We start from the raw sequence: 57,671 nt of genomic DNA, 5'->3' as shown, positions 1-57,671 counted from the left end.
ACAGCTTCGGAGAAAAAAGAGATCGGTCGGTTAGCCGACGCATTAAGAGTTGCTTCGGGACAACCGAAACAAAATGATTAAATACAAAAGCCCACTAACCTTCATTGAAAGTTGGTGGGCTTTTCCTTAAAAGGTTCTTTTCTAAAGTAATTAAATTCATAAAATAGGACTTTTGTAACAATTAATTACTTCCAATATTCTACAATTTCTTATAAAATAAAAACAGACAAAAGGGCGGATACCTTTTATGTCTGTTGATAAGAAAAAAGTGCTTGGGACATTTCATCTTTTGTATATGTCTTAATTTTATTATAAAGACATACGGTGAAGTTGGTTTTTGTCAACGGTCATATATTGGTGCCCCTTACATACATATATGAGAGGGGATTACTTTGTTTACTGAGAGAGTGTTAAAAAATATTCAGATTAGAGAATTAAAATTATTCTTATCTGAAAATGATGTCAAAGGTAGAACAACTAGGATAAACGCTTCTAGCACAGAATTGAAATATACGGAATACTTAAAACTCTTAGAAGAAGAAATTCTGTCTGAAGAGGAAGGAACTTTAACACCCGAAATCGTTGACCAATTTGTATTTGAACATTTGTTTTATGCGAATAACAATATACATTATATATACAGATTTAATAGCTATTTTCATGAGAATCCAAAAAGTATTGATGATTTAGTACCATTATTTACTAGAATTCCGCAATTGAATTATAATCAAAGTTTAGTTGATTGGGATGATAATACTGATCGGATCAACCTTTGTACAACGAGAGCCGACTTTTTCGAAAATAGACAGTTGAAATCCTTACATTTTTTATTTAGAATTGCAGTTCTTTCGTTAGAGTATGGTAGAACAAGTGTTTTTTGTGGGGTTACTTTAGACTTTGAACACGATTTTCTTATTATGAAATTTAACCAGAATCAATTTTCAAGAATGGAAGGAGAACCGCTTTCCATAATCAATTCAATAAAAACTGTGCTTTCGGGAGGAGGAACCTTTGATGGTACATTTTCTTGGATGGATATAAGTTTAAAGCAGCTTAACGAAGACAGTGTGAACTCAACAATATACAAATTATTTGCAGATTTGAGCTTAGAAGCAGAAGCGATTCTGGATTCTAAAATGACGGAAGAAACTATTCATCATATTGAAAGTTTCATGAAGAATGTCGGCTTAAATGAACTTGATTCAAAGATTAAAGAAGAGTATGTTAAACAAATAAAAGCCGTTATCTACCAGGATATTAGTAGAACAATGGAAGAAAAAAGGTTTCAAAAAGGGTGGGTATTTAAACTTGGATTTCGCGAGGGGGATTATAGTAGAGCATCGCAAAATGCAGAGAAAAGGTCTCCCGTGTATAGCCAACAAGTTTTTTGGCAGCTTAAAGAAATTATACACAGAACTGGAAAAATGCAAGAAGGAGGCTTTCACTGGAAATTCCCAGGTTCTTATGTTGACGTTAGGATAGAGTCTAAGAACGGCGCACTATTAGTTTATTACTATTCACGTTTGAGAGTAGGTAGAAGGGAGAAGGAAGAATATGTATTACGAAAGGTTGCTGAAAATTTTTAATAATAATAAGCTGATTTCGGCTGAGTTCCCTGTCTCCTTAGTAGCCCAACTCGAGAATTTTATTAATTCAAGCTACTCACATCATAGGAAAATCCTAAGCCCATTTCAATTTGCTAATTTTGCAAAAATCAAGTCGGATATAGCTCTGAAGTTCTTCATGTTATTCGCAAAAGATGATGGTATTTTTGAAATGATCTACTATATTGATTGTTCATCTTCTCAATGTACGAGTCGTATATACTTAACACATGAGGATCTAGATGATTTAGATAATATAGTATACTGTGACGAATGCGATAGATCTTACAAAGTATCGGATATCGCTAGGTACGTAAAGATAAACTTTCAACTCAAAGAAACCAAAGAAAATACACGAAGTTCGTCATTTGACGAGAACAGTGCGTATGATGTTCTAAAAGGATGCAATCCAAGTTTAAAAGTTCAGTCCCCTTCGTCTTTAGATAGTCAAATCTGGAATGATGAAGGGGACAACTCACAAGAATTTAGCGATGAGGTAACCTTAGAGGACGTTGTGGCTAATAACGAAATACAAAATGAACCAATTTTCGAGTATCTGAGGTCGATAACTGCATCTATTCATGGATAAGGGTGTATCATGGACAATTTAGATTCTAAGGCGGTTTTGTCTAAATTACAAATATTACTTAAATTTGTTGAAATGGATATGACTGCTTGCCAAACCACGGGAAATCTTCTTAAGAAGAAGACATGGAGGTTTAAACTTGCGTCAATATTCATTTCATTTCTCATTACAATAACATTAGGGCTCACTTTGAATACCGAGGAAACAATAATTGGGATTAATGTAGGTTTATTGGTTAAAAATTTGGCGGTTATTTTAAGTGCCCTGTTAACTGCTGTGAATACATGGGAGGCTTTCGGAAACTATCAAACACGTTCCGGTCAAGAAGCTGCTATGCTCAATAAGCTGAACATGTTGTATAAAGATATTCTGTTATATACCGATAGAAACGAAACCTGCTCATACGATACGTATGTTGATTTTAAGGGGAGGTACGATGCTATTCAGGAAGAATATATCCAAGATCGAGCATCTTCGGAAAAGGAAAAGTCTGATTCAGAGACAAAAGACGAAAATTGAATATCCCCGCCCCTCTCTAAACTTTTTCGCAGGTCTAAGTACAGAGTGTGGAAGTCTTTCGAGAGCATATCAAAAGCCCACTGTCCCTAAATGGTCGGTGGGCTTTTTTTGTTCCATAAAAAAGAAAATTGCAAAATATTTAGATATTTTTTATAGATCAGCAAGTAATTGTTTAGACAATTATTTTTTTATGACTAGAATAAAGATTGTTTAATTATGATTTAGGAGGACTATTTGTGAAGAAAAAAAATTTAAAGAAAACCAGTTTTATTTTTGCACTTTTCTTAGCTGTATTCTTAGTTTTCACAGGTACAAATACATACGCTGCAACAGTTGGTGAACAACTAACTGCTCCTGAAGAGGGCTGGCAAAGAATTGATGACATTGAACTTGATAAATATGCAAAATATACTGGAGACTGGATCAATCACATAGGGGATAACACTTCGGGTTACTATAAAAATAGAATCAAGGCTACTAAACAAATCGGAGCTTCTGTAGAGTTCAAATTCTCAGGTACTAAATTAAGACTAATTGATGTTATGGTGGATGCGCGTTCAAATGATTCTCGTATAGTTATTGACGGGGTAGAAGAATCATTCAGCACCTACTAAGATAGCTCGGTTGCCGGATGGTTGTTCTGGTGTAGTCGGTTCCTCTGGTTCTGGCTCTGGATTTGAAGGTTCGTCAGGTTCTGTTGGATCAATAGGTGGAATTGGTGTATCGATATCTACCAAAGTTCCGTCCGCATCAATATCAATTGCATCTATCGCAACCAAATGTTTATTTAGAGAAGGAATTCGATCTGAGTATGAAAGAAGTCAATGACTTTATCGACTGGTACGAAGCTAAACAGTCGGGAACAGGAACAGCTTCATATGCCATTAATAAGCATGATAACAATAAAGGACCGTTCACAAGCCGTAAGGACTACATTCTGTTTGACCGCGTGCTGACGTTTGAAGTGAGTGAATATAATCAATAACTATTGATCTAATCGAAAAGAGTATCGAGGACCACAGAGGCATAAGCCAAAGTGGTCTTTTTTTGCCACACGAATAATCTCGTCGGATGCCCATGATGCTGGAATTATTGCAAAAAACTTGTGGAACCGGTACAACCAGTACGTAAAAAACGTGATAAAGAGTGGTAACATGAAATATTGAAAAAAGACCACCTCGAATTAATTAGGGATGGTCTTTTGATACCTGTATTATTCACAAGCTACTCCATCTTTATCTCTGTCTAACTTGGCACGATAACCTGGATCACCTTCATAAAGTGGGGCGGCTCCGGCTTCTCTGGCTGCGGTACAATTTTTATAATACACAGTTGAAGATTGCTCTGATTCTGTCGAGGGTGATTCGGTCTTTGCACTTGATGTTGATTGGTTAGAAGATGATTTTTTTGAATTTGAAGATTTATTTGTACTTGAAGATTTGTCTTTACTTGAAGACTTACTACTACTCCCTGTACTACTCTTGACTTTAGTTGCTGTATCGTTGCTCTCTTTAGCGACTGCTGTCTCTGCGAAAGTAAACAACACTCTCGTTCCGTCAGGATAATCTTCCAACGCGTTCCCCACCCAGCTCCCTGCGCCGCGATTGTCTGCGGGGGTTATGTATTCGATGTCGGCTCCGCTACCACCCTCGGCACACATCGCCATCGGCCATTCGTCGCGGTCATATCCGTCCTTAGTTTCGACGCCATCCAGCGATTCTTTGCGGTTTTCGTCCGCGCCCTTTCTGTCGATAGTGCATACAGCCGATTCGCCTGCTTTAATCGCTTCTTTGATGTGTTCGGCCGTTTCTGGGTATTTGCTTACAGGAAATGAAATCTTGATATCGTAGCTGGATGCATCAGAATTTGATGAGGTTGAGGAATCGGTCGCTTTAAGCTTATTCTGTGGTGTGTTTGGAGTTTGAATACTCCCAGTCGTTAATTTCTGGGCTGTTTCATTACTTGATTTTTTAGTTGCTTTGGTTTCATCTTCTTTTTTGGCGACATCATTAGAAACAATGTTATTAGAGTTTGTGTTGGCGGATTTAATTGTTTCCTGGGATGTTGGTATAACAAAGAAACTGACAATAACTAAGCAAAAACAAACGGCGGCTAAAAGAAAATACTTTTTGACTCCTTGTTTTTTCAGGATTGCAAATATAGTACCAATGATAACTAAGACTATAGCACCGAGGGATCCGAATAAAAATAGTAGAATAGCCAAGGTTTCCAAAAATTAACTCTTCCTTTCAGGCTTATATACTATTATTTTAGCAGGAATTTTTATTGCTTGAATACAGAACGCATATTCGCATATAATACAAACGTACGTTCTTATCCAAGGGAGTGTGAATTTCAATGAAGCAAGACGGGGGTTATACACCGGCAATTTGTGATAAGCTACCGGTTCGAACGTTGTTAGAGGTGTTCACCTTAATTTACAAAGCACATGCTATGCCAGAGACACAACTAAATTATATTGATCCTTTAGATAACGTCAGCTACTGCGCATCCTTTCGAAATCAAACCTTAGCTGTGTCTGTTGTTGATTATGGCCCGCTGCCGAATGCAAGTCTGCTTCCCATTCTTTCGGATAGATTTGGCGAACCGGATCGTATGCTTTCAAAGCCTTGGTATCGAGATGAAGAATGTACCTTTTTCGTTATGTACTGGGATGGCTTCGATATTGAATCAATTATAAATTCCTTTTCAACAGCACCTGGTTATTGGAATGATCGGAACACAAAGGATGTATTAAACTAATCAAGTATCGATGAAGGTGATCTGGAATGTTATCTGATTTTGAACGTAAACTCTTGAGAATCTTGTACAACTTTGGCCTAAAGTACAAACGTAACCCCACCAAGCCCGAGTTGGAACGCCTAACTTATCATGAATACGCAGACATTGAGAAGACGTTAGACAGCCTTGTACAAAAAGAATATATCTTCTGGCCGGATCGTCCGGCGCTGGATACGATAACTATCCTGGAGGCATGGGAACGGGAGCAACAGACGTCAAGGGCCAAGTTTTCCCCGTCAACAACAAACTCCAATATTGATTACTGGACTAAATATTGACAAAATAGACCGCAGAGGCATATGCCAAAGCGGTCTATTGTTTTGCATCGGAAGGTAAATCGTATTCATGATGATCAACAGGCGTGTAGTGGTTAATATCAAGCGGCATATCAGAACTAGGAAAATATCTCTATAGAAAGCCCGTAGTGATAAATGTTACTTTAATCATATATGGCATCAAACATCGGGGTGAACAACATGAAGATCATAGCCATACATAGCATTAACGGCACTGCACACGAACTGCCAATCACAGACATCCTTTATTTCTCCTCCGAAGGTGATAGAGTCATCATACACACGGCTGACGCCTCGTATTATCCGCCCCGAACTTTGAAGGACTTTGCTCTATTGTTATCCCCACATGGATTTACCTCACTCGAAAAATCTAATCTTGCGAACATGAAGATGATACGAAAGTATGACAAAATCTCGAAGGCGGCGTTTTTCGACAAAAAATGCGAGGGCAAGCATGTGACAGTATCACGCAGGAATATAAAGAAAATGAGCGATTTTCTATGAAATGAGAACCGTTCGCACCGGGTGAACGGTCGATTTTTTACGACTGCCTTCGACAAACAATTTAGTTCTTCAGTAGTATGCTTGATGTAAGCCTGATCAGGAATTCAAGTCTACTATGTGCAGGAGGAAAAAAGATGAAATATTTAGATTGACTATTTGGTAATGAAGTTACCATATCGGCAATTTTTATATTGAATAGGAACTAGTGTTCTTGTATAATTGGGAATAACAAACCTAATGAGGGGGGAGTTTGGAATGAGAGGGGTATATAGGATCAATTCTGATGAGAGCCGTAATAGTACTAAAGTACTTGAAGCAACGCTTACATACTTGGATCGCTAGAGTGGCTTCATCGTCGCAAACTGGGATGAGGAAAGTAAAGTTGGCTTAGTTTGTAGTTGGATAAGTTGTATCGCTGTAATTTTAATATTTCATCAATCGGCAGTAAACAAAAATAAGCATATGCAGGAGATGGAGTTATGACAAACGAATCTGATGTGAAAAACGCCAGAAGACAAAAAAGCATCAGAGAAGCTCGCATTAACAAAAGAATATCATTACGAAAAGCGGCTTTTAAATTAGGCATCAGTCCTAATAGGTTAGAATATTTTGAAAACGACCCTCGTAAAATTCCGTTTCAAATGGCTCGATCTTTAACGCAGTTATACGGAATTTCGATTGATGATATTACTTTTCTAAGGACATAATCATTAAAAAAAGACCACCTAAAAGTCAAGGTGGTCTTTTTACTTTGGTTCCGTTACCCGCGCTTTACCCGCAATCGGGTTTGTAAATTGATGTTTTTTTAAGTAGACAGAACTAGCAAACAAATCGGACAATCCCTTATCCTTTGTGGGTGTAACTCGTTTCTTATTGTTCCCTGTAGATGTGTTAAAATATATGTTCTATATTTAAGATTTTGTCTGCAGTCAGCTGTTGACGGCTCATGCGAAGTCAGCTCATATTTGCTGATGGCGGCTTTGAGTGGCCTTAGATAAAGTAAGCAATTACAAAAGTCAGCCCAAAAAAGAGCCTGCGGATTTGCATTGCAGGCTCTTTTTTGGGCTTATCCTAGAAATCCGGGGCTTGACCGCCGGCCACTGGAACAGCGAACCGCCGGCTTTCATACAATAGCAGCACTTTATGCTCTTATCCCCCGAAGCCGAGCAGGTTCATCCCGATTAGCGGCCTTTTTTGTCCTTATTTTCCCGTGAATGGCCCCCAATGGGGGTGTTTCCTTACGACATTTTGTTCCCGGAAAAAATAAACGGCAAGTACGTGCTGCTGCGGCGTCCGGAAGAATACGTTGGCGAAGCCTGCGGCACGGAAAAAGCGGCGATGTGGATCACCTATTCGGACGATCTGATTCATTGCTCTACATCTATTACGGGGTGACCGACACGGCGATCGCGCTGGCCACGGTACCGGTGGAAGAGCTCGTCGATTAATTCTGGAGCAAGCCGAATAAGCCGATGGATAAAGAAGCGTCCCGGGCCGGTGTATCATACCGTCCCGGGGCGCTTCTTCATATTTTGGGCAGGCAGCGCGCGGCGAGATGCCTGCCGTGTTTTAACTTTGCGGACTTTGCGGCTGGCCGAAGCGGACTTGTACGACAGCGCACGGTAATTCACGGGAAGGATATTCAGATGTCTCAAAACTTCCGGAATCGCCGGATCGGTAAATACGGAGAGCTCCCGTTCGCGAATGTCCGTCCAATCCGAAATCCGGCGCAAAGTTTCATCCACGTGCCAGGGGTGGCAGGCGATTTCCGTAAACCCGGGGCGAAGCGAGCAGAGATGCTTGATCAAGCGGAGCTTCCCTTCATGTTCTCCATACGAATCCAGCAGGATCGCATCGGTCATGCGCGGGGAAGGCAAACCCCGCAATCGATGATCGATTTGCGACCTCCGCAGGGGAACGTTTTCCCGGCAAGCTTTTTCCGCCATTACCTTGTATATCGCCGGATCGGTTTGGTGCAGCAGGTGATGCGAATCCAAGTGCGTCGGCCGGAGACCGGCCTCCATAAATCGCTTCCACTGCGCGGCAAGCTCCGTTCTCACATCACGCGGGTCCCTGCCGCCGGGGTAATCTACGCCATGAAAAACGCCGTCCTCCCCCACCAGCGAAGGAACTTTCCTGGGACTAGAAACCGGGCGGCCGTACGTCAAGTTAAAATGCAGGCCGATGCCGAGTCCGGGAGCCGTTTCGGCCCGGCTCACCGCATCGCCGAATCCGGGCATATTGACCATCAAGGAGGTGCTCGTAACGCCTCCGGCTTGATAAGCTTCGATAATGCCGCAGTTCACGGCCGGCGAAAGGCCAAAATCGTCAGCATTGATGATCACGCTTCTCAGCATAGGACAACCCCTCTTTTGAAACGATTCGTCAGGTTATTAGATGTTGCGGCTCCCCTGTTCGACAGGGCAGGGGCGGAAAGGAACAGGGGGCTGCTTTCTGCTTTCCCCAACGGGCCTTTCGCGCCCGTTACGGACCCTCGAACGCTTCGGGGGCGGACGGTTCGGGAACGGGCGGCTTGACGGCTTCCAGTATAACAGCCTGCGGTTTGGCTGCGTACAGTTTGCGGTATTGGACCGGGGGATAAAGGAAGAAAAGATAGAAAATTGTCGCATTTCAGGCATGAGTAGTTTTTTTTCGGAAAATCATATAGAATAAGACTGCTTAAAGTGTGTGTTCAAAAAGGCCGGTTTTCAGCACCGAGAAGGTTGGATGAAGCTAGGGACTGAGTAGCGGAGCGTACGTTTTGGGTACGTGAGCAACGGAAGGCCCGGCTGAATTCAAGATTCGATGTCGAGTTTGCTTCTTGATTCACTTCGTGATCAAAAGCGGACTTTTTGAACTACCTCTTAAAAAAGTCGGGAACATGACCCGGCATCCCTTCGTTTAAGGTGGCTAAGGAAAATGACTCACATATATCTCGACCATGCCGCATCCACCCCGGTCCATCCGCTGGTTGCGGAAACGATGCTGAACGTGATGCGGGAGCAGTTCGGCAACGCCTCAAGCGTGCATTTTTACGGCCGCGCCGCCAAACGGCTTGTGAACGGGGCGCGGGACGCGATCTCATCGCGCATCGGCTGCCGTCCGGACGAGCTGGTGTTTACGAGCGGCGGCACGGAAAGCGACAACCTGGCGCTGTTCGGTGCGGCCGCTGCCCGTAAAGACAAGGGGCGCCACATCATTACGACGTCCATCGAGCATCACGCCGTTCTGCATGCCTGCGAGCGTTTGGAAAAAGACGGCTTCGAGGTGACGTATCTCCCGGTCGACCGGTACGGCCAGGCGCATCCGGACCAGGTGCGGGAGGCGATTCGCCCGGATACGATCCTGATCAGCGTGATGTACGGCAATAACGAGGTCGGTACGATTCAGCCGGTCGCGGAGATCGGACAAATCGCCAGAGAGCGGGATATCCTGTTTCACGTCGACGCCGTGCAAGCGCTCGGTTCGCTGCCGATTGCCTGCAGCGGGCTGCCGGTCGATCTGATGAGCTTCTCCTCGCATAAAATCAATGGTCCGCAAGGAGTCGGGGCATTGTACGTTCGGAAGGACTTGGCGATCGAGCCGATTCTGCACGGCGGCCTCCAGGAAAGAAAACGCCGCGCCGGAACCGAAAACATGGCGGGGATCGCCGGCTTCGCCAAGGCGGTGGAACTGGTTGTGTCTGAGCGGGAGGAGCGGGCCGCCCACGAGGCGGAGCTGCGCCGGGGATTGCTGAACGCGCTGGAGGCGCGCATTACGCGCGAACGCTTCCACGTCAACGGCCACCCTGCGGAGCACTTGCCGCATATCGTCAACATCAGTTTTCCCGAGTGCGACTCGGAGACGATGCTGATGAACCTGGATATGGAAGGCGTTGCCGCTTCAAGCGGATCGGCCTGTACCTCGGGGTCGCTGGAACCGTCGCATGTGCTTGAGGCGATGCACGTATCTGAGGCGTTTTTGCGTTCGGCGATTCGTTTTAGCTTCGGATGGGGTAATACTAAAGAAGAAATTGCGCAAACCGCAGAAAAAATTGCAACCATTTTGGAACGTCTCCGTAAAAGAAGTTATGGGCACTCGTAACGGGGGGCCTCTAGCTTTTGCGGAGGGAGGCAGAAATTAAGCTAAGCAACCAAGGGAAATGCCAGCAGGGAGTGTCGGCGGTTCATGAGAATGCAGGAAATGATCGGCCTGGCTGTCTTTGACGTGGAACAAGGCAAGCGGGTCGGGAAAGTTCTTGATGTCTTGCTGGGGAGCGATTGGTCGATCACGGGCATTCAGCTGGAGAACAGATCTCTTTTTCATTCCAGCATCAAGGCGGTGCTCTGGGACGATATCGTCGCTTACGGCGAGGATGCTGTGATGATACGCAATCAACAGGCTGTCTGCAAATGGGAAGCCGAGCATATACAAAATACGTTTTTGTCCGGACCCGGCAAATTGAAGGATCTGTCCGTACTTACGGAGGACGGGATTCGGATCGGATACGTCACGGATGTTTATTTTGAACACGAATTGGGAAACACAATTACTGGAATTGAAATAAGCGACGGGTTTTTCACCGATTTGATGGAAGGGCGGAAAGTGCTCCCCTTTGTCCCGGAAATGACCCGAGGGGAAAATGCGATCATGGTGCCCCGCAGCAGCGAGCAGCTGCTTGAAAAACCATGAATTTTTACGAACGGTAGGTGGTCGGTCAATGATGAAATGTCCAAATTGCAATTCCAAGGATATCGGCAAAATCGGTTCCCATCAGTTTTACTGCTGGGGATGCTTTATCGAACTGACGGTGAACGGCGACAAAATGTCGGTTTATCAAGTGGAGGAAGACGGGACGCTAAGCTCCCTGGACGACTTGTTTTTCGGCGAGGAGATCGTGCAGGAATTCCCGCAGATCCAAGCTTCTTCTTAAAAAATATATATTTGCTTCCGCCTGCGGAAATGCTAAGAGCTGTCCATCTATTTATCGTAAATAGAGCGGGCGGCTTTTTTTCTGCTCTTAAAAAATTGTCAACAACGATCATGACGAAACCGCATTTTGATTTGATTGAGAAAGAAAGCGCTTTGAATTAGGATGAGATTAGGAACACGGTAAATCCTAAAGTTTGTGGTGGTCCGCACAATTTTTGAAGGAGGTTTCTCTTTATGGCTATAGCACAAACCAAAGCACAACCAGAGGGAAGCGGCGGAATCCGGGTGCAGGTGCAGCGGTTCGGACGTGCGCTTAGCGGCATGGTCATGCCGAACATCGGCGCTTTTATCGCCTGGGGCTTGATTACCGCCTTGTTTATTCCGACCGGTTGGTTTCCAAACGAATATTTGGCCAAACTGGTCGACCCGATGATCAAATATTTGCTGCCGCTGCTGATCGGCTACACCGGCGGGCAAATGATTCACGGCAAACGCGGGGCCGTCACCGGCGCAATCGTGACCATGGGGGTTATCGTCGGCAGCGATATCCCGATGTTCCTCGGCGCCATGATCGTGGCTCCGCTGTCGGCCTGGCTGATCAAGCAATTCGATAAAGCGATCGAAGGCAAAATCCGTTCCGGCTTCGAAATGCTGGTCAACAACTTCTCGATCGGCATTTTTGGCGGTCTGATGGCGCTTGGCGCGTACACCGGCGTAGGTCCGCTTGTAACGGCGCTCAGCAAGGCGTTGTCTTCCGGCGTTGACTTCCTGGTGAATGCCAAACTGCTGCCGCTGGTCAACATTATCATTGAGCCGGGTAAAGTGCTGTTCCTGAACAATGCGATCAACCACGGAATCATAACACCGATCGCTTCCGAGGAAGCATTGCGGATCGGCAAATCGATGTTGTACATGCTCGAATCCAACCCGGGACCGGGTCTTGGCATTCTGCTTGCTTACTGGCTCGTCGGACGCGGTTCGGCGAAGCAATCCGCTCCGGGTGCGGTCATTATCCACTTCTTCGGCGGGATTCATGAGATTTACTTCCCGTACATTTTGATGAAGCCGGTGCTCATCCTGGCGGCTATCGCCGGCGGCGTGGTAGGTACGTTTACGTTCCAATTGACGGGTGCGGGACTTTCCGGCGCTCCTTCTCCGGGCAGTATTTTAACCTATATCGCCATGACGCCTAGAGGCGGCTATCTGCCGATGTTCAGCGGTGTCATCGCAGCGGCGGTTGTTTCCTTCCTGGTTGCGGCTTTGCTGCTAAAAACGGGTAAACAAACCGATGAAGAACTGGATTTGGAAGAAGCGTCGGCAAAAATGAAAGAGATGAAATCCGCCGGCATGAATACGCAAGCAGCGGCTGAAGCGGTGACGAGCGTTCGCAAGGATACGGTCGACAAAATCGTGTTCGCCTGCGACGCCGGCATGGGCTCGAGCGCCATGGGCGCCTCGGTGCTGCGCAAAAAAATGCAGGATGCCGGCGTAAAGGTGACGGTCGTCAATTCGGCAGTCAGCGAAATTCCGGAAGACGCGGATATCGTTATTACGCAAAAAACGCTCACGGAGCGCGCCAAGGCGAACCGGCCGAACGCGGAGCATATCTCCATCGACAATTTCCTGAAGAGTCCGAAATACGACGAGCTGGTTGAACGGCTGAAAGACTAAGCTCGCGGGGACGATACTAGGGCAAAACACTGGCGGTTTGATCCGCCGGTGTTTTGCGTCTGTTTTTCTGAGGGGGGGAGTTCTAGTGAGGAAAATGACCGCCCGGCAAAAGCAGATCTTTCTGCTCCTGCTCGGGCGGAAAACGGGTATGACCGCCGCCGAGATCGCCGCCGATATCGGGGTCAGCGTCAGGACGGTACACCGGGAATTGGACGAAATCGAGAAAAGCCTCGCCTATTTCGGCCTCATGCTGTACCGTAAATCCGGCACGGGCATTTCCGTTTGGAGCGATGCCCCGGGAAATGACGAACAGGAGCGCCTGGAGGAAGCGCGCCGGCTGCTGCTCGAGGGCAGCCCCGGCGATTATTCCGGCGAAGAGCGGAAAATTATGCTGATCTGCCGTCTGCTGGATGAACTTGAGCCATGCAAGCTGTTTACGCTGGCTCACGATCTGAAAGTTACGGCGGCTACCGTAAGCAGCGACCTTGATGAGGTCGGTCCGTGGATTCGCCGGTTTGGACTTGAGCTGGTTCGCCGGAGAGGATACGGCGTGGAAATCGTCGGGGAGGAGATCGGCAAAAGGGCCGCCATTTGCCAACTGGCCTCCGATCATTTGGACTACTCCGATCTGATCGGCGGTTCAACCGAACGCCGCTGGTCGGCGGCCATCGACCATTTGCTGGAAGCGGCGGGCTCGCAGCACTTGATGACGGTGGAAAATACGCTGTGGCAAATGAACTGGGATTGGACCGAGCATTTATCCGAAAAAGCCTATACTCAGCTGCTGATCAACCTGTCCGTAACCGTTAACCGCAGCAGGGCGGGACGCCGCGTTTCCGGCACCGCTTCGGCCGCGTCATCTCCGGGAGGCAGCGATGACCGGCCCGGAGAAGGCGAAACGGAACGTTTTGCCAAACTTTTGGGCGAAAAGCTGGATTTGCGGTTTCCGCCGGATGAGGTTCAATATATGGGGCGCCTGTTCCATCAGGCCAGGGATGCTTCGCCGGAGCTGGTGCAGGCGGACATGGAGCTGGTGGACATCGTGTCCCGGCTGACGGACAACGTCGTGAAGCGGACCGGCATCCCGTTTCAGGAGGACCGGCTGCTCGGCAGCGGCCTGCTTGAGCATGTGGGTCCGGCGTTCAAACGGATCCGCGAAGGGGCGAGAATCCGCAACCCGCTGCTGGGCGCGATCCGCAAGGACTACGAGGATCTGTTCTACATCGTCCGGGAAGCGATGAACGAAAGCGGCGTGAACCTGGAGGTTCCCGACGAGGAAATCGGCTTCCTGGTCATGCACTTCGGCGCGTCGATAGAGCGGTTGAATCAGCTGGGCCGGAATGTGCGGGCCATTCTTGTCTGCTCCAGCGGACTCAGCTCCTCGAAGCTGCTGGCTACGCGGCTGGCCAAGGAAATGCCGCAGATCGAAGTGATGGGGAACGTGTCCTGGTACGAAGCGAAACGCTTGCCGGAGGAAGATTACGATTTGATCATCTCCACGATCGATCTGCCGCTTCCGTCCGATCGGTACGTTAGGCTAAGTCCTTTGCTGACGGACGAGGACAGCGACCGGCTGCTCCACTATTTGCAAAATACGACGCTCAAAGCGAGGAAAAACGCTCCGCACAAAGATTCGGCCAAAACGAGGGCGTACGACCGGCTGCGGACCTTAAGCTCCATGATGGATGAAATCGTCCTTCTGCTGGACCAGTTCGTGGTGGGAGCGCTGGATAACGCGGGTCGCTCCCTGCGCGAGACGGTTTTGGCGGCGCTCAAAGAGATAAACGCTGCTTTTCCGGAGAGCGCCGCCGTCTCTCCCGGAACCGGAGGGTACCGGGAGACGCGCGAAAGCGTCAGCGCAATGTCCGATATTGAGGCCGTCGCCGACCGCTTGCTGGAACGCGAAAAAATGGCCAGCCAAGTCATTCCCGGCACTTCGCTTGCGCTATTCCATACTCGCACCCGGTTTGTGAACTATCGTTCGCTGGCTTTGTTCCGGATGGCGGAGCCCGTGGTGCTGGACGGGGATACGCGGATAAGCGCCATCCTGTTTATGCTGGCCCCGCGGGAGCTGCCGAAGGAAACCCTGGAGGTGCTTAGCGAAATCAGCGCCCTGCTGCTCAAGCCGGAGCTGATCGAACTGCTCGAAACCGGGGAGCAGGAGGATATCCGCGACTTTTTGGCGGCGGAATTGCTGCAGTATGTTGAGAACTATTGATGGAAATTGGTAGGATATTAGTGGAAAAGGAGAGAAAATAAATGAAAATGCTGTCTAAAGAAAAAATTATCCTGAACGGAAAAGCCAAAGACAAATACGAAGCCATCCGCATGGCCGGCAAACTGTTGGTCGACGCCGGCCATGTCGCGCCGGAGTATGTCGACAAAATGCTGGAGCGCGAAGAGATCGTTTCTACGTACATGGGCGGCGGCCTGGCTATCCCGCACGGGACCAAGGAAGCGAAAAATCTGATCTTCTCCACGGGGCTGTCGGTCGTGCGTTTTCCGGAAGGCGTCGATTTCGGCGGCGATGAGCCGGCGTTTATCGTGATCGGTATCGCGGCGGCCGGCGGCGACCATATGGAGGTGCTGACCAACGTGGCCATGATCTTCACCGAGGAATCGAACTTGGAACGCATCATGAACGCCGCGACCGAAGAAGAAATTGCCGATATCCTCGAAGGGGGGGTGTAATGATGAAGGCGGTCCATTTTGGCGCGGGCAACATCGGGAGAGGATTCATCGGGCTGCTGCTGTCCCGTTCGGGGTACGAGGTTTGCTTCATTGACGTAAACGACCGCGTCGTTTCCGAATTGAGACGGCGCGGGGAGTATCCCGTCATCCTTGCCAGCGAACAACGCGAAACGCTGACGGTTACGGGCGTCACCGCGCTGAACAGCGTAAGCGAACCGGAGGAAGCCGCGCGGGCGGTTGCGGAAGCGGATCTGGTGACGACGGCGGTCGGCGTATCGATACTGAAGCATATTGCCGGAACGATTGCGGCGGGCCTTAAGCTGCGCAAGCAGGGCAACGCGGAGGCGAAGCTGCACGTCATCGCCTGCGAAAACGCCATCGGCGGCAGTTCCCAGTTGAAGGCGCACGTCTATGCGCAGCTCGATGAGGACACGCGCCGCTGGGCGGATCAAACGGTCGCCTTCCCGGACGCGGCGGTGGACCGGATCGTTCCGCTGCAGCAGCACGAAGACCCGCTTCAAGTTGTTGTCGAGCCTTTTTACGAATGGGCGGTGGATCAATCGCAAATGTTCGCCGGCTTCCATAAGGTCGCGGGCGTACATTACGTGGACCGGTTGGAGCCGTACATCGAACGCAAGCTGTTTACCGTAAACACGGGGCACTGCTCGGCGGCCTACATCGGCCAATTGCAAGGTTACGCAACCATTCAGGAAGCGATGAAGGATGAAAAGGTAGCCGGGCATGTCCGTTCGGTGCTTGCCGAGTCGGGAGCGTTGCTTATAGCCAAGCACGGGTTTGCGGAGGCGGAGCACCAGGCCTACATCGACACGACGCTGCAGCGCTTCGCCAATCCGGCGCTGACGGATGAAGTGTCGCGCGTCGGCCGCTCGCCGATCCGCAAGCTGTCCCCCGGCGACAGGCTCGTCTCCCCGGCGGCGCAAGCTTATGAGCGCGGGCTCGGGTACGATTACCTGGCGCGGACGATGGCGGCGGCGCTGTTCTTCACCGCGCCGGACGACGCGGAAGTAGAGGAGCTTCAGGCTTATCTGCGGGGGGCCGGGCCGGAGAGCACCCTTGCGAAGTACACGGGGCTTGGGGTGGACCACCCGATTGTTCAAGCCGCGCTGCGCCATTACGAGGAGTTGAACAAGGACCGCTAACTAAGCTAGGCCCGTTAATGGCCCATTGATGGCCCATTAATGGCCCGTTAATTGATAGGCTGCTGCATGTATCGGTAATTGGCCATAAGTTCTTCTAGGCCGGGTAGGGGAGTTCCCTATCCGGCCTAGAAGAATTGGCGTCTTACTGGATCAAATGCAAAAATGCATTTCAACTCACTATAAACTTCCACTTTTGAGCAAATGAAATGCAAAATTACATCTGATTTAGGACTTTTCGATAAAAAATACGCTTTCAACCGGGAATGAACTGCATTTTTGCCTTTGGTGAGCCATATTCGGAGCATTTGGGTGAGAATGAACTGCACTTTTGCATTTCGCTGAATTTGGAATGGTTGGCATAGCGGGCATTGTTGGCATAGCGGGCATTGTTGGCATAGCGGGCACTGTTGGCATAGATGGTATAGTTGGATAGATGGAAGTTGGATAGATGGAAGATGGAAGATGGATAGATGGAAGATGGATAGATGGAAGATGTATAGGTGTATAGATGTATAGATGTAGGTGTATAGATGTAATAGCCTTGGATTAGCCATGGCCCAAAACGCTTGCGATTATTTTTCCCTCCTCCGGCAAATAATGAACTATAGCCAATCCATTGCCAAAGGAGGAATCGCGCATGGAACCGATCTTCAAAAGCAAGGCATTCCGCTATGGGGTTTGGCTGCTGCTCGGGCTGTTGATTTTGTACTTCATTTGGCTGCTTCGCCCGATGTTTGCGCTGGTTTACGGCTTTCTCAAAGCGGTGCTCGCCCCGTTCGTGATCGCCATCATCATCTCCTACGTCCTGAATCCGGTCGTCCGCATGCTCGGCGGGCGCAAAGTGCCGCGAACGATCGCGGTGCTGCTCATTTATGCGGTGTTTCTGACCGCGCTTGCGGTTATTTTGATGAACGTTATCCCGATGTTCGTGGAGCAGTTGGAAGAGCTGGGAGAGCATTTGCCGGAGTTGACCATCCATACGCAGCAGATGATGAACCGCTGGGATAACGGCCTGTTGCCGGGCAGCGTCCGCATGGGGATGAACAACTGGTTTTTTCAGTTCGAGAACCGGCTGGCGAGCGCGATTTCGCGTTTTTTGGACAATATCGGGGCAACGATCGGAGTCGTCTTTAACGCGTTTATCATTCCTTTTCTCATTTTCTACATGCTGAAGGACATCGAGTTGATTGAACGGCTTGTGCTTCGATATCTTCCGCGCTCCGGCCGCAAATCGATCATCACGCTGCTGAGGGAAATCGACCAGGCGCTCGGCAACTACATTCGGGGGCAGCTGCTTGTCTGCGTTATTATCGGCGTACTGGCTTATATCGGGTACATGATGATCGGGATGCCGTTCGCCCTGCTGCTCGCCGGAGTTGTGGCGGTCTGCAACATCATTCCTTATCTGGGGCCTTTTCTCGGCGCCGCCCCGGCGCTTGTCATGGCTACCACGATATCCTGGAAAATGGTGCTGTTCGTGCTGCTCGTCAACATGCTTTGCCAGACGATCGAAAGCAACGTCATCTCGCCGCAGGTGGTCGGCCGCAGCCTGCACTTGCATCCGATGCTGATCATTTTCGCCCTGCTGGTCGGCGGGGAGGTCGCCGGGGTTCCGGGGTTGATTTTGGCCGTACCGCTGTTCGCCGTAATGAAGGTGATCATTCAGCATTTTTTCACTTATTACGTGCGGCGCAAGGCCATGTGAAGGGGCTGCTGCGGCGGCCCGGGAGTTGACCGGATTCCGCTAAGTGCCGTTAAATGCTGCTAAATGCCGCTAAATGCTGCTAAATGCACTAGCGTTGCATTAACTTTTGCTAAAGATTTCCCAAAAAAGCTACCCGGAAATTTAACGGTTGCAGCAGCGGCTATTTGCCGAAAAAAGCCCTTTTCTAAATTCTAACGGTTGTAAGCGTCGTTATTTGCCTGGATCTAAGCCAAAATAGCCGGATTTCAGTGAAATAAGCGCTATGGCAACCGTTACAATTTGAAATCAACGTTTTTGGAACAAATAACGCTTGTGGCAACCGTTAGAATATTGGTGAGGCTAGAAAATGTATCTTGTCAGATTTAATGCAACGCTAGTACTCTAAATGCTGCTAAGTGCTGCTAAGCGCTGCTAAGTGCCGCTAAATGCCGCTAAGTACCGCTAAGTACCGCTAAGTACCGCTAAGTGCTGCTAAACGCCGCTAAACGTCGCTAAGTGCGCCCGGTTTAGGCGTATCGTTGCCATCCAGTGTAAAGGTGCATTGACAGCGCGTTTTTCGCCTTATATACTAAAAATATTATTTTCAAAGTAGTTAAATCGTTGATGAAATGGAGTACGTTCGAATCGCGGATTTATCAGAGAAGGGTTCCTTCGCTTTAGGCCGGGCGCAAAGCCCTCCTTGAAATGCGTTGGCTGAGAGAACCCGAAATCTCGCGCGGGCGGAAAGCTGATTTCGGAGTGTGAGTCCAAATTCACCGGCGAGGTCCCCGTTACCGGACCAATGAGGCGATCGCTATACGGTGTCGTGCCGGTCTTCGGAATCGGACGGCGGCGGAGGCGATAACCAGGGTGGTACCGCGATGCAATCGTCCCTGTATTTCAGGGGCGTTTTTTTGTTGTTCCGCGAGGCCTTTTACAAGGCTCAGCTAAATAGCGAAAAAAAGGGGTCATATTTTCGCGGATTCCCCCGGTCAAGCCGTAAATAGAGGACTTTTTTGGCGCTATTTTCGAGCGGGAGCAGCAAATGGGCACGTTTCCTTAAGGTGCTGACGGAATAACGCCTAGAATTACCGCTATCTTCCGAGGAACTGGCCGAGTCCCCGGAATAACGCCCAAAAACGCCGCTATTTTTGCCGGTGCATCCGGAATAGGGTGCCGAATTTTATTTGTATATGAACTCTAGGAGGTTAAAAACTATGAAAGCAAGTGAAATCCGTTCCAAGTGGCTGGAGTTTTTCGCCGGCAAAGGCCACAAAATCGAACCGAGCGCTTCGCTCGTTCCGCATAACGATCCGTCGCTGCTATGGATCAACGCCGGGATGGCCCCGCTCAAGCCATATTTTGACGGCCGGGTGAAGCCGGAAAATCCGCGCCTGGCCAATTCGCAAAAGTGCATCCGCACGAACGATATCGAAAATGTCGGCAAAACGCGGCGGCACCATACGTTTTTTGAGATGCTGGGCAATTTCTCCATCGGCGACTATTTCAAGGAAGAGGCGATCACCTGGGCCTGGGAATTCCTGACCGGTCCCCAGTGGATCGGGTTCGATCCGGAGCGTCTGTCGGTAACCGTCTACCCCGAGGATGAAGAAGCGTACAAGCTGTGGAACGAAAAGATCGGCATTCCGGCGGAGCGGATCGTGAAGCTGGAGGACAACTTCTGGGATATCGGCGAAGGCCCTTGCGGACCGTGTACCGAAATTTTCTACGACCGCGGGGACGCCTACGGCGATCTGTCCGATCCGGAAATGTATCCGGGCGGCGAGAACGAACGTTTCCTTGAAGTGTGGAACCTCGTATTCTCGCAATTCAACCATAACAAAGACGGCAGCTACACGCCGCTGCCCAACAAAAACATCGATACCGGAGCCGGTCTGGAGCGCTTTGCATCGATCCTCCAAAATGTGGACTCCAACTTCGACACGGATCTATTCCAGCCGATTATCGCCAAGACGGCGGCAATGGCCGGGATAGAGTACAAGGCTGCCGAAGACAGCGACGTCGCGATGAAAGTGATCGCCGATCACATCCGGACGGTTGCCTTCGCCGTGGCCGACGGCGTGCTGCCGTCCAACGAAGGGCGCGGTTACGTCATCCGCCGCTTGCTGCGCCGGGCCGTGCGCTACGGCAAGCTGATCGGACTGGACAAACCGTTTATGTTCGGCCTGGTGGAAACCGTAGGGGAAATTATGGGCAGCTACTACCCGGACGTCGTGACCAAACGGGAGTTTATTGAGAAAGTTATCCATAACGAAGAGGAGCGCTTCCACGAAACGCTCAGCGACGGCCTGGCGATTTTGGCCGAGATCAGTGGCGAAGCGAAAGCGGCCGGCCGCACGCTCATCAGCGGGACGGATGCGTTTAAGCTGTACGATACCTATGGCTTCCCGCTCGACCTGACTGAAGATTTCGCGGCCGAACAAGGCCTTAGCGTCGATCGCGAAGGCTTTGAAGCCGCGATGGAGGAGCAGCGCGAGCGGGCCCGGAAGGCCCGCCACGAGAGCGGCAGCATGAAAGTGCAGGGCGGCGTGTTGGCGGATTTTACGACTAAAACGGAGTTCGTTGGATATAATGAGCTTGAAGTAAACACCACTATCGTGGCTATTATCGCGGACGAAACGTTCGTCGACACGCTCGCCTCCGGCAAGACGGGGCAGATCATTTTGGAAGTCACGCCTTTTTATGCCGAAAGCGGCGGTCAGGTGAGCGACCAGGGGATCATCCGCGGCGAGTCGGGCAGCGCCAAAGTGGAGGGCTTGTTCAAAGCGCCGCACGGCCAGCATGTGCATCAGGTGACGGTGGAATCCGGGGAGCTGCGCGTCGGCATGAGCGTAACCGCAGCGGTCGACAAGGAGCAGCGGGCCCAAACGGTCAAAAACCATACGGCCACCCACCTGCTGCACAAAGCTTTGAAGGAAACGCTGGGCGAGCATGTCAATCAAGCCGGCTCGCTGGTTGAGCCGCAGCGCCTGCGCTTCGACTTCTCGCATCTTGGCAGCATTTCGCCGGAGGAGCTTGCTGAAATTGAACGGCGCGTCAACGAGCAGATCTGGAAGGCGCTGCCGGTCAGCACGCTGCTCAAACCGATCGATGAAGCGAAAGCGATGGGCGCCATGGCGCTGTTCGGCGAGAAATACGGCGATATCGTCCGCGTTGTGAAGGTCGGCGATTACAGCCTGGAGCTGTGCGGCGGCTGCCACGTGAACAACTCGGCCGAAATCGGCCTGTTCAAGATCGTCAGCGAAAGCGGCATCGGTTCCGGCGTACGCCGGATCGAGGCGGTGACCGGACGCGGCGCTTACTTGTTCCTGGACGGGCAGCTGGACCTGCTGAACCAGGCGGCCGGCCTGCTTAAAGCAAACGTAAGCGATGTGCCGAAACGGATCGAAGGGCTGTATCAGCAACTGAAGGAATTGAGCCGGGAGAACGAATCGCTGCAGAGCAAACTCAGCGCGATCGAAGCCGGCGAGTTGACTAGCAAGGTCGTCAGCATAGGCGAAACCCGCCTGCTCGCCGCCAAGGTGCAAGCCGGCAGCATGGAGGCGCTGCGCGGTCTGGCCGACGAACTGAAGGCCAAGCTTCCCGACGCTGTTCTCGTGCTGGGAGCGCCGATGGATGACAAGGTGAATTTTGTCGTGGCCGTGCCAAAGGTAGCGGTGGGACGCGGACTTCACGCCGGCAAGCTCGTCAAGGAAATCGCCGCGGTTTGCGGCGGCGGGGGAGGCGGCCGGCCGGATATGGCCCAAGCCGGCGGCAAGGATGCCGGCAAGCTGGACGAAGCCTTGAAGCTAGCGGAACAACTGATCGCTTCACAAGGCTGAATCCGCCGATAAAAATTTGACGGGGGCTGCCGAAAATTTCCTTATGGAACCCATGATATGGTATAGTATGATTAGGCTAAGTAGAAGCCGGCTGCGATCATATAGGGATGTCTGAAGAAGCGAGGTGTCATCATGGACTCCATGGATAAAACCGTCAAGTTTAACGTCAAGGGCGATGAGCAAGAGGCGTCGGCACAGGAAATACTTTTAACGGTATACGAAGCCCTGCAGGAGAAAGAATACAACCCGGTCAACCAGATCGTCGGTTACTTGCTGTCGGGGGACCCTGCGTATATACCGCGGCATAACAATGCGCGAAGCTTGGTGCGCAAGAAAGAGCGCGATGAATTGATTGAAGAGTTGGTCCGGTACTACATGGCCGGCCACCGTTAAAGAGGCAAAATGCCGACTTTTGATCACGAAGCAGGACAAGAAGCGGATTCGGCGTCGAATTTTGAATTCAGCCGGGTGGGGGCATGTGCTTTCCGAAGTATGTTTCCTGCGGAAACATTTCAGTTGCTCACGCAGGTTCACAAGCTTATGCTTCCGCAGCCGTTTTCTCCGAAAACGTTCAGCTCCGCTCCTTCGTCCCTAGCTTCATCCGACCTAAAGCGTTTTTAAAAAACGCCTATCGGAAGCATAAGCTTCGGTGCTGAAAAGTCGGCTTTTTTGAACTCGCACTTAAAGGAGCAACGCATGAGAATTATGGGTCTGGATTACGGGGACCGCCGGATCGGGGTGGCCGTCAGCGATGCTTTCGGCTGGACCGCCCAAGGCGTGGAAGTGATCGAACGCCGCAAAGAAGGCGGAGAATTCGACCGGATCGCGGAGCTGGTGAAGCAGCATGAAGTGGAAGAGATCGTAGTTGGGCTTCCCAAGAACATGAACGGCTCGATCGGTCCCCGCGGAGAAATATGCAAGGCTTTTGCCGACGACCTGCAAAGCAGGCTGAATCTGCCCGTTCATCTTTGGGATGAGCGGCTAACGACCGTCTCGGCGCAGCGGACGCTGCTCGAGGCGGACGTCAGCAGAAAGAAGCGCAAAGGGGTCGTGGACAAAATGGCCGCCAGCTTGATTTTACAAAATTATTTGGACTCTAAGAGTAAAATGTGAGGAGGACCCGCTCATGTCTAAAGATCGTATCGGCAATGAAGAAGAACCGGAGATTATTTATATTCCCGATGAAGAGGGGAATGAAGAAGAATTCGAAGTGATTATGAAATTCGAAGTTGACGGTTCCGACAATAAGTATATGATGGTCGTTCCTCTGGATTCCGATCAGAACGAGGATGAAGAGAGCGAAGAGGTATACGCATTCCGTTACGAGGAAGACGGCGATGATCTGAAGCTGTTCACGATTGAAAGCGATGAAGAATGGGAAATCGTGGAGGAGACGTTCAACACGCTGATCGACGAGTTCGACGGAGAAGATGATCATGACTGAGTTCACGGCGGATCAAGTCGTTTGGTCTTCGCGCGTGCGCGACGCCTATGGCCCGGTTGTGGAGCTGGAGGATGAATCCGGCAAAGCGTCCTACTACAAGGTCGAACGGGAGTTTGACGTAGCGGGGGCGTCCTACGCCGTTCTGCTGCCGGAAAATGCCGGCCGGGACGATGAACCGGAGATTTTTAAAATCGCGGAAGCGGCGGACGGATCTTTGGAGCTCATTACCATCGACGACGACGATGAGTGGGAGAACGTATCCGAGCTTTATGACGAATTGACGTTCCCGGAATAAACGTATTACCAGGTTCTAAGCACGAAGCGGATAAGAACGGTCTGGGAAGGGCGGGGTAACAACCGCTCTTTTTGGCTGTAAAGGGGTTGAGCGATTGAAAAAGGCGCTAAAATGGCTGAGCATATTGATCGTGCTCGTGATGGCCGCGGCAGGTGCTGCGGGCGCTTATGTATATACGGGCATGCAGCCTGTCAAGGCGTCGGAACAGGCCGTTAAAATAACGATCGAGCCCGGAACGGGCACCGGTGAAATTGCGGATTTGCTGGAGAAACAGGGACTTATTAAAAATTCATTATTATTCCGGTCTTACTTGAAATGGAAGTCCGAAGGCAGCCGTTTTCAAGCCGGCGTTTATGAATTCAAGCCGGGAGCGACGTATGACGAAATCATCGCCAGGCTGAACAGCGGCGATATCGTCAAAGCGGAGATGGTCCGGTTTACGATCCCCGAAGGGTTTACGGTTAAGCAGATGGCCGATAAGCTGAGCGAGGAGGGCGTCCTCTACAAGGGCGCGTTCTTAAAGCTGGCCGGAGACGCTTCCGGGCTGGACAGCGAGCTGCTGAAGGAAATTCCGCAAAACGACAAATTAACCTATCGGCTGGAGGGGTATCTGTTCCCGGAAACCTATGAGCTCAAAAAAGGCAGCACCGAGCGGGATATCGCCTTGCGTATGCTCCAGGAGACGGAGAAAAGGCTGGACGGCATCCCGGATTTCCGGCAAAAACTGAAGGAACGGGGCCTTACCCTGAACGAACTGATGACGGTGGCCTCGCTGGTGGAGCGGGAAGTCGTGGTTGACAAGGAGCGAAGTATGGTGGCCGGCGTCATCTATAACCGGCTGGCCAAGCACATGAAGCTGGAGATCGACGCGACGGTGCAGTACGTGCTGGACAAGCCGAAGGAGCGGCTGCTGAATTCCGATTTGCGAAGCGTGGACAGCCCTTATAATACTTATCTTTACGAAGGTCTGCCGCCCGGCCCGATCGCGGCCCCGAGCCTTAAATCAATCGAGGCGGCGCTGGCGCCGACGGCTTCGGAATATCTTTTTTATGTGACGAAAAAAGACGGAAGCGGCGAGCATCTGTTTGCCAAAACGTACGCGGAGCATTTGAAAAACATCGAGACTAGCAAGGCTATGGCCGAGAAATAAGGTGGTAAACTGTATGACGAAAAAACCGGAATTGCTCGTTCCCGCGGGATCGCTGAAGGAACTGGAGCGGTATTTGGCGGCCGGGGCGGATGCGGCTCTCATTGGCGAAGCCAAATACGGGATGCGGCTTCCCGGCGATTTCTCGCCGGACGAAATTGCCGCGGCCGTTCGCCTTGGACATGAGCGGGGAGCCAAAATCTACGTAAGCGTGAATAACCTGATGTCGAACGAACTGCTGGAGGATTTGCCCGATTATGTGAAGCGCCTTGCCGATTGCGGCGTCGACGCGGTGGAATTCGGCGATCCGGCGGTGCTGCAAACCGTGCGCGAAGTTGCGCCGGAGCTGGGGCTCCATTGGAACGCGGAAATGACTTCCACGAATTACGCGACCGCCAATTATTGGGGGTCCAAAGGCGCATCCCGCGTCGTTTTGGCGCGCGAGCTGAATATGGACGAGATTACGGGCATGTCCCCTTCGCTGCAGATTGAAGCGGAGGTGCAGGTGCACGGGATGACAAACATATACCATTCCAAACGCCGGCTGGTGCAGAGCTACATGAATCATCAGGGGCGCCCGGTGGAACCCGGCGGCGACCTGGGCCTGCGGCGCGGGTTGTTCCTGATCGAAGCCGAACGGCCGGAAGAGAAGTTCCCGATCTATGAAGACCGGAACGGTACGCATATCATGAGTTCGGACGATATTTGCATTCTGGAGGACCTGCATGTGCTGATGGCGGCGGGCATCGCCAGCTTTAAGATCGAAACGCTGCTGAAGCCGGCGGCCTATAACGAGACGGTCATCTCCGCGTACCGTCTGGCGATCGAGGCTTATTTCCGCGATCCGGACGGCTATGAGTTTGACGAATCCTGGATCGAGGCGATCCGCCGCGTACAGGACCCCGAGCGCGAGCTGTCCTTCGGCTTTTTCTATAAAGAGCAAGTGTATTGAATAAAACGAAGAGGTGAACGAAGATGCGGACAGCGGAGAAACACATCCCGAAATATGCGGGAAATCGTTACCGGCTGGCGAAACCCGAGCTACTCGCTCCGGCGGGCAATCTCGAAAAGTTGAAATTCGCCGTTCATTACGGAGCGGATGCCGTGTATATCGGTGGACAAAAATACGGCCTTCGTTCCAATGCGGATAATTTCAGTTTTGAAGAAATGCGCGAGGGTGTGGAGTTCGCGCGGAAATACGGGGCCAAAGTGTTCGTGGCCACCAATATTTATGCCCATAACGAGGATCTGGAGGGCATTGAAGAATATTTGCGGAATTTGTACGAGGTCGGCATCGCCGCCATCATCGTGGCCGATCCGGTCATTATCGAAACGGCGCGGCGGGTCGTTCCCGGCCTCGAGGTGCACCTCAGCACCCAGCAATCGACGGTTAACTGGCAGGCGGTCAAGTTCTGGAAGGAGCAAGGCCTGCCGCGGGTCGTGCTTGGCCGAGAGACGAGTTTGCACGAAATCGAGGAAATCAAGAAGCATGTCGACATCGAGCTGGAGGCTTTTATTCACGGGGCGATGTGTTCCTCTTACTCGGGCCGCTGCGTGCTGTCAAACCATTTTACCGACCGCGACTCCAACCGCGGGGGCTGCTGCCAGTCGTGCCGCTGGAAATACGATTTGTTTGAGGACGGCCGTGAGGAGGCCGCTTGGGTCTCCGAGGAAGAAGCCCGGGAGAGCCAAGTGTTGCAGCAGTTCCGTCTGGGCGTGACCCAATTGCCTTTGTTCGAGGAAAATGACAACGCGTTTACAATGGGATCGAAAGACCTGTGCATGATCGAGCATATTCCGGATTTGATCGATGCCGGGGTGGACAGCTTTAAAATCGAAGGACGGATGAAATCGATCCATTATGTGGCCACGGTCGTGAACGTTTACCGCCAGGCGATCGATGCCTATATGGCCGATCCGGACAACTATGAGCTGAAGCCGGAGTGGGTGGAGGAAATCAACAAGGCGGCGAACCGCCCGCTGAATACGGGGTTCTTCTACGACACGCCGGACCATGAAGATCATATTTACGAGCCGGAGGAAAAGGCTGCGCCTTACGACTTTGCCGGATTGGTGATGGAATACGACGAAAATACCGGCATGGCGGTCATTCAGCAGCGCAACCATTTTAAACCGGGGCAGGAAGTCGAATTTTTCGGGCCGGGCGGGACGTTTTTCAAACAGACGGTCGGGGCGATTTATGACGAGGACGGCAATGAATTGGATGCGGCAAGACATCCGCTGCAGCGGATCAAAATGAAAGTGGAGCACCCGGTATCCTATTTCGACATGATGCGGAAAAAGAAATAATTGAAAAATGCAATATGCTTTGAGGCCTGTTCTTGTCTAGGACAAAAGGCCTCTTTTTTGCGTTTTGGGACTTTTTTGTTAAGAAAATTTAAAATCCAGTCCATTTCCAGCCGATATTAAAGAGGAGAACGTCAGTTATTGTCGAACTATTTACTGACGGAAGTCATACATACCAGTAGTATTAAGGCATGACCTCAAGCCTATTTGGCAGAGGGTGCAACTATTATGAGTGGTGGGTGATCAACATGAGTCTGGTTCCAAAGAACGAGGACCAACAGGCGGACAGCAAGAAAAAGGCGAAAAGCAAGAAAGGGGAGCGGACGGAATCCAAAAAAGGAAACACCGGCAAACCGGGTTTTGACTGGAAAGCGGCGGCGGTTTCGTTGAAGGACAAGCTGCCCAAACAGATTAATCCATCCAAATCGGTTGGCATACGTTTGTTTTTGATTTTCTTCGTGGCGATTATGGTGTTTGTACTAACGATCGGCATTTTGTCTTCCCAGATGGCGAAGGCGACGATCCAGGACAACGCCGAACAAGCGAATTTGCAGACGATTGTGCAGACCTCCCAAAAGCTCGATATCGTTTTGCAAAAATACGAAGAGAATCTGCAGCAAATGTTCCTGGACGACGAAATGCAGAGTGCGATTATGGACGCGTCCTTGTCGGAGGTTTCCGAATATGACCGGTTCACGGCAACGAATAAAATGAGAACTCGTTTGAATACGCTGACATTTTCCACTACGGGCGTTGCCGCCGTTTATATGCTCTCCCCGGACAAGGTCATTGACGATGTCACTTCCGGAAGCGCCGATACGGCTTTCCTGGGAACGGTGCGGGAGCAGCCGTGGTTTGAGGACGTGACCAAATCGTCCAAAACGATGTGGATCAACGTGCCGGAACAAAAAGCGGGCTCCTCCGTGTTCCGTCTCGTAAGATCCGTACAAAGCGTTAACAGCATGAAGCGGTTCATTCTGATCGCGGACATCAATCTGGAAGTGCTGAACGGTTACCTGCAGGAAGTAAATTTGGGCAAAAACTCCAAGCTGCAAATGGTGAACGACCAAAATATCGTCGTCGGTTCATCGGCGGCCGGGGATGAAGGCAAAGAATCGGAATTTAAGCTTGGCGAGGCCGCCGCAAACGAGCCTTACGGCAGCTTCCGGACGGCCGATGCGAACGGAAACGCCGTTTTGGCCGTGTTCAATACCCAGCAGTCTTCCGGCTGGAAATTGCTTGGCACCGTTGACGCGGGAGAATTGACCCAGAGCGCCAACGCCATTTTGCTGGTTACGATTTTCTCGCTGCTTGGCGTCGCCATTATCGCGATTTTGATCGGCATCTGGATGGTGCGGATGATCGCGCATCCGCTGGGCAAATTGAAAAACCTGATGGAGGAAGGTTCCAAAGGGAATTTGAACGTCCGGTTGGAGCTTAAGGTTAAAGATGAAATCGGGCAATTGGCCGACAGCTTTAACGTGATGATGGAAAATATCACCTCGCTGGTGAAGCAAACGAACAGTTCGGCGCAGGAGGTTCTCGATACCGCTACCGAACTGACGCACGCCTCCAACAAAACGGCGCTTTCCGCCAAGGAGATCGCCATCGCGACGGAGGAGATCGCCAACGGGGCAACCAGCCTGGCGAACGAAGCCGAGCGCGGCAACGAACTGACGGAGAACATTTCCCGGCAAATGGAACGCGTGATTCAAACCAACAAAGAGATGGAAGCATCGGCGCGGCAAGTCGAGAAGTCCAGTCAATTGGGTACCGAATATTTGAACGGCCTTCTGGAAAAAACGAATATCACGGGAGAAATGGTCAATGCCTTGACGGACAAAGTCAATTCTTTGAAAGCAAGCACCAATTCCGTCATGAAAGTGCTTGACGTGATGCAAAACATTACGCAGCAAACGAATATTTTGTCCCTGAATGCGACAATTGAAGCGGCCCGGGCAGGCGCGGCAGGCAAAGGGTTCATGGTTGTCGCCGACGAAATCCGCCAACTGGCCGAGCAATCGCGCCAATCGATTACGATGGTCGGGGAAATTACCGATACGATTCAAAAGGAAATGAACGAAACGGTCAAAGCGCTCTCGGAAGCGAGCCCCTTGTTCCAGGAGCAAGCCAACTCCGTACAGGAAACCAGCCAGATTTTCGTTTCCGTTCAAGAGCAAATGGAAGGCTTCGTGCGGCATCTCGATTCGGTAACGGCTTCGATCGACGAGTTGAACGAAGCGCAGACGGTGCTGTCGGAAGCGATGAGCAATGTCAGCGCCGTCGCGCAGCAGTCGTCGGCCACCTCCGAAGAAGTGGCTTCGCTCAGCAGCGAACAGCAAACGGTTGGCGATCAATTGGTGCAGTTGTCGAACAAGCTCGAAAACGTATCGGTCGGCCTGAAAGAATCGCTGTCCAAATTTACGGTTTAGGCATATTGCACCTAAGCAAATACACAGCCCTGCAAATCAGCAGTTGATTTGCGGGGCTGTTTGTTTTTTAAGACGGGTGTCTGCGCTCGATAGCTGTAAAAGATACAGTTATGGATCGGGAAATGGAGCGGGGCGCTTGTTTAGATGTAATTTGCGCAATTAAATCTGCACGATTCGAAGGTATGGCGCAAGTGATGGGGTGTAGTTGCAGGAAAGGCAATTAAAACGGATGAACCCGTTGCTTCGTTGAGATCTAGTTGTACGTTTTGCAACTATTCCTACGGGCCGCCAGGCTGTTGCTGGCATTGTCTGCTGTAGCTGGCAGGACGAACTTTTCTATTTCAAGCAGCCGCCCCTGGTGTGAACCCGCTTTTCCCAGGAAATAATAAGGGACAAGGGGGGCGAATCATGTCATTATTGCGCAAAAAACGCATTTTTTATATTTTGCTGTTGTTTACGGTCGTGCTTGGCGTGTTTGCCTTGCGGATGGCCTGGATCCAAGCGGCTTCCGCTTTCCGGGCGGCCACCGTCGGCGGCAAAACGATCAACGAACTGGCCGTGCGGCAGCGGGAAGAAAGCATCGAATTGGACCCGGGAAGAGGCAACTTCCTCGATCGGAACGGCCTTCCATTAACCGGCCGGGTAGCCTGGTCGCCGATTCTTTTTCCCGTAAAAGACGTCCCGGACGGAGAAGCGCTGCGTAAACTGGCGGCCTTGCTTGAGGTGACTCCTGCGGAGCTTCGGTCAATATGGGCCGAATTGCGGAAACCTTATGTTTGGCTTCGGGAAGGGGAGAAACCGCTACAACTGACCGAAGCACAGGCAAGCCGGCTGCCCCGGCTTGAAGGGCTGGAAGTGTTGCCTTATGTAACGCGTTATGATTCGGGAATGCGCGGAAATCAGTGGCTGGGTTATGTCGCTCAGCGCCCGGATGTCATCCGGCGGCTGCGCCGGGATCAGCCGCGCACCCCTTTGCCGATGGCCCTTCAAGTCGGAGCGGCCGGGCTGGAAAAGACATTTGACCGCTATTTGCGGGGGATCGGCGGTGTGCGAGCCGCTTTTACGGTAGATGGGCAGAAACGGCCGCTGGATGGTTTAGGCACGCGGATCAATGCGAATGGCAGCCGTTATTATCCTTTGCAAATTAAAACGACGGTGGACGAGGGAGTGCAAAGGGGGATCGAACGGCTTGCCGCCGAGATGAACGTCAAGGAAGGAGCCGTCGTCGTTCTCGATGCGGACAATGGGGACATTGTGTCGATGGTTTCTTTGCCGTTTTACGATCCGCGGCATGTGGATCCGAAGCGGCCGGACTGGGCCAACAAAGCGGTAAAAGCGGCGGTTCCGGGGTCGATCTTCAAAACGGTTGTCGCGGCAGCGGCGCTTGAGGAGCATGTTTCCTCCCCGCATGAAACCTTCCATTGCAGCGGACACTACGGAAAATACGGATTGTCCTGCTGGAAGGAAGGCGGTCACGGTACGATTACGCTGGAGGAGGGATATTCCCGTTCCTGCAACATCGTATTTGCAGCGCTGGGGGAAAGGCTGGGACCGGCAAGGATCGCAAAAGCGGCGTCCAAGCTTGGGCTTGCCCGCCAGGTAGGCTGGCAGGCCGAACGCTTTCTGGACGGGGACGATCTCAGACAGCTGGATCAGGAGGAAGCGGGAGCCGTTTTTAACGATAGGTCTAAAGTGGACGGAGGCGCGCTTGCCCAGACGGCCATCGGCCAGCGCGATGTGCTTGTCTCTCCGCTCCAGGCGGCCAACCTGGTCGTTACGCTGCTGCACCGCGGCCAGGTGACGGCGCCGCGGCTGGTCAGCGAAATCCGGTTTAAGGACGGTTCGCTGCTGGCCGGTTTCCCGGTACAAGCCGCGCCGTCTCCCGCCGGGCAAATTTCGCCCCGTACGGCGGACACGCTGCTGTCCTGGATGAGGCTGGTGGTAACCGAGGGCACGGGACGCTCGCTAAACCGGGCCAAATGGCCCTTGGCCGGAAAATCCGGGACGGCCCAGGTGCCAAAAGGCGGCGTAAACAAAAACCATCAGTGGTTTATCGGATACGGGCCTGCCGATCAGCCCAAATATGCCGTCGCGGTACTGGTCCAAAACCGCCCGGCAGGCTCGGCGCATCAAGCGGCCGAGCTGTTCCGCAGGACGATGGATTTGCTGGCGTCGCGCGGTTCGTAAGGCATGTCCGGTGCTGAAAACCTGACTTTTAGTACTCGTACTTTAAGCCAATGGCGCAAAAACTTCCCTGAGCTTTCCCCAAAAAAGTACGCCTAAACCGGCGGGGGATATGATAAAATAATGTAGATGCTATGCTAAAAAGCATGCCAAAGTCATTGATCATTGAAAAGTGGGGAAAGCATATGGAGACTTTGCTGCTATGGTTGTTTTATATTTCAACGCTGTACGCTTTTATACCCGGATTAATTACCCGGATTTTCGGGTTTCGCGTATTCAAGCATGGGAGCAATGAGAAGCAATTCGCGCTGACTTTCGATGACGGCCCTGATCCGAGATATACGCCGCAGTTGCTTGACTTGTTGAAGCGTTTCGGAGCCAAGGCCACTTTTTTCGTCGTCGGTACGAACGCGGAGAAGTATCCCGAATTACTGAAACGGATGCATGAAGAGGGCCATTTGATCGGGACCCATAATTACGTCCATAAAACCAATTGGCTGATGGGGCCCGCCGCCGTAAAAAAACAAATCCAAAAAACGAACAAAATCATTTACGATGCCACCGGAGTCCGGTCTCATTATTACCGCCCGCCATGGGGGATCGTGAATTTGTTCGATTTCGCGGGCCGGGGCGATACGCAAATCGTGTTGTGGTCGGCGATGTTTAGCGATTGGCGCGTCAAAGTCGGCGCGAATCGGTTAACGGAGCGAATGATGAGGAAGCTTCGCGGCGGAGAAATATTTCTGCTTCACGATTGCGGCGCTACGTTGGGAGCAAACAGCGATGCGCCGCGGGAAATGTTGGTCGCTCTGGAACGGGTGCTGCAGGAAGCCCAGCGGCGGGGACTGCAAAGCATCCGGATCGATGAAATGATCCAAGAGACGGAGGCTGCACGCCAGATGAAAAGAAAAGCGAAGCCAGTGACGAAGGAGACGGAACCCGGGCGGAAGAAGCCGGCATCCATATCCGGATTCAAAAGATGCATCGTTGCCCTGTGGCTTTTGTGGGAGAAATTGTTCCATTTCGTTTTTCAGCTTAAGGTCGTCGACGAGCACAATCCGATTCTGCATTTTCGGGAAGCGACCTATCATGGCAAACCGGTGGCTATGACCGGAGGAACGTCTTTGGAGCAGGGAGACCGGATATTGGAACTTCATCTCGATAACAAGACCTTGTTTCAGTACAGCACACGCGCCAGATCTTCGGTCCAGCTTGCGATCCAAATGATCCGCGCCATGGAGAAATCGTTGCCCCGGTTAGCGGAATACGTAACCGCTCATCCGGAACTGAACGACGTTAAGGCCTTGTACGGCGTAACTATGATCAACCGGGGACCGGAGCAGTTTGGTTTTACCGTCACGGACTTGCCCAAAGGCTGGTTTGCCCGTTCCTCCCATTTTTATTTGAAATTATTGATGAGTGTTGTTCATCCGGAGGGGAGTTCGAGGTTAAAGCAGCATACGGAAGAGATGGTTCCAAAGCTGATCGTGATGCCGATTGACTATTTGATCAGTGAATTTATGGATTCCGGGCACCGCCGCCACCGTTTGGCCAAAGAGCAGCACGCCGCGGCGGAGGAAGATGAGATGGCATTGCGTACAACGCTGCCTTGCAATTAAAACCAAGCGTTACGTTATAACTCAAGAAGCCGTCCCGAGCAGGCTTGAAGCTGCTTTTGGGGACGGCTTCTTGATTAGATAGACAACGATGTATACCTTTATTTTGTTTGCCGGAACAAGCATTGGCCCGGTTCTCGCTCTGCAATTTATAAGAGCCGGCAGTTTTGCGGTGTCGTTCGCACTCTTTGCATGGGTGCTGGGGATCGGGCTAATCGCCGCGCTCCTGCTTGACCGCGAAACCGATGAAAGCCCGCTGTCCGCAAACAAATGATCCCGCTGATCAAAAAATAAAAAAACCGCCGGAGCGGGTGCTCCGGCGGTTTTTGCGATGCGGATAAAACAAAAATTAAGTCAATTAGATCTTCATGACGCCGCCGGAGCTCGCGTTGGTGACGAGCTTGGAATAACGGGCCAGATAGCCGGTTTTCACCTTAGGCTCAAAGCCTTTCCAGTTCGCTTTGCGGCGGGCCATTTCTTCTTCGCTGACATGAAGCTCGATTTTGCGGTTATTCAGATCGAGCTCGATGATATCGCCGTCTTCCACGAAAGCGATCGGACCGCCTTCAGCGGCTTCCGGCGAAATGTGGCCGATGCTGATGCCGCGGGAGGCCCCGGAGAAGCGGCCGTCGGTGATCAGGCCGACTTTGGCGCCCAGGCCCATCCCGACGATTTGCGATGTCGGAGCGAGCATTTCCGGCATCCCCGGACCGCCTTTCGGCCCTTCGTAGCGGATGACGACGACGCAGCCTTCCTTGACTTTGCCGTTGGCGATGCCTTCCAAAGCTTCCTCTTGGGAATCAAAGCAGACCGCGGGTCCTTTATGATAACCGCCGACGGATGGATCCACGGCGCCGACTTTAATGACCGAGCCTTCCGGAGCCAGGTTGCCGTACAGGATCGCCAGACCGCCTTTTTCCGAATAAGGTTTGTCGATCGGATGGATGACGCTGTGGTCGAGGATCTCGCATCCTTCAACGTTTTCCGCGATCGTTTTCCCGGTGACGGTGATTCGATCGCCGAAGATCGCTCCCGGTTTCTTGAGCAGCTCGTGGATTACGGCGCTCACGCCGCCGGCGCGGTGCACGTCTTCGATAAAAATATCGGATGCCGGGGCCAGCTTGGCGATATGCGGCACGCGGTTGGCCACTTCATTGATGCGCTCCAGCGGGTAATCGACTCCGGCTTCCTGGGCCAAAGCGAGCGTATGCAGGACGGTGTTCGTGGAGCCGCCCATCGCCATATCCAGGGCGAACGCGTTGTCGATCGATTCCCTGGTGACGATATCGCGCGGTTTAAGGTCCAGCTTGATCAGTTCCATCAGTTGGGTCGCGGACTTCCGCACGAAATCGCGGCGTTCTTCGGAAACGGCCAGAATCGTGCCGTTGCCCGGAAGCGCCAGGCCAAGAGCTTCGGCCAGACAATTCATCGAATTGGCGGTGAACATGCCGGAGCAGGAGCCGCAGGTAGGACAGCCGTACTGTTCAAGTTCCAGCAGTTCGCTGTCGTCGATTTTTCCGGATTGATAAGCCCCAACGCCTTCGAAAACGGAAGTCAGGGAAAGCTTGCGGCCTTTGCTGTCCACGCCGGCCTTCATCGGGCCGCCGCTGACGAAGATGGTCGGAATGTTGACGCGCAGCGCGCCCATCAGCATGCCCGGCGTAATTTTGTCGCAGTTCGGAATGCAGACCATGCCGTCAAACCAGTGCGCCGAAACGACGGTTTCCAGGGAATCGGCGATGATTTCCCGGCTCGGCAAGGAGTAACGCATACCGATATGCCCCATCGCAATGCCGTCGTCAACACCGATGGTGTTGAATTCGAACGGAACGCCGCCCGCCTCGCGGATGGCCTCTTTTACGATTTTGCCGAATTCTTGCAGATGCACGTGCCCGGGAACGATATCGATATAAGAGTTGCACACCGCGATAAACGGTTTGCCGAAATCTTCTTCCTTGACGCCCGCCGCCCGCAGCAAGCTGCGGTGAGGCGCCCGGTCGAAGCCTTTTTTGATCATGTCAGAACGCATTTTCTTGGCTGTCATGATGCCTATCCCCCCCATGATGGTTTAGATTTTGTAGCTTTACACTGCTAAAGGTTTTCTCTAAAGTCTATCACAAGTAGTTATCTTTTTCTAGCGGGGATCACAGGGAGCAGAACAAAGGAAAAGCCGGGCTTGCTCCCGCGAAAACAAGAAATCCCCGAATTTTTCGGGGACTTCACAATAATAGCAGCTTTTAGTAGCTTTTGCTGCGGGTAACGCCGCCTTTGCGGCCGATATTGCGGTAAAATTCTTTATCGTGCTTTTGGGAGGTGGCTTCGCCGCCCTTTTGGCCGATTTCCTGATAGAATTCCTTGCTGTGCGATTTGGAGGTAGCCTCCCCTCCCTTTTGACCGATTTCCTGGTAAAATTGTTTGCCGTGGGTTTTGGCGGTGGCTAGACCTCCCAAACGTCCTGCTTCTTCACGAGTCATTTTCTTTCCATTCCTTGCCATGAAATCCCTCCTAATCTGGTTGGTAAATAAATGGTATGATTTATTTACCACAGATTTGCCTTTTGAAACGAATTTCGCAAGGAAATAAGGCCATGTTCTCGGTTATGCGTAAAAAAGCGGACTGTGGGCCTATGAATGTTTGCCCGTTGCGCCTACTTGGCGAAAGGCCCGGCGTTCCAGCTTCAGCAGCCAGGATACCGGCGGCTCGATAAGCGGGGAGCTGCACATCCGCACCCAGCGGCGGGTGAGCAGCCATGTCAGCGCCACGGCTCCGGCCACGACGCCGAGGGCGGCAGGCAGGCTCCGCACGGCGGCATAAAGCGGGGAAACCGCAGCCAGGCGGACGATAAAGCCGTGCAGCAGGAATACGTAGAGGGTATGGCGTCCCATCTCGGTGACTTTGCTCTTTTTTGCCGGAACAAATCCCCAAAAAACGATTCCCGCAAACAGCTGCAGCGGATAGAGCAGCAAGCGGAAAACGCCGGCGTACCATTCCGGATGCCCGAGCTGGCCGTAGGTCATGCTGCCGTACAGCCATCCGGGGGCGATATTCGCTCCGCCGAGGGCGATCAGGCCAAACCAGGCAAGCGACAGGGCGATGGCGGCAAGCCGGACTTTCCGGGTGAGCAGACGTTCCATACGTTCAAACGAAAAATGATAGCCTGCGATAAAAAAGGGCAGGTAGACAAACGTGCGCGACAGGCTCAGCCAGCTTCCGTCCACGGGCAGATAACCGGCCAGCACGGCCAGCGCGATCGAGAAGGCCAACTGATGAAGCGCAGGCCATTTTCGCAGCATAAGCTGCATCAGACGCCAGCCCAAATGGCTGGCCAGGAACCAGAGCAGCAGATAAGGGGCGAAAAAGGAGCGGTGGATGCCGTTTACGTGAAACACCGCAGCATCCAGCAAGGAATAAAGGCTTTGGAAAATGACGTATTGCAGCCCGATCTGAAGCAGCACCTTGCGCCCGGCCTCGCCAAGCAAATTCGCCTTGGCAAAATACCCCGTCACGAACACGAACAAAGGCATATGAAAAGTAAAAATCCACGTGTAAAGCCAGGCCATGCCGCCGATCCGCCCCATCAGGGGTTCGATGGCGTTGCCGACGAACACGCAGACGATCAGCAGAAAGCGCAGGTTTAGAAAAAACGTCTCGCCTCGAGGGGTGATGCCGGTTTCCGTCATGTCGTTTGCCTCCTCCTCATTCCCACTAAAAACTCAAAATTTTAAATATATAACTCAAGTATTAAGGTACGATGTTTGCCGGCAAAACTTTGTGATAGAAATCACAATAGAAAGCGCTGCCACTTGCTGCAATTATGTCGAACTGATGAACCCCGGCGCCAAAATGGTATAATGGAATATATCACCATGGATTTCCGGAAGGTTGGGGTGCGGATGGCGAATATTCAGGCGGCGGGGCGCCTTGTCCCTTGCCGGGGCATACTGTTTGACAAAGACGGCACGCTGCTCGATTTCATGGCGCTTTGGGGAAGCTGGGCGGAGACGCTGACCGGCTTCGTGGAGCGGGAGTTGGAAACGCTGGGAGCCGCAGGCCTGTTCAACAAAACGGCGGTGCTTGGACTGCGGCTGGACGAGGCGAACCGCGTCAGCGGGTACGACCGCACCGGTCCGGTCGCGATGGGCACGGAGGAGGAAGTCACCGCGCTTCTGGCCGGCCCGCTTTATGCCGCGGGCGTTCCCTGGAACGATGCGGTAAGCCGGGTGCGGGAGTTCAACGCGGCGGCGCTGGCGCAGCTCAAGCGGCGGCGGGAGGCGCGGCCGCTGCCGGGCTTGCGCGAGTTCCTCGACGCTTGCCGGGAAGCGGGGCTTGCGCTGGCGGTGGTCACTTCCGACACGACGGCGGAAGCTCTGGAGCATCTGGAATGGATGGGCCTGCGCGAGCGGTTTGGCAGCGTGGTCGGCCGCGACCGGGCCCGCCGCGGGAAACCCGATCCGGACATGGCGCTTTTGGCCTGCCGCGAGCTGGGCATTTCCCCGGCGGAGGCCGTGGTCATCGGCGACAGCAATGCAGACATGCAGATGGGCAAGCGGGCCGGCGCCGGGCTGACCGTCGGGCTGGCCGCTGCGGAGGACGGGGCGCCCCCGGGGACAGCTTATTTGCGGGATGCGGACGTGATCGTTTCCGGTTATCGGGAACTCTCGGTGCGCTAAGGCGGCGCGAGCAAAATTTAAGGAGGAATTCAATGCGATGAACAGTGAAACGCAAACGGAGCGGCTGGCGTCCTGGGTGAAGGAAAGCGGCCGTATCGTGTTTTTCGGCGGTGCCGGCATTTCCACGGAAAGCGGGATTCCCGATTTCCGTTCGGCGGCGGGCATCTACCAAACGGAGAAGGATTCGCCCTATTCCCCGGAGGAGATATTGAGCCGCCGCTTTTTCGACCGGCACCCGGAGGTGTTTTTTGACTTTTACAAATCGAAAATGATCCATCCCGAAGCCCGGCCGAACCCGGCCCATCTCTTTCTCGCCGACCTGGAGCGCGCGGGGAAGCTGGATGCGGTCATTACGCAAAACATCGACGGTTTGCACCAGCTGGCGGGCAGCCGCAAGGTGCTGGAGCTGCACGGGTCCATTCACCGCAATACTTGCATGACATGCGGCCGCCGCTACACGCTGGAGGAAATCATGAGCGGAAAAGAGACGGTTCCCCGCTGCGAATGCGGCGGCATTATCAAACCGGACGTCGTCTTGTACGGTGAAAGTTTGGACAACGAGGTCATCGAGGCGGCGGTGTCCGCCATCGCTGCGGCCGATCTGCTGCTGATCGGGGGAACGTCTTTGACGGTGCAGCCCGCGGCTCATTTGGTCACTTATTTCCGCGGGGACAAAACGGTGCTCGTCAACGCCTCATCCACCGCTTACGACCAGCGGGCCGATCTGCTGATTACGGAACCGATCGGCGCCGTATTCGGCGAAGTGGGCAGACAGCTTGGGCTGCGTTAGCGGCGAGCCCCATCTTTTCACGGATGAGAGGATGGGGCTTTTTTGGGTTCGGCCTGGACCGCCCCCGTCACGGCCTTGCGGTATTCGCTCGGCGATTCGTGATGAAAGCGGCGGAACTGCCGGGAGAAATACAGCGGATCGGTCAGCCCGACGGAGGCGGCGATCTGCTCGATCGACAGCTCCGGCCGCTCCCGCAGCAGCTGGCGGGATTTATCGATGCGCAGCTTCAGCAGATAGGTGACGGGGGTCAAGCCGGTCGCTTTTTTGAAAATACGCGATAAATACGCCCGGTTATAGCCAAGGGAGGAGCACATCTGCTCGATCGATACCGGGTGCGCATATTGGCTCGACATATAATGAATCATTTGTTTGACGATGCGCTGGACCCCGGCTTCGCCGGACGGGGGCGGCGATTCCTTCGCCAGGGCTTCCTGGGCCTCGGCCATCAAGAGATGCAGCAGGCCAAGCGACAGCAGGTGCGAGCTTGGCTTTTTCGCCTGGAAAGCCTGCAGCGCGCTTTGCAGAATCCCGGGGATTTTGCTGCCCGCGCCTTGGCGGAACACCGGAAGCTCCGGCGTCAGGCCGGCCCGGAGGACCAGTTCCGCGGCTTTGTCTCCGGTAAAGGCGATCCAGCGGTAGCGCCACGGCTCGGACAGATCGGAGCCATAGCTGACAAGCTGCTCGGGATGAATCAGGAAGCAGTCCCCTTCGCTTAAGTCGAAGGCGGCGGATTCCGTGCGGAAGTTTCCTTTGCCGCTCTCGACGAAGTGCAGCAGAAAATAATCGTATACTTTGGGGCCCAGCCGATGGTCGGCGCGCGTTTGGCTTTCGCCTGCAAACAAGACGTGCAGGTCGCCGGATTCATAAATCTCGGGATTGGCCGCCGCGCTGTAGGTTTCTTGGATTTTTTGCATCATATCAACTCTCCTCCTTTAACAAGGAAGTTCAAAAAGTCATTTTTTGAAGATATAAGAAAGAATAGACGTCCAAGTATCAGCTTCCTTATATCGCAAGAAAAACTACCGCTAATCGCGGTCTGGCTTCCTAGAAGATACTTCGATAGAAGTTTTTCTTAGAACACGCATTTTACTGTCCCCATTTTAACCGCAAAAGTCACATTTATCTATATAAAACTCGCAAAGATGCATTATCAAAGCGGAGCGTTTTCATTATACTGGGAACAAGAAGTACAGATTCTTTGACGATGGGGTGTACGTTGATGAAGAAACAGGAAATGGAACAATTGTTTATATCCAAATACGGCGAAAGCGCGGAGCCGCTGCGCATCTTCAATGCGCCGGGACGCGTCAACCTGATCGGCGAGCATATCGACTACAACGGAGGATACGTATTTCCCGCCGCGCTCGAGTTCGGCACCACGCTGGCGCTGCGCAAACGCGCCGACCGCAAAATGTCATTTGCTTCCATGAATTTGCCTTATACGGCGGAGCTTGATTTGGATCAGCTCGGCAAGGAGAAATCGGGCGAATGGATCGATTACCCGGTCGGCATTATCCTGGAATTGGAAAAGCTCGGCACCCGGCTCAGCGGCGGTTACGACCTGCTGTTCCAAGGCGAAATCCCGAACGGTTCGGGCCTGTCCTCCTCCGCTTCGCTTGAAGTGGTGACGGCCTACGCGCTGCTCAGCATGGAAGGAAAGGAAACCGATACGGTGGAAATCGCCCGCCTGTCCCAACGGGTGGAAAACGGCTATGTCGGCGTCAACAGCGGCATCATGGACCAGTTTGCGGTGGCGAACGGGGCGAAGGATCACGCGATCCTGCTGATGTGCGATACGCTGGAATATAAGCTCGTTCCGTTCCGAACGGGGGCCTACAAGCTTATCATCAGCAATACAAAAAAACGGCGCGGGCTGGTCGATTCGAAATACAACGAACGGCGTTCGCAGTGCGACGCGGCGCTGGAGATTTTGCGGAAGCGCGAGCCCGGGCTAGAGTACCTGGCGCATTTGCAGCCGGAGCAGCTGAACGAGTGGCGGGGGGATTTTCCGGACGAGGTGCTGTTCAACCGGGCCAAACACGTGGTGGAAGAAAACGCGCGCGTGCTGAAATCGGTCGACGCTCTGACCGCCAACGATCTGAAAGCCTTCGGCGAGCTGATGAACGCTTCGCACGATTCGCTGCGCGACCTGTATGAAGTCAGCTGCCTGGAGCTGGACGTGATGGTGGAAGAAGCGCGCAAAATCGAGGGAACGCTGGGCGCGCGGATGACCGGAGCCGGTTTCGGCGGCTGCACCGTATCCCTTGTGCATGAGGACGCGGTGGACCGGTTCCTGGCCGAGGTCGGCAAAGCTTATCAAGAGCGGACCGGCATTGAAGGCGAGTTCTACGTTTGCGGTGTGGGCGATGGTGTGCATGAAATGAAAGGGGAGAACTAATCATGGCGATTTTGGTTACGGGCGGAGCGGGTTATATCGGCTCGCATACGGTGGCGGCGCTGCTGGAGCAGGGCAAGGAGGTTGTCGTCATCGACAATCTGCAGACCGGACACCGGGGAGCTTTACTGGGCGGCAAGCTGTACGAAGGGGATTTGCGGGACAAGGAACTGCTGAAGCGGCTGTTCTCCGAAAACGACATCGAGGCGGTCATTCATTTTGCCGCCAACTCCCTGGTCGGGGAAAGCATGAAGGACCCGGTCAAATATTTCGACAACAACGTTTACGGCACGCTGTGCCTGCTCGATGCGATGAATCAGGCGAACGTGCGCAAAATCGTCTTTTCTTCCACGGCGGCGACCTACGGCGAACCGGAAAAAGTGCCGATCGAAGAAAGCGACAAAACCGAGCCGACCAACGTGTACGGTGAAACGAAGCTGACGATGGAGCGGATGATGGCCTGGTTCGACCAGGTGCTCGGAATCAAATACGTATCGCTGCGCTACTTTAACGCCGCAGGCGCCCACGAAAGCGGGAAAATCGGCGAAGACCACCGCCCGGAAAGCCATCTGATCCCGCTCATTATTCAGGCGGCTTTGGGGCAGCGCCCGTCGATCCAAGTGTTCGGCGACGATTACAATACGCCGGACGGCACCTGCGTCCGCGACTATATCCATGTCGGCGATTTGGCGGACGCCCATCTGCGGGCGGTCGACTACCTGCAGCGCGGCGGGGACAGCAACGTGTTTAACCTCGGCAACGGGCAGGGATTTTCGGTCAAAGAAGTAATCGAAACGGTTAAAAGCGTGACCGGCCGCGATTTTCCGGTCGTGATCAGCCCGCGCCGCGCCGGCGACCCGGCGGTGTTGATCGCCTCTTCCGACAAGGCCCGCAGTGTGCTTGGCTGGCAGCCTTCGCAGGGCAAGCTGGAGGACATTATCGAGAGCGCCTGGGCTTGGCACAGCAATCATCCGGACGGCTATAACGACAACTAAGGGGTGAGTTAAGCGATGGGAGTAGACGAGAGAAACCGGCTGGACGTTTTGCACGCGCTCGAACGGCTGGTCCATTACGCGCTGGAGCAAGGCATGATCGATTGGTGGGACGTCGATTACTCGCGCAACCGGCTGCTGGAGCTGTTTTCTTTTGACGAGCCGTTCGCCGGAACGGTGGCGGAGGAGCCCCTGTCCGGGCCGCAGGAGCCGCTGGAAATTTTGATCGACTACGGCTTTGCCATCGGGCTGATCCCGGAAAATACCGCGACGTACCGCGATTTGCTGGACGCCAGGATTATGGGCCTGTTGATGCCGCGCCCTTCCGAGACGATCGCCGCTTTCCGCAAAACGCAAAGCGAACAAGGAATCGCCGCCGCGACGAACGCGTTCTACAAGCTGTCGGTGGCCAGCAACTACATCCGGATGGACCGGGTGCGGCAAAATATTTATTGGAACCAGCCTACGCCTTACGGCGAGATGGAGATTACGATCAATCTGTCCAAGCCGGAAAAAAATCCGCAAGAGATCGCCATGGCCAAGCTGCTGCCGCCTCCCGTGTATCCGAAATGCCAGCTCTGCCGCGAAAACGTCGGCTATGCGGGACGGCTCAACCACCCGGCCCGGCAAAACCTGCGCGTCATTCCGCTGGAATTGAACGGGGAACCGTGGTTTTTCCAATATTCGCCTTACGTGTATTATAACGAGCACTGCATCGTGTTCCATCACGACCATGTGCCGATGAAGCTGACCCGGGAAACGTTTAAACGGCTGCTCGATTTTACGGCCCTGTTCCCGCATTACTTCATCGGCTCCAACGCGGATTTGCCGATCGTCGGCGGTTCGATTTTGACCCATGATCATTTTCAGGGAGGGCGCCATACGTTCCCGCTGGAAAAAGCGCCGATCGAAGCGGCCTTCGCCCATCCGGACTTTTCCGGCGTAACGGCCGGCATGGTGAAATGGCCGATGTCGGTACTGCGTTTGCAAGGCCGCGATCCCGGCGTGCTTCTCGAAGCGATGGACGATCTGTACGAGAAGTGGAAAGCCTACAGCGACCCTGACGCCGCGATCCGGGCGTTTAGCGAACAGGACGGGCAAAGCGTGCCGCACAATACGGTGACCCCGATCGTACGCCGCAGCGCGGACGGCGGCTTTGAAGCCGATATCGTGCTGCGGAACAACCGGACGGACGAACTGCATCCGGAGGGGATCTTCCATCCGCACCGGGAAATGCACCATATCAAAAAAGAAAACATCGGTTTGATCGAGGTCATGGGCCTGGCGATTTTGCCGGGACGGCTGAAGGAAGAGCTGGCGCAGATCGCCGGCATCCTGTGCGGGGACAAGGCCCTGTATGATCAGACCGTAACCGACCCGAACGCCCGTTTGGCGGTGCACGCCGACTGGGTGAAGGAGCTGGTTGACCGGTTCGGAACCTCGCTGACCCGGGATGCGGCCGATGCGCTGCTGCGAGACGAGGTCGGGCGCAAGTTCTCGGAAATCCTGGGGCATGCCGGCGTGTTTAAGACGACGGAAGCCGGGCGGGCGGCTTTTGAACGTTTCGTTGCCTCGGCGGGTTACCGGAAACAATAGCACAGGTTTATTCAGAGATGCGTGAGGGGGCGGCCCGGGCAAGCATGTGGCTTGGGACGGCCCCCATTTTTATTTATTCGCGCGACATATGCGGTGCGAAAATCGGCGGTGGAGATAGGCTCAATCTTGAAATCGGCGAAATTGCGAATCTGTAAAGTCGCGAAATTGCAAAGTCTGCAAAATGCAAGTCTGCTAAGTCTGCTAAGTCTGCTAAGTCTGCTAAGTCTGCTAAGTCTGCTAAGTCTGCAAAGTCTGCTAAGTCAGCGAAATGTGCAAAGTCCGGGAATGTGCAAAGTCTGTGAAATCTGCGAAATCTGCGTTTGCTAGCCGGTTACTGGAATGAGCGACCGCCGGCCGTCATAATAGCGGCAAATTATGTGCTTATTACTCCAAACCCCAGCAAGTTCAACCCATTAGCGGCATTTTCTGTACTTATTTTTCTATAAATGGTCCAGAACGCGGGCATTTCCCTGCGGGTGGGGAAAAATAGCGGCACAAATTACCTTTACTTCTCTCAAATGAACGGATATCACCGGAATAACGACATTTTTTATCCTTATTATTTTCGCGGTGGGTTTCACAGGCAGCTTGGGCTTCCCGAGCAGGCGGTTCCTGTTCCTCAATGTGCCGGCTTCCCGCAATGTCTCTCCTTGGCGCCATTCCTAAAGGTACCTTGACAACGGCTTCCGCGGCTTTCGTTTTCATTGTTTTCTTTTTGCGGTTGGAAGTATAATAAGGTCGTAATTTCTACATAAAACAGGTTGGAGGGAGCTTGGCATGGACAATTTTGTGTTTCGTAATCCGACGAAGCTGATTTTCGGCAAAAACCAGCTGGAAGCTTTAAAAACCGAGGTTCCGGCTTACGGCAAAAAAGTGCTGCTGGTGTATGGCGGCGGAAGCATCAAGCGCAGCGGCCTGTATGATAAAGTGTTGGCGGTTTTGGGGGAAATCGGCGCCGAAGTAACGGAGCTGGCCGGCGTGGAGCCGAATCCCCGGCTGTCCACGGTTCGCCGCGGGGTCGAGCTGTGCAAAACGAAGGGCATCGAGCTGGTGCTCGCCGTCGGCGGAGGCAGCGTGCTGGATTGCTCCAAGGCGATTGCGGTGGGCGCCAAATTTGACGGGGACATATGGGATATCGTGGACCGCAAGGCTGCGGCGACGGCGGCGCTTCCGCTCGGGACGGTGCTGACGATGGCCGCCACCGGCTCCGAAATGAACGGCGGATCGGTGATTACGAACGAAGCGACGCAGGAAAAACAAGGATGGGGCAGCCCGTTCGCTTTCCCCGCCTTTTCGATCCTCGATCCGCAAAATACGTTTTCCGTGCCGAAGGATCAGACGGTTTACGGCATGGTCGATATGATGTCCCACGTGCTGGAGCATTATTTCCATAAAGCGACCAATACACCGCTGCAGGACGGTTTTTGCGAGGCACTGCTGCGCACCGTGATCGAAACGGCGCCCAAGCTGATCGCCGATCTCGAAAGCTACGAGCATCGCGAAACGATATTGCTCTGCGGCACGATGGCGCTGAACGGCGTATTGAATATGGGCTATGCGGGCGATTGGGCGACCCACAACATCGAACACGCCGTGTCGGCCGTGTACGACATTCCGCATGGCGGCGGGCTTGCCATCCTGTTCCCCAACTGGATGAAATACAACCTGAAGCATGACGTGTCCCGCTTTAAACGCCTGGCCGTAAACGTGTTTGACGTCAATCCGGCGGGCAAAAGCGACGAGGCCGTGGCCCTGGAGGGCATCGAGGCGCTGCGTTCGTTCTGGAGCTCGATCGGGGCGCCAAGCCGGCTGGCGGATTACGGCATCGACGACAGCAAGCTTGAAATCATGGCCGACAAGGCGGTCAAATTCGGTCCGTTCGGCCGATTCGCCTTACTCAATAAGCAGGACGTGGTGGAAATTTACCGGATGTCGTTGTAAGCATAAGTTATTGGGCCGTCCCTTTTATTTGGGGGACCGGCCCTTTTTTCGTTTTTGCGGCGGAAAATCGCCGGGAAAACCGCGCTCCAACCGCTTGAAGCTATTTTTGTTGAAACAAATTCCCTGAAATAACGTATGAAATATATAGATTTACATATTTGTTTATCGAAAGGAGGGACGGCATGGAAACGCTGTTTTGGTCCTGCTTTATCGGCGGAGCGCTGTTTGCGGTCGTCAGCGCGCTGATCGGAGACTTGATCGGCAGCTGGATAGACGGGATTTTCGATGCGGTGTCCGCCGATTTCCTCAAACCGGTCATTACGGCTTCGGCGGTAACCAGCTTTGGCGGGGCCGGGATTTTATTGCATCGCTATACCGGGCTCGGGAACGCCGCCGTGATCGTGTTTGCGCTCGTCATCGCTTTGGCGCTGGCCGCCGCAGTTTACTTCGCTTACGTCAAGCCGGCGGAAAACAGCGAAAATTCCACCGGTTATTCGACCGCGGAGCTGCCCGGTAAAGTGGGCGAGGTGACCGTGCCGATTCCTTCGGAAGGTTTCGGCGAAGTGATGGTAACGCTGGTGGCCGGCAACACGATTCATATCGCCTCCAGCTTTGACCATCGGGAAATCCCCGCCGGAACGCGCGTCGTCGTTGTGGATACGAGGGACGGAACCATTCAAGTATCCGAGCTGTATGAAAACCAATCTTGAAAAGGGAGCTGATGTGATTGTTTGAAAGCATTCCTGACATTATCCTGATTCCCGCTGTTGTGATCGGGGTTATCATTGTGCTGGGCCTGGCTTTTTGGGCCAGATACAAAACCGTAAGCCCGGACGAAGCGATGATCGTAACCGGTTCTTTTCTCGGCAACCGGAATATTTCCGATGACCAGTCCGGCCGCAAAATTAAAATCGTCCGCGGCGGCGGGGCGTTTATCTGGCCGATTTTCCAGAAAGCGGAGTACTTATCGTTATTGTCCCATAAACTTGACGTAATGACGCCTGAAGTGTATACCGAACAGGGCGTGCCGGTTTCGGCCGACGGCGTGGCGATCATCAAAGTGGGCAGCTCGATCGAGGACGTGGCTACCGCGGCCGAACAATTCATGGGCAAGCCGATCGAATCGCTGAAAGGCGAAGCCCAGGAAGTGCTCGAAGGGCATCTTCGTTCCATTTTGGGCTCCATGACCGTCGAGGAAGTGTACCGCAATCGCGATAAATTTGCCCAAGAGGTGCAAGGCGTGGCGGCGCGCGACCTTAAAAAGATGGGGCTGCAGATCGTTTCGTTCACGATCAAAGACGTCCGCGACAAGCACGGCTACTTGGAGGCGCTGGGGAAACCGCGGATCGCGGCGGTCAAACGGGACGCCGATATCGCCGAAGCGGAAGCGCTGCGGGATGCGCGGATCCAAAAGGCGATGGCCGAAGAGTCCGGGCAGAAGGCGGAACTGCTGCGGGACACGAATATCGCCGAAGCGGAGAAGGAAAAAGAGCTGAAGATCGCATCCTTCAAGAAAGAGCAGGATACCGCCAAGGCCGACGCCGACCAGGCTTATTTCATCCAGGAGGCCCGGGCCAAGCAGATTGCGGTCGAGGAGCAAATGAAGGTCGAGCTCGTGCGCAAGGAACGGGAAATCGACCTGCAGGATAAAGAAATCACCGTACGCCAGAAGCAGTATGATGCCGAAGTGAAGAAAAAAGCCGATGCCGACCGTTACGCGGTCGAACAGGCGGCGGAAGCCGAGAAGGCGCGGAAAATGCGGGAAGCGGACGCGCTGCAGTACTCCATCGAAACCCAGGCGAAGGCATCGGCCGAACAGAAACGGCTGGAGGGCCTGGCGGTCGCCGAGGCCGAGCGGGCCAAAGGGACCGCGGAAGCCGAGATTATCCGCCTGCGCGGGTTGGCGGAAGCGGAGGCCAAGGAGAAGCTGGCCGAGGCGTTTTCGAAGTTCGGAGAAGCGGCGATTTTGGATATCGTCGTCAAAATGCTTCCCGACTTGGCCGGACAAATCGCCAGTCCATTGTCCTCCATCGATAAATTGACGGTGGTCGATACGGGCAAAGGCGAAGGAGCGGCCCGCGTCAGCAATTACGTTACGGAGTTAATGGCGACGGCTCCGGATATGCTGAAAAGCGTGTCGGGCATCGAACTCGATCGCTTGATTCAAGGCTTGACGAAAGGCAAAGCGGTGGCGTCCGCGCAGCCGGCGGAGGGGACGCCCGCAGCTTCGGCACGAAGCGGCGAGGCCGGCCGGGAGGCGGTTGTGCTGGAAAGCGCGGCATCGCGGGAAGCTAAAGAGTAAGAGATTGGACTTCAGTGGACCCAAAGAGGCCGTCCTAAGCAGTTAGGACGGCCTCTTGTTTTGCGGCTGAAGCGCTTTTTGCGGCGGTCGTCCTATACATTTATTCGCAAACGGCTGACAAGGGCTCGGCCAATCGTTTATAATGGGCGTACATGTTTTCGGAGAATAGACAAGAAGAGGTGCGACCTGTGAACAGTCTACGCGTGGCCAAAGTGTTGAATAACAACGTCATTATCGCCAACCATCCGGATCATGGCGAAGTCGTTGTGATCGGCAAAGGCATCGGATTTAACCGCAAATCGGGCGAGTCCATTCCTCTTGAGGCGGTAGAGAAACTGTTCATTCTTACGAATCAGCAGGAACAGGAACAATACAAACAGCTAATTCCCCAGGTGGACGAACAACTGATTGAGCTCATTGGCGAAATCATCATGTATATTTCCAGCAAAACGCAAGCGACATTGAATGAGCACATCCATATTGCGCTCACGGACCATTTGGCGTTTGCCATCAAGCGGGCGGAGCAGGATCTCGCCTTCCACAATCCGTTTCTGTTTGAGACGAAGGAGCTGTATCCGCTGGAATTCGAGCTGGCCGAATACGCCATCGATTTGATCCGCCGGAAAATGGGCGTCGATCTCGGCCAGGATGAAACCGGATTCGTGGCGCTTCACATCAACAGTGCCATGACGAACCGCCACATCAGCGAGGTGCGGGGGCATGCCCAACTGATCGCCGATTTGGTCGGCATTATTGAGGATGAACTGCATTTTTCCATCCTGCGGAACTCGCTTGACTACTCGCGGTTGCTGACGCACCTGCGGTTTGCCATCGAACGGGTTCGCCGCGGCGAGCGGGTGGCCGAAGTCGATAAGCTGGAAAGCTTGCTTAAGCGCGAGTATCCGACCTTGTATGCGCTCGCTTGGAAATTGACCAAAGTGATGGAGAAACGCCTGAAAATGCCGGTTTATCAGGCGGAAGTCTCCTATTTGACAATGCACTTGCACCGCATCGTTCCGCCCGAGATCAACTAAGCTCTTGCGTAAGCAAAATAGGTCTGCTATAATTTCAAGTGCATTAACAACAATATCAAATCACAATGTGTAACTGATTCGATCAGGCATGAGTTGATAAAAGGTTTTTGAGTGTATCGTTGGATTACGGGGTATTCTATCCCTAACGAAACGATAACCGAAAGTCTTTTTTGACTCATGCTTTTTTTGTTGTTATGATCATTTAATATTTCAGGAGGGTGCATTATGTTCAAGCGTTTCTTTGGTGTTTTGCAGCGGGTCGGGAAAGCGCTTATGCTGCCCGTCGCGCTGCTCCCTGCTGCAGGACTGCTCCTGGGGATCGGCAATATGCTGGTCAGCCCGGACTTTCTTGAACGGGTTCCAGCCTTGGACAACCATACGATTCATGCGGTAGCGACCGTCATGATGAACGCCGGGCAGATCGTATTCACGAATTTGGCCCTGCTCTTCGCCGTCGGCGTTGCCGTTGGTCTGGCCGGAGGCGAGGGCGTCGCCGGCTTGGCCGCGATTATCGGCTATCTCGTGATGAACGTGACGATGGGTACGGTCATCGGCGTAACGCCATCGATGATCGGAACCAACGCGGCCTACGCCAATGTGTTGGGGATTCCGACGCTGGCCACCGGCGTGTTTGGCGGGATTATCGTCGGGATATTGGCCGCCGCCATGTATAACCGCTTCTTTAAAATCGAACTGCCGTCTTATCTCGGATTTTTTGCCGGAAAACGGTTTGTTCCGATCATGACGGCGGCCACCTCGGTGCTGCTCGGTTTGCTGATGGTCGTCATCTGGCCGCCGATTCAATCGGGGCTGAACGCCGCTTCCCACTTCATGCTGGACCAGAACCGGACGTTGTCCGCGTTTGTGTTTGGGATTATCGAACGCGCATTGATTCCGTTCGGTCTGCACCACATTTTCTATTCCCCGTTCTGGTTCGAATTCGGGGAATACACCAATGCGGCGGGCCAACTGGTGCGCGGTGACCAGAACATCTTTATGGCTCAGCTTCGCGACGGCGTGCCGTTTACGGCCGGAACGTTCATGACCGGCAAATTCCCGTTCATGATGTTCGGCTTGCCGGCGGCGGCGCTCGCCATTTATCACGAGGCCAGACCCGAGCACAAGAAATATGTGGCGGGGATTATGGGCTCAGCGGCGTTGACCTCGTTTCTGACGGGGATTACCGAACCGCTCGAATTCTCGTTCCTGTTCGTGGCTCCGGTTCTGTTCGCCGTGCACTGTGTTTTTGCCGGGTTGTCGTTTATGACGATGCATCTTTTGGGCGTAAAAATCGGGATGACGTTCTCCGGCGGTTTGATCGACTACCTGATTTTCGGGGTTATTCCAAACCGCACGCCTTGGTGGTACGTCATCATCGTCGGCTTGATTTTGGCCGTGATCTATTATTTCGGATTCCGGTTCGTCATCCGCAAGTTCAACCTCAGGACGCCGGGACGGGAAGATCCGGCTGAAGATAATGAAGATGCGGAAGCCAGCCGAGGAAAAGTTACGCAGGATGAGCTGCCGCACAATATTTTGTCCGCGCTGGGCGGACAGGAAAACATCGTCCACCTGGACGCTTGCATCACGCGGCTGCGGGTTGAAGTTAAGGATAAAGCCAACGTAAGCAAGGACCGGCTGAAAAATCTGGGGGCTTCCGGCGTCCTGGAGGTCGGCAACAATATCCAGGCGATCTTCGGCACGCGCTCCGATACGATCAAGACGCAAATTGCCGATATTATGAACGGCAAGGCGCCGAGAGCCGCCGAGAAGACGGAGGCGGACAAACCTGCCGAAGTGGAGCGGCAGGCGGCTCAGGACGGCGACGCCATCATCAACGAGGATATCGTGATGCCGGTTAACGGCGAACTGATGGATATTTCCAATGTGCCGGACCCGGTGTTCGCGGAAAAAATGACGGGCGACGGCTTTGCGGTTCTGCCGCATGACGGGGTCATCGCTTCTCCGGTCTATGGCAAGGTGTTCAATGTGTTCCCGAGCAAGCATGCCGTCGGCATCATGTCGGACGGCGGCAAGGAAGTGCTGGTGCACATCGGGGTGAACACCGTGAAGCTGAAAGGGCAAGGCTTCAAGGTGCTCGTGAACGAAGGCGACCTGGTTTCGGCCGGACAGCCGATTATGGAGGTCGACCTGGATTACGTGAAGGAGCACGCGCCTTCGATCATTTCGCCGATTGTGTTCTCCAACCTGCCGGAAGGGGCGGCGGTCAAGCTGAACAAAACCGGCAAGCTGGCGAAAGGCGAGCCCGATATCGTTACAATCAAATAAAAGCTGCCGGCGCCCTAGCGTCACGGGCGCCGGCAGAAAATTTGGAATTGTAATCGCGTTCCCTTAAAATAAAAGGGAGCGTTGATATATATTTATACTACATTGATGAGAAAGCGAGAGGATTTTATTATGGAAAGAACCTTTAGAATTACGGATGAAGACGGTATCCACGCACGCCCTGCTACGGCATTGGTAAATACGGCCAACAAGTTTAAAGGAGCTGAGTCCTTTGCTGAAGCGAAGGGCAAAAAAGTGACCTTGAAATCGATTCTCGGGGTGTTGTCCCTGGGACTGGAGCAAGGGGACACCATTACGTTGTCTGTAGAAGGAGAACAGGCTGCAGAAGCTCTTCAAGCGCTCACCGACGTCATGGTTAACGAGGGGTTAGGAGAAGTAAATGCTTAAGATCGACGGCATCGCCGCTTCGGCCGGCGTGGCCATCGCCGCGGCATTCAAACTGGAGCATCCCGATTTTACGGTAAAACGCCGGGATGCTTCCGACCCTACCGCCGAGCTGGCAAAGCTGGACGAAGCGTTGGCCAAATCGCAGCAGGAGCTTGAAGCGATCAAAGAGCGCACGCTTCAAGAGCTTGGCGAGAAGAAAGCGGAAATTTTCGAATCCCACCTGCTGATCCTGAACGATCCCGAGCTGCTGGATCCGGTGCGGGAGAAAATCTCCAGCGAGAAAGTGAACGCGGAATACGCGCTGGACGAGACGGCAAACCAGTTTATCGCCATGTTCGAGAACATGAAAAGCGCGTACCTGCAGGAGCGGGCCGCCGACATGCGGGATGTCACCAAACGGGTGCTGACCCATTTGCTGGGCCTCACCTACGTCAATCCGGCGGAGATCGACCGGGAAGTCATCGTTATCGCCGAGGATTTGACGCCGTCCGATACTGCTCAGCTTAACCGCAAATACGTCAAAGGCTTTACGACGAATATCGGCGGCAGAACGTCGCACTCCGCGATTATGGCCCGTTCGCTGGAGATTCCGGCCGTCGTCGGGACCAAAGAAGTGCTCGGCAAAGTAAACAACGGCGATCTGGTGATCGTGGACGGTCTGGACGGCCTGGTGATCATCAACCCGTCCGACGATGTGGTGAAGGAATACACGCAAAAACGCGACGACCACCTCAAGCAAATCGAGGAGTGGAAGAAGCTGCGCGAAGTGGCGACCACGTCGAAGGACGGCGTGCACGTCGAACTGGCGGCCAACATCGGCACGCCGAATGACGTTGCCGGGGTGCTCGACAACGGCGGCGAAGCCGTAGGCTTGTACCGCACCGAGTTCTTGTACATGGGCCGCACCGAGCTGCCGTCGGAGGAAGTTCAATTTAATGCTTACAAGACGGTGCTGGAAAAAATGGAGGGCAAGCCGGTCGTTGTCAGAACGCTCGACATCGGCGGCGACAAGGAGCTGCCTTACCTTAATCTGCCGAAGGAGATGAACCCGTTCCTCGGCTTCCGCGCCATCCGTCTTTGCCTGGAGCAAAAGGATCTGTTCCGCACGCAGCTGCGAGCATTGCTTCGGGCGAGCGTTTACGGCACGCTGCGGATCATGTTCCCGATGATCGCCACGCTGGACGAGTTCCGCGCAGCCAAAGCGGTGCTCCAGGAAGAGAAGGAGAAGCTGACGGCCGAAGGCGTCAAGGTCGCGGACGATATCCAGCTCGGCATTATGGTGGAGATTCCTTCGACCGCCGTTATGGCCGATCAATTCGCCAAAGAAGTGGATTTCTTCAGCATCGGCACCAACGATCTGATTCAATATACGATGGCCGCCGACCGCATGAACGAACGCGTTTCCTACTTGTATCAACCGTATAATCCGGCGATTTTGCGTCTGGTGAAAATGGTGATCGACGCCGCCCACAAGGAAGGCAAATGGGCCGGCATGTGCGGCGAGATGGCGGGCGATAAAGTGGCGATTCCGCTGCTGCTCGGCCTCGGCCTGGATGAGTTCAGCATGAGCGCGACCTCGATTTTACCGGCACGCTCGCAGATTTCCAAGCTTTCCAAAACGGAGATGGAAGCTTTGGCAGCCAAAGCGCTGCAAATGCGGACAGCGGAGGAAGTCGTGGAACTGGTGCGCGGTATCGGCGAGTAAGACGAAGTAGGCGAAATTGCCGAATTAGCCGTATTAGGAAGTTCTATCTATTCTTTTCCAAACTAGTTTTGCGGGTTTCTCTGTTAAACCGGCGCCTTCCGAGGCGCCGGTTTTTTCTAGGTGAATTTAAGTATTAGGCATTGCCATTAGATATATCCAATAGAATTGGAAATTTACTAGTAAATGCAGCAGCATGATTGGATTTGACGGGGACTCGAACTGAGGACTGAGGCGGCTGTCTAAATGTAGCATTCGTGTCTAATGTCCTGGTGTCCTGGTGTCCTGGTGTCCTGGTGTCCCTGCATGCTGCTTTGCACGATTATCCCTTTCATTCAGTGGATAGGTGTTAGGGGCTAGAATAAGGATTAATAAGGAAAAAATGAGGCGGTTAAGGTGAGATTTTCGGCTTGATAAAGGAACGCATGTTTGGTATAATGAAATTAACGGAACTTATGTTCGTGTATTCTTGATTCGGGAGGTAAGCGGATATGGAAGCCAATGCGAGAACGGAACTTCAACCATTCAGCAGCCGTTATAACAGCGAGCAGGATTGTATGGAGGCGCTGATCGCGATGAAGTGGCCAAACGGCTTCGTCTGCCCGCGCTGCGCTCACAACCGGTGCAGCCGTGTGACTTCCCGGCATATCCCCTTGTTCGAGTGCGGAAAGTGCAAGCATCAAACATCGCCTTTGGTCGGCACGATTTTTGAAGGAACGCATCTGCCCCTGGTGAAGTGGTTCCAGGCGCTGGAGTTGTTCCTGCTCCCTGACGGCATCTCGGCGACGCGGCTGCGCCAGGTGATCCGGGTCACCTACAAGACCGCGTGGTCGATGCTGCAAAAAATACGTCATGCCGTGGGGGAGTTCGATGCCCGGGAGCTGCTCTCCGGAGACGTGAAGGTGAATAGCGATCAGTATGGGCGTAATCCGTCCCGGTGTCAGCTTTCGCATCCGTACGCCTCGGCGGTCGTGGCCGGCTGCACGGTCACGGACTCGGGCGAGCCGGAGCAGGTCAAAATCCGCCTGGTGCCGCATAAGCGGGGAGGCGAAAAAAGGGCAGACCGTACGATCTAACCGCGTTTATTGGCGGGCATGTGGATGTCCGTACATCGACGGTGCAGTCGTTCCCTCTGGCCTTTCGGCTGTATGCGCCCTTGCGGAAAGTGGTGAGAGAGGCGTGGGAATCGCTGAAGGGTACGTATGGAGCCTTGGGACTGAAGCATCTGCAGGCGTACCTGAACGAATACACCGGACGCCGCCGGCTGCGCCTGTCCGGAGGACTTCCTGAAGCGGAAGAAACGATGCGGCAGCAGTTGCTGCACATGTGTGTGGCGATTCCGGCGATCCCTTACCGTAAGCTGATCGCACGCCAACTGAACCAGCCCCTTGCGGCTGCGGCCTAATCGTGGCGCTTGAACGGTGTCGGCATTGATGCAGACGGATTCAGGTTGCAGCAATGACCTGTCTAATGATCTCGAATATAACTGCTTCTTACAAATATATTTTCTTCTCCTGAATTTATCTTCTTCTCTGCTTCCCTGATCAAACGGGATAATCGTGCAAAGCGCCCGGACAGCAGATACTGATCTGCCGACCAACCCACAACCCATCGGTCTCCCCCCCCCTCCTCTGCCCTGTACGCCTTTAACGCCCTCAAACAAATTCGTACTTGCGAAAAGCTGAAAATGTTGCCGGATTTAACCTTGGTAAGGTTTATTTTTGGACGAATTTGGGATAAAGTGAGGTAAAACTTACTTTTAAGAACCTCTTAAAGGGATGTCAGGAGCAAACTATGAAAAACAGCCATATGACGATCGGAATCATTGACATCGGATCCAACTCTATCCGTCTGGCTATTTATGAAGCAACGCCGCAAGGGGAGTACCGGTTGATTCAGGAAATTAAAGAGTCCGCCCGGCTCAGCGAAAAGATGAATTCGGGCGGCGCCATGGAGCGGAAGGACGTTCTTTTGATCGTGCCGATTCTGGAGCAGTTCAGGGAAATTTGCGCCGTCTACGGCTGCCGGCAAATCCGCGTCGCCGCGACGGCGGCGATCCGGAACGCGGCCAATGCGGGGGAAATTGCCGAACTGCTCACGCAGCATACCGGACTTGAGATCGAAATCCTTACCGGGGAGCAGGAAGCCTATTTCGGATTTCTCGGCGTCGCCGGCGCCATGGCGGAGGAGGACGGCTTCATCATCGACATCGGGGGAGGGAGCACGGAAATCACGCTGTTTCGGGCCCGTAAACTGCTGCACAGCATCTCGCTCCCTTTAGGTGCGGTGAATGCCCAGGTCAAGTTCGGGAACGGAAAAGAACCGTGGACGGCCGAAAATGCGGCCAATCTGGCGGGCGAGATCGAGCGGATGCTGTCGGGCCATCCTTGGATGGCAGCCCATCCGGGGCTGCCGTTAATCGGTCTCGGCGGCACGATCCGCACGCTCGGCAAGCTCGACCAGCGCCGGCGGAAATATCCGCTGCGGCTCGCCCACTATTACAGGGTGGCTCCGGAAAGCATCCGCCATTATGCCGAAACGCTGCCGTTCATGCCGCTCGAAAAACGCAAGCGCCTCGACGGTTTGTCCAAAGCGCGGGCCGACATTATCGCTCCGGGGCTGATTATTCTGCAGACCGTGTTTGCGCGCATCGGAGCGGACTGCTGCCTGATCAGCGGAGCGGGGCTGCGGGAAGGGCTGCTGCAGGATGCGCTGGGGCTGCAGGTTCCCGCCGCCTCCGAAGTGTTAGCGCTGCAGGCCCGCGGCTTGCTTGCATTTCATAACCAGTCCCCGCTTGCTCATTTTCAGCAGGTCAGCCTGTACGCGGTCCGGCTGCATGATCTTTTGCTGGGAGCCGCCGCAACCGGCGGGGCGAAAACCCGGCAGATCGCGGCCGCGGCGGCCATGCTGTACAAAATCGGCGGCGCCGTGCGCTACCACCAGTACGACAAGCATACGTTATATTGGCTGACGCAAGCCCCGCTTGGCGCTTTAACCCACCGTGAGGCCGTAATATGCGGGTATGCGGCGGATTATCCGGCCAATCACGGAAAAAAAATGAATTTGGAAAATTACCGGGAGCTGCTTGCGGAGGGAGACGAAATCCTGATCCAGAAGCTTGGCGCCATCGTGGAAGCGGCCGTCGCGCTGGATACCAGCGAAACGCAAAACGTCGAGCTGCTCAAGGCCGAGGCGTCCTCCGGCGCGCTGCTGCTGACGCTAAAATGCCGCAGTCAAGCTTACCTGGAGATCAGGCAGCTTGAAACCGCGGCAAAAAGCTTCAAAAAAGCGTGGGAGCTCAGGTTGGAGTGGGAGGTTCGCTCTTCTTCCACACGCTGATGTCCAGGGCGTCAAATTGGCTGCGGCAGGCCGGCTGAGTGCCGGTGAACGGCTCGTATTTTCCGCTCGGCACAAGCCGCTTCGCTTTGATGTTGTCGGAGAGCGACAGCATCAAAATCTGCACGAGCGTCTCCCGGGTTTCCGGCTTCGTCACGGGGCACATCAGCTCCAGCCGGCGCGTCAGGTTGCGCGTCATCCAATCCGCGCTGGACAGCCAGACTTCCGGCTTCCCGCCATTTTCGAAATAATAAATGCGCGAATGCTCCAAAAAGCGGTCGACGATGCTGCGCACCGTAATCCGTTCGCTCAGGCCTTCCACGCCGGGGCGCAGGCAGCAGACGCCGCGGACGATCAGGTCGATGTAAACCCCGGCCCGGGAAGCGGCGTACAGCTCGTCGATCATCTCCTGGTTGGACAGCGAGTTCATTTTGGCGATGATTTTGGCCGGCCTGCCGGCTGCAGCGTGTTCGGCTTCCCGGCGAATCAGCGCAAACAGCTTGTCCTTCATCCCCGTCGGCGCC

The 57,671-nt window shown here is 53.3% G+C and carries 50 protein-coding genes and 3 pseudogenes (2 of these 53 only partly in view); 45 read left to right on the top strand and 8 right to left on the bottom strand.

Going from position 1 to position 57,671, the window contains the following annotated elements; genetic code table 11:
- The 6 genes and pseudogenes from NYE69_RS26970 to NYE69_RS26945 all read left to right on the top strand — a co-directional run.
- On the top strand, nucleotides 1-81 hold the 3' end of the coding sequence (locus tag NYE69_RS26970; protein ID WP_340928858.1) for a M23 family metallopeptidase. It extends 522 nt beyond the left edge of the window; the window shows 81 of its 603 coding nt (coding positions 523-603); its start codon lies beyond the left edge, outside the window; it ends in the stop codon at nucleotides 79-81.
- 311 nt (nucleotides 82-392) lie between these two features.
- On the top strand, nucleotides 393-1,586 hold the full coding sequence (locus NYE69_RS26965) for a hypothetical protein (protein ID WP_340928856.1): 1,194 nt from the start codon (nucleotides 393-395) through the stop codon (nucleotides 1,584-1,586).
- Nucleotides 1,555-2,193: a hypothetical protein gene (locus NYE69_RS26960; protein ID WP_340928855.1), complete on the top strand. Its 639-nt coding sequence runs from the start codon at nucleotides 1,555-1,557 to the stop codon at nucleotides 2,191-2,193. Before NYE69_RS26965 ends, NYE69_RS26960 begins: the two co-directional genes overlap by 32 nt.
- Before the next feature lie 9 nt (nucleotides 2,194-2,202).
- Entirely contained in the window at nucleotides 2,203-2,709 is a 507-nt protein-coding gene (locus NYE69_RS26955; protein WP_340928853.1) for a hypothetical protein, read from the top strand.
- A gap of 236 nt (nucleotides 2,710-2,945) precedes the next feature.
- Nucleotides 2,946-3,323: a hypothetical protein gene (locus tag NYE69_RS26950; RefSeq protein ID WP_340928850.1), complete on the top strand. Its 378-nt coding sequence runs from the start codon at nucleotides 2,946-2,948 to the stop codon at nucleotides 3,321-3,323.
- Between the two features lie 173 nt (nucleotides 3,324-3,496).
- Nucleotides 3,497-3,694, top strand: a pseudogene (locus NYE69_RS26945) (hypothetical protein); the annotation flags it as partial.
- Nucleotides 3,695-3,922: 228 nt separating this feature from the next.
- On the opposite strand, the gene NYE69_RS26940 reads toward NYE69_RS26945, so the two are convergent.
- Both NYE69_RS26940 and NYE69_RS26935 read right to left on the bottom strand, forming a co-directional pair.
- Nucleotides 3,923-4,039 carry an excalibur calcium-binding domain-containing protein gene (locus NYE69_RS26940; RefSeq protein WP_340930549.1) on the bottom strand — a complete coding sequence of 39 codons (117 nt, stop codon included), beginning with the start codon at nucleotides 4,037-4,039 and terminating at the stop codon, nucleotides 3,923-3,925.
- A gap of 207 nt (nucleotides 4,040-4,246) precedes the next feature.
- Nucleotides 4,247-4,636: pseudogene (locus NYE69_RS26935) on the bottom strand (sporulation protein); the annotation flags it as partial.
- A gap of 431 nt (nucleotides 4,637-5,067) precedes the next feature.
- Here NYE69_RS26935 and NYE69_RS26930 point away from each other — a divergent pair.
- From NYE69_RS26930 to NYE69_RS33795, 4 genes and pseudogenes are all read left to right on the top strand, one after another.
- On the top strand, nucleotides 5,068-5,472 hold the full coding sequence (locus NYE69_RS26930) for a hypothetical protein (protein ID WP_340928848.1): 405 nt from the start codon (nucleotides 5,068-5,070) through the stop codon (nucleotides 5,470-5,472).
- A 488-nt stretch (nucleotides 5,473-5,960) separates the two neighbouring features.
- Nucleotides 5,961-6,311 (top strand): LytTR family DNA-binding domain-containing protein, encoded by a 351-nt coding sequence (locus NYE69_RS33800; RefSeq protein ID WP_445744794.1) that lies wholly within the window; start codon nucleotides 5,961-5,963, stop codon nucleotides 6,309-6,311.
- A 479-nt stretch (nucleotides 6,312-6,790) separates the two neighbouring features.
- Nucleotides 6,791-7,018 (top strand): helix-turn-helix domain-containing protein, encoded by a 228-nt coding sequence (locus tag NYE69_RS26925; protein WP_155621482.1) that lies wholly within the window; start codon nucleotides 6,791-6,793, stop codon nucleotides 7,016-7,018.
- A 535-nt stretch (nucleotides 7,019-7,553) separates the two neighbouring features.
- Nucleotides 7,554-7,682 (top strand): annotated as a pseudogene (locus NYE69_RS33795) (glycosidase); the annotation flags it as partial.
- Between the two features lie 131 nt (nucleotides 7,683-7,813).
- On the opposite strand, the gene NYE69_RS26915 reads toward NYE69_RS33795, so the two are convergent.
- Nucleotides 7,814-8,668 (bottom strand): carbohydrate deacetylase, encoded by an 855-nt coding sequence (locus NYE69_RS26915; protein WP_328273205.1) that lies wholly within the window; start codon nucleotides 8,666-8,668, stop codon nucleotides 7,814-7,816.
- A gap of 562 nt (nucleotides 8,669-9,230) precedes the next feature.
- Here NYE69_RS26915 and NYE69_RS26910 point away from each other — a divergent pair.
- The 20 genes from NYE69_RS26910 to NYE69_RS26815 all read left to right on the top strand — a co-directional run bounded on the left by NYE69_RS26910 (nucleotide 9,231) and on the right by NYE69_RS26815 (nucleotide 33,969).
- Nucleotides 9,231-10,394 carry a cysteine desulfurase family protein gene (locus NYE69_RS26910; protein WP_328273206.1) on the top strand — a complete coding sequence of 388 codons (1,164 nt, stop codon included), beginning with the start codon at nucleotides 9,231-9,233 and terminating at the stop codon, nucleotides 10,392-10,394.
- An 84-nt stretch (nucleotides 10,395-10,478) separates the two neighbouring features.
- Nucleotides 10,479-10,982, top strand: coding sequence for a PRC-barrel domain-containing protein (locus tag NYE69_RS26905; RefSeq protein WP_036620664.1), 504 nt, complete (start codon nucleotides 10,479-10,481; stop codon nucleotides 10,980-10,982).
- Nucleotides 10,983-11,013: 31 nt separating this feature from the next.
- Nucleotides 11,014-11,223, top strand: coding sequence for a hypothetical protein (locus NYE69_RS26900; protein WP_082208025.1), 210 nt, complete (start codon nucleotides 11,014-11,016; stop codon nucleotides 11,221-11,223).
- 233 nt (nucleotides 11,224-11,456) lie between these two features.
- Entirely contained in the window at nucleotides 11,457-12,893 is a 1,437-nt protein-coding gene (locus tag NYE69_RS26895; protein ID WP_328273207.1) for a PTS mannitol transporter subunit IICB, read from the top strand.
- Nucleotides 12,894-12,987: 94 nt separating this feature from the next.
- Nucleotides 12,988-15,111 carry a BglG family transcription antiterminator gene (locus NYE69_RS26890; protein ID WP_328273209.1) on the top strand — a complete coding sequence of 708 codons (2,124 nt, stop codon included), beginning with the start codon at nucleotides 12,988-12,990 and terminating at the stop codon, nucleotides 15,109-15,111.
- Nucleotides 15,112-15,152: 41 nt separating this feature from the next.
- Complete coding sequence (locus NYE69_RS26885; protein ID WP_328273208.1) at nucleotides 15,153-15,584, top strand: PTS sugar transporter subunit IIA; 432 nt, start codon at nucleotides 15,153-15,155, stop codon at nucleotides 15,582-15,584.
- Between the two features lie 2 nt (nucleotides 15,585-15,586).
- Complete coding sequence (locus tag NYE69_RS26880; RefSeq protein WP_340930547.1) at nucleotides 15,587-16,744, top strand: mannitol-1-phosphate 5-dehydrogenase; 1,158 nt, start codon at nucleotides 15,587-15,589, stop codon at nucleotides 16,742-16,744.
- Between the two features lie 637 nt (nucleotides 16,745-17,381).
- Entirely contained in the window at nucleotides 17,382-18,449 is a 1,068-nt protein-coding gene (locus NYE69_RS26875; protein ID WP_328269808.1) for an AI-2E family transporter, read from the top strand.
- Nucleotides 18,450-19,645: 1,196 nt separating this feature from the next.
- A complete protein-coding gene (gene alaS / locus NYE69_RS26870) occupies nucleotides 19,646-22,270 on the top strand; it encodes an alanine--tRNA ligase (RefSeq protein WP_328269807.1) in 2,625 nt (874 codons plus the stop codon).
- A gap of 132 nt (nucleotides 22,271-22,402) precedes the next feature.
- Nucleotides 22,403-22,663 carry an IreB family regulatory phosphoprotein gene (locus NYE69_RS26865; protein WP_328269806.1) on the top strand — a complete coding sequence of 87 codons (261 nt, stop codon included), beginning with the start codon at nucleotides 22,403-22,405 and terminating at the stop codon, nucleotides 22,661-22,663.
- Nucleotides 22,664-22,966: 303 nt separating this feature from the next.
- Nucleotides 22,967-23,383 carry a Holliday junction resolvase RuvX gene (gene ruvX / locus NYE69_RS26860; protein ID WP_328273189.1) on the top strand — a complete coding sequence of 139 codons (417 nt, stop codon included), beginning with the start codon at nucleotides 22,967-22,969 and terminating at the stop codon, nucleotides 23,381-23,383.
- A 13-nt stretch (nucleotides 23,384-23,396) separates the two neighbouring features.
- Complete coding sequence (locus tag NYE69_RS26855; protein WP_036620682.1) at nucleotides 23,397-23,714, top strand: DUF1292 domain-containing protein; 318 nt, start codon at nucleotides 23,397-23,399, stop codon at nucleotides 23,712-23,714.
- Entirely contained in the window at nucleotides 23,707-24,009 is a 303-nt protein-coding gene (locus NYE69_RS26850) for a DUF1292 domain-containing protein (protein WP_082207705.1), read from the top strand. Before NYE69_RS26855 ends, NYE69_RS26850 begins: the two co-directional genes overlap by 8 nt.
- Nucleotides 24,010-24,103: 94 nt before the next feature.
- Nucleotides 24,104-25,159 (top strand): endolytic transglycosylase MltG, encoded by a 1,056-nt coding sequence (gene mltG, locus NYE69_RS26845; protein WP_340928836.1) that lies wholly within the window; start codon nucleotides 24,104-24,106, stop codon nucleotides 25,157-25,159.
- Between the two features lie 13 nt (nucleotides 25,160-25,172).
- Entirely contained in the window at nucleotides 25,173-26,108 is a 936-nt protein-coding gene (locus NYE69_RS26840) for a peptidase U32 family protein (RefSeq protein ID WP_340928834.1), read from the top strand.
- A 23-nt stretch (nucleotides 26,109-26,131) separates the two neighbouring features.
- Nucleotides 26,132-27,466, top strand: coding sequence for a peptidase U32 family protein (locus NYE69_RS26835; RefSeq protein ID WP_340928832.1), 1,335 nt, complete (start codon nucleotides 26,132-26,134; stop codon nucleotides 27,464-27,466).
- Between the two features lie 245 nt (nucleotides 27,467-27,711).
- Nucleotides 27,712-29,895, top strand: a complete 2,184-nt coding sequence (locus NYE69_RS26830; RefSeq protein WP_340928830.1) for a methyl-accepting chemotaxis protein — start codon at nucleotides 27,712-27,714, stop codon at nucleotides 29,893-29,895.
- Between the two features lie 408 nt (nucleotides 29,896-30,303).
- On the top strand, nucleotides 30,304-32,082 hold the full coding sequence (locus NYE69_RS26825; protein WP_340928827.1) for a peptidoglycan D,D-transpeptidase FtsI family protein: 1,779 nt from the start codon (nucleotides 30,304-30,306) through the stop codon (nucleotides 32,080-32,082).
- A gap of 182 nt (nucleotides 32,083-32,264) precedes the next feature.
- Entirely contained in the window at nucleotides 32,265-33,698 is a 1,434-nt protein-coding gene (locus NYE69_RS26820; RefSeq protein WP_340928825.1) for a polysaccharide deacetylase family protein, read from the top strand.
- Nucleotides 33,699-33,786: 88 nt separating this feature from the next.
- Nucleotides 33,787-33,969: a hypothetical protein gene (locus NYE69_RS26815; RefSeq protein WP_328273184.1), complete on the top strand. Its 183-nt coding sequence runs from the start codon at nucleotides 33,787-33,789 to the stop codon at nucleotides 33,967-33,969.
- An 84-nt stretch (nucleotides 33,970-34,053) separates the two neighbouring features.
- On the opposite strand, the gene ilvD is transcribed toward NYE69_RS26815, so the two are convergent.
- The 3 genes from ilvD to NYE69_RS26800 all read right to left on the bottom strand — a co-directional run bounded on the left by ilvD (nucleotide 34,054) and on the right by NYE69_RS26800 (nucleotide 37,375).
- The gene (gene ilvD / locus NYE69_RS26810; RefSeq protein WP_328273183.1) at nucleotides 34,054-35,739 is read right to left on the bottom strand and encodes a dihydroxy-acid dehydratase; all 1,686 of its coding nucleotides are present in this window, start codon (nucleotides 35,737-35,739) and stop codon (nucleotides 34,054-34,056) included.
- 193 nt (nucleotides 35,740-35,932) lie between these two features.
- Nucleotides 35,933-36,190, bottom strand: a complete 258-nt coding sequence (locus tag NYE69_RS26805; protein ID WP_340928822.1) for a KGG domain-containing protein — start codon at nucleotides 36,188-36,190, stop codon at nucleotides 35,933-35,935.
- 129 nt (nucleotides 36,191-36,319) lie between these two features.
- Nucleotides 36,320-37,375 (bottom strand): acyltransferase family protein, encoded by a 1,056-nt coding sequence (locus NYE69_RS26800; protein ID WP_340928820.1) that lies wholly within the window; start codon nucleotides 37,373-37,375, stop codon nucleotides 36,320-36,322.
- 213 nt (nucleotides 37,376-37,588) lie between these two features.
- Here NYE69_RS26800 and NYE69_RS26795 point away from each other — a divergent pair, with 213 nt between their 5' ends.
- Both NYE69_RS26795 and NYE69_RS26790 read left to right on the top strand, forming a co-directional pair.
- Nucleotides 37,589-38,365 (top strand): HAD family hydrolase, encoded by a 777-nt coding sequence (locus tag NYE69_RS26795; RefSeq protein ID WP_340930544.1) that lies wholly within the window; start codon nucleotides 37,589-37,591, stop codon nucleotides 38,363-38,365.
- 37 nt (nucleotides 38,366-38,402) lie between these two features.
- Nucleotides 38,403-39,155 carry an NAD-dependent protein deacylase gene (locus tag NYE69_RS26790; RefSeq protein ID WP_328273143.1) on the top strand — a complete coding sequence of 251 codons (753 nt, stop codon included), beginning with the start codon at nucleotides 38,403-38,405 and terminating at the stop codon, nucleotides 39,153-39,155.
- Between the two features lie 17 nt (nucleotides 39,156-39,172).
- On the opposite strand, the gene NYE69_RS26785 is transcribed toward NYE69_RS26790, so the two are convergent.
- Nucleotides 39,173-40,069 (bottom strand): AraC family transcriptional regulator, encoded by an 897-nt coding sequence (locus NYE69_RS26785; protein WP_328273148.1) that lies wholly within the window; start codon nucleotides 40,067-40,069, stop codon nucleotides 39,173-39,175.
- Nucleotides 40,070-40,374: 305 nt separating this feature from the next.
- Between NYE69_RS26785 and NYE69_RS26780 the strand changes: the two genes are divergently transcribed.
- From NYE69_RS26780 to NYE69_RS26720, 13 genes are all read left to right on the top strand, one after another.
- On the top strand, nucleotides 40,375-41,553 hold the full coding sequence (locus NYE69_RS26780) for a galactokinase (protein WP_340928817.1): 1,179 nt from the start codon (nucleotides 40,375-40,377) through the stop codon (nucleotides 41,551-41,553).
- 2 nt (nucleotides 41,554-41,555) lie between these two features.
- Nucleotides 41,556-42,545 (top strand): UDP-glucose 4-epimerase GalE, encoded by a 990-nt coding sequence (galE, locus tag NYE69_RS26775; RefSeq protein ID WP_213510638.1) that lies wholly within the window; start codon nucleotides 41,556-41,558, stop codon nucleotides 42,543-42,545.
- Nucleotides 42,546-42,560: 15 nt separating this feature from the next.
- Nucleotides 42,561-44,138, top strand: coding sequence for a UDP-glucose--hexose-1-phosphate uridylyltransferase (locus NYE69_RS26770; RefSeq protein WP_328273145.1), 1,578 nt, complete (start codon nucleotides 42,561-42,563; stop codon nucleotides 44,136-44,138).
- Between the two features lie 777 nt (nucleotides 44,139-44,915).
- On the top strand, nucleotides 44,916-46,079 hold the full coding sequence (locus NYE69_RS26765) for an iron-containing alcohol dehydrogenase (RefSeq protein WP_340928814.1): 1,164 nt from the start codon (nucleotides 44,916-44,918) through the stop codon (nucleotides 46,077-46,079).
- Between the two features lie 182 nt (nucleotides 46,080-46,261).
- Nucleotides 46,262-46,789: an NfeD family protein gene (locus tag NYE69_RS26760; RefSeq protein WP_328273147.1), complete on the top strand. Its 528-nt coding sequence runs from the start codon at nucleotides 46,262-46,264 to the stop codon at nucleotides 46,787-46,789.
- A 17-nt stretch (nucleotides 46,790-46,806) separates the two neighbouring features.
- A complete protein-coding gene (locus NYE69_RS26755; RefSeq protein WP_445744793.1) occupies nucleotides 46,807-48,381 on the top strand; it encodes a flotillin family protein in 1,575 nt (524 codons plus the stop codon).
- 188 nt (nucleotides 48,382-48,569) lie between these two features.
- Nucleotides 48,570-49,415, top strand: coding sequence for a glucose PTS transporter transcription antiterminator GlcT (gene glcT / locus NYE69_RS26750; protein WP_240752008.1), 846 nt, complete (start codon nucleotides 48,570-48,572; stop codon nucleotides 49,413-49,415).
- Between the two features lie 225 nt (nucleotides 49,416-49,640).
- Entirely contained in the window at nucleotides 49,641-51,704 is a 2,064-nt protein-coding gene (ptsG, locus tag NYE69_RS26745) for a glucose-specific PTS transporter subunit IIBC (RefSeq protein ID WP_124332581.1), read from the top strand.
- Nucleotides 51,705-51,833: 129 nt separating this feature from the next.
- Nucleotides 51,834-52,109: an HPr family phosphocarrier protein gene (locus tag NYE69_RS26740; RefSeq protein WP_036620725.1), complete on the top strand. Its 276-nt coding sequence runs from the start codon at nucleotides 51,834-51,836 to the stop codon at nucleotides 52,107-52,109.
- Complete coding sequence (ptsP, locus tag NYE69_RS26735; protein WP_340928807.1) at nucleotides 52,102-53,814, top strand: phosphoenolpyruvate--protein phosphotransferase; 1,713 nt, start codon at nucleotides 52,102-52,104, stop codon at nucleotides 53,812-53,814. The genes NYE69_RS26740 and ptsP overlap by 8 nt, the downstream gene beginning before the upstream one ends.
- A gap of 488 nt (nucleotides 53,815-54,302) precedes the next feature.
- Nucleotides 54,303-54,887, top strand: a complete 585-nt coding sequence (locus NYE69_RS26730; RefSeq protein ID WP_340928805.1) for an IS1595 family transposase — start codon at nucleotides 54,303-54,305, stop codon at nucleotides 54,885-54,887.
- A gap of 20 nt (nucleotides 54,888-54,907) precedes the next feature.
- Nucleotides 54,908-55,216, top strand: coding sequence for a hypothetical protein (locus tag NYE69_RS26725; RefSeq protein ID WP_340928804.1), 309 nt, complete (start codon nucleotides 54,908-54,910; stop codon nucleotides 55,214-55,216).
- 389 nt (nucleotides 55,217-55,605) lie between these two features.
- Nucleotides 55,606-57,150, top strand: a complete 1,545-nt coding sequence (locus NYE69_RS26720; RefSeq protein ID WP_316561802.1) for a Ppx/GppA phosphatase family protein — start codon at nucleotides 55,606-55,608, stop codon at nucleotides 57,148-57,150.
- Here NYE69_RS26720 and ppk1 read toward each other — a convergent pair.
- Nucleotides 57,110-57,671 carry the final stretch of a polyphosphate kinase 1 gene (gene ppk1 / locus NYE69_RS26715; RefSeq protein ID WP_340928802.1) on the bottom strand. The gene runs 1,550 nt beyond the window's last position, so only the last 562 of its 2,112 coding nucleotides appear in the window; its start codon lies beyond the right edge, outside the window; its stop codon occupies nucleotides 57,110-57,112. The two genes, NYE69_RS26720 and ppk1, sit on opposite strands and share 41 nt — an antisense overlap.

The organism is Paenibacillus sp. FSL R5-0527 (assembly GCF_038008055.1).
Lineage (GTDB): Bacteria > Bacillota > Bacilli > Paenibacillales > Paenibacillaceae > Fontibacillus > Fontibacillus macerans.
Note: the sequence above shows the minus strand (reverse complement) of the source record. Positions and strands in the feature narration are given on the sequence as shown.

Excerpts from the sequence above, each read along its gene's own strand:
- ptsG (WP_124332581.1), top strand. The coding sequence starts at position 49,641 with ATGTTCAAGCGTTTCTTTGGTGTTTTGCAGCGGGTCGGGAAAGCGCTT.
- NYE69_RS26815 (WP_328273184.1), top strand. The coding sequence starts at position 33,787 with ATGTATACCTTTATTTTGTTTGCCGGAACAAGCATTGGCCCGGTTCTC.
- NYE69_RS26850 (WP_082207705.1), top strand. The coding sequence starts at position 23,707 with ATGACTGAGTTCACGGCGGATCAAGTCGTTTGGTCTTCGCGCGTGCGC.
- NYE69_RS26915 (WP_328273205.1), bottom strand. The coding sequence starts at position 8,668 with ATGCTGAGAAGCGTGATCATCAATGCTGACGATTTTGGCCTTTCGCCG.
- NYE69_RS26770 (WP_328273145.1), top strand. The coding sequence starts at position 42,561 with ATGGGAGTAGACGAGAGAAACCGGCTGGACGTTTTGCACGCGCTCGAA.
- NYE69_RS26855 (WP_036620682.1), top strand. The coding sequence starts at position 23,397 with ATGTCTAAAGATCGTATCGGCAATGAAGAAGAACCGGAGATTATTTAT.
- NYE69_RS26760 (WP_328273147.1), top strand. The coding sequence starts at position 46,262 with ATGGAAACGCTGTTTTGGTCCTGCTTTATCGGCGGAGCGCTGTTTGCG.
- NYE69_RS26795 (WP_340930544.1), top strand. The coding sequence starts at position 37,589 with ATGGCGAATATTCAGGCGGCGGGGCGCCTTGTCCCTTGCCGGGGCATA.
- NYE69_RS26835 (WP_340928832.1), top strand. The coding sequence starts at position 26,132 with ATGCGGACAGCGGAGAAACACATCCCGAAATATGCGGGAAATCGTTAC.
- NYE69_RS26930 (WP_340928848.1), top strand. The coding sequence starts at position 5,068 with ATGAAGCAAGACGGGGGTTATACACCGGCAATTTGTGATAAGCTACCG.
- NYE69_RS33800 (WP_445744794.1), top strand. The coding sequence starts at position 5,961 with ATGGCATCAAACATCGGGGTGAACAACATGAAGATCATAGCCATACAT.
- NYE69_RS26890 (WP_328273209.1), top strand. The coding sequence starts at position 12,988 with ATGACCGCCCGGCAAAAGCAGATCTTTCTGCTCCTGCTCGGGCGGAAA.
- NYE69_RS26875 (WP_328269808.1), top strand. The coding sequence starts at position 17,382 with ATGGAACCGATCTTCAAAAGCAAGGCATTCCGCTATGGGGTTTGGCTG.
- NYE69_RS26800 (WP_340928820.1), bottom strand. The coding sequence starts at position 37,375 with ATGACGGAAACCGGCATCACCCCTCGAGGCGAGACGTTTTTTCTAAAC.
- NYE69_RS26720 (WP_316561802.1), top strand. The coding sequence starts at position 55,606 with ATGAAAAACAGCCATATGACGATCGGAATCATTGACATCGGATCCAAC.
- NYE69_RS26740 (WP_036620725.1), top strand. The coding sequence starts at position 51,834 with ATGGAAAGAACCTTTAGAATTACGGATGAAGACGGTATCCACGCACGC.
- NYE69_RS26820 (WP_340928825.1), top strand. The coding sequence starts at position 32,265 with ATGGAGACTTTGCTGCTATGGTTGTTTTATATTTCAACGCTGTACGCT.
- NYE69_RS26805 (WP_340928822.1), bottom strand. The coding sequence starts at position 36,190 with ATGGCAAGGAATGGAAAGAAAATGACTCGTGAAGAAGCAGGACGTTTG.
- NYE69_RS26960 (WP_340928855.1), top strand. The coding sequence starts at position 1,555 with ATGTATTACGAAAGGTTGCTGAAAATTTTTAATAATAATAAGCTGATT.
- NYE69_RS26785 (WP_328273148.1), bottom strand. The coding sequence starts at position 40,069 with ATGCAAAAAATCCAAGAAACCTACAGCGCGGCGGCCAATCCCGAGATT.
- NYE69_RS26780 (WP_340928817.1), top strand. The coding sequence starts at position 40,375 with ATGAAGAAACAGGAAATGGAACAATTGTTTATATCCAAATACGGCGAA.
- NYE69_RS26955 (WP_340928853.1), top strand. The coding sequence starts at position 2,203 with ATGGACAATTTAGATTCTAAGGCGGTTTTGTCTAAATTACAAATATTA.
- NYE69_RS26880 (WP_340930547.1), top strand. The coding sequence starts at position 15,587 with ATGAAGGCGGTCCATTTTGGCGCGGGCAACATCGGGAGAGGATTCATC.
- NYE69_RS26885 (WP_328273208.1), top strand. The coding sequence starts at position 15,153 with ATGAAAATGCTGTCTAAAGAAAAAATTATCCTGAACGGAAAAGCCAAA.
- ruvX (WP_328273189.1), top strand. The coding sequence starts at position 22,967 with ATGAGAATTATGGGTCTGGATTACGGGGACCGCCGGATCGGGGTGGCC.
- NYE69_RS26840 (WP_340928834.1), top strand. The coding sequence starts at position 25,173 with ATGACGAAAAAACCGGAATTGCTCGTTCCCGCGGGATCGCTGAAGGAA.
- NYE69_RS26825 (WP_340928827.1), top strand. The coding sequence starts at position 30,304 with ATGTCATTATTGCGCAAAAAACGCATTTTTTATATTTTGCTGTTGTTT.
- galE (WP_213510638.1), top strand. The coding sequence starts at position 41,556 with ATGGCGATTTTGGTTACGGGCGGAGCGGGTTATATCGGCTCGCATACG.
- NYE69_RS26730 (WP_340928805.1), top strand. The coding sequence starts at position 54,303 with ATGGAAGCCAATGCGAGAACGGAACTTCAACCATTCAGCAGCCGTTAT.
- NYE69_RS26910 (WP_328273206.1), top strand. The coding sequence starts at position 9,231 with ATGACTCACATATATCTCGACCATGCCGCATCCACCCCGGTCCATCCG.
- NYE69_RS26865 (WP_328269806.1), top strand. The coding sequence starts at position 22,403 with ATGGACTCCATGGATAAAACCGTCAAGTTTAACGTCAAGGGCGATGAG.
- NYE69_RS26900 (WP_082208025.1), top strand. The coding sequence starts at position 11,014 with ATGAAATGTCCAAATTGCAATTCCAAGGATATCGGCAAAATCGGTTCC.
- NYE69_RS26790 (WP_328273143.1), top strand. The coding sequence starts at position 38,403 with ATGAACAGTGAAACGCAAACGGAGCGGCTGGCGTCCTGGGTGAAGGAA.
- NYE69_RS26905 (WP_036620664.1), top strand. The coding sequence starts at position 10,479 with ATGAGAATGCAGGAAATGATCGGCCTGGCTGTCTTTGACGTGGAACAA.
- ilvD (WP_328273183.1), bottom strand. The coding sequence starts at position 35,739 with ATGACAGCCAAGAAAATGCGTTCTGACATGATCAAAAAAGGCTTCGAC.
- alaS (WP_328269807.1), top strand. The coding sequence starts at position 19,646 with ATGAAAGCAAGTGAAATCCGTTCCAAGTGGCTGGAGTTTTTCGCCGGC.
- NYE69_RS26895 (WP_328273207.1), top strand. The coding sequence starts at position 11,457 with ATGGCTATAGCACAAACCAAAGCACAACCAGAGGGAAGCGGCGGAATC.
- NYE69_RS26765 (WP_340928814.1), top strand. The coding sequence starts at position 44,916 with ATGGACAATTTTGTGTTTCGTAATCCGACGAAGCTGATTTTCGGCAAA.
- NYE69_RS26830 (WP_340928830.1), top strand. The coding sequence starts at position 27,712 with ATGAGTCTGGTTCCAAAGAACGAGGACCAACAGGCGGACAGCAAGAAA.
- ptsP (WP_340928807.1), top strand. The coding sequence starts at position 52,102 with ATGCTTAAGATCGACGGCATCGCCGCTTCGGCCGGCGTGGCCATCGCC.
- NYE69_RS26925 (WP_155621482.1), top strand. The coding sequence starts at position 6,791 with ATGACAAACGAATCTGATGTGAAAAACGCCAGAAGACAAAAAAGCATC.